51 protein-coding genes and 1 riboswitch (2 of these 52 running past the window's edge) are annotated in these 56,980 nt (G+C 70.4%); of the genes, 23 read left to right on the top strand and 28 right to left on the bottom strand.

The features are described from left to right. Positions 1-1,107: the 5' portion of a GMC oxidoreductase gene (locus SMIR_RS28285; RefSeq protein ID WP_527252127.1), read on the bottom strand. It extends 516 nt beyond the left edge of the window; the window shows 1,107 of its 1,623 coding nt (coding positions 1-1,107); the start codon lies at positions 1,105-1,107; the stop codon falls past the left edge of the window. 151 nt (positions 1,108-1,258) lie between these two features. Further along, positions 1,259-2,401, bottom strand: a complete 1,143-nt coding sequence (locus SMIR_RS28280) for a glycosyltransferase family 4 protein (RefSeq protein ID WP_168490632.1) — start codon at positions 2,399-2,401, stop codon at positions 1,259-1,261. A gap of 210 nt (positions 2,402-2,611) precedes the next feature. On the opposite strand from SMIR_RS28280, the gene SMIR_RS28275 reads away from it, so the two are divergent. After that, positions 2,612-3,844, top strand: coding sequence for a glycosyltransferase 87 family protein (locus tag SMIR_RS28275; RefSeq protein WP_168490633.1), 1,233 nt, complete (start codon positions 2,612-2,614; stop codon positions 3,842-3,844). Here SMIR_RS28275 and SMIR_RS28270 read toward each other — a convergent pair. Further along, positions 3,805-5,127 (bottom strand): MATE family efflux transporter, encoded by a 1,323-nt coding sequence (locus SMIR_RS28270; RefSeq protein WP_212727541.1) that lies wholly within the window; start codon positions 5,125-5,127, stop codon positions 3,805-3,807. The two genes, SMIR_RS28275 and SMIR_RS28270, sit on opposite strands and share 40 nt — an antisense overlap. Positions 5,128-5,238: 111 nt before the next feature. Here SMIR_RS28270 and SMIR_RS28265 point away from each other — a divergent pair, with 111 nt between their 5' ends. Next, the gene (locus SMIR_RS28265; RefSeq protein ID WP_101405603.1) at positions 5,239-5,772 is read left to right on the top strand and encodes a PadR family transcriptional regulator; all 534 of its coding nucleotides are present in this window, start codon (positions 5,239-5,241) and stop codon (positions 5,770-5,772) included. Between the two features lies 1 nt (position 5,773). On the opposite strand, the gene SMIR_RS28260 is transcribed toward SMIR_RS28265, so the two are convergent. The 5 genes from SMIR_RS28260 to SMIR_RS28240 all read right to left on the bottom strand — a co-directional run bounded on the left by SMIR_RS28260 (position 5,774) and on the right by SMIR_RS28240 (position 11,307). Continuing rightward, positions 5,774-6,970, bottom strand: coding sequence for a hypothetical protein (locus SMIR_RS28260; protein ID WP_212727540.1), 1,197 nt, complete (start codon positions 6,968-6,970; stop codon positions 5,774-5,776). A 32-nt stretch (positions 6,971-7,002) separates the two neighbouring features. Beyond that, on the bottom strand, positions 7,003-8,034 hold the full coding sequence (locus SMIR_RS28255; protein WP_168490636.1) for a C40 family peptidase: 1,032 nt from the start codon (positions 8,032-8,034) through the stop codon (positions 7,003-7,005). A 234-nt stretch (positions 8,035-8,268) separates the two neighbouring features. Continuing rightward, a complete protein-coding gene (locus SMIR_RS28250; protein ID WP_168490637.1) occupies positions 8,269-9,309 on the bottom strand; it encodes a C40 family peptidase in 1,041 nt (346 codons plus the stop codon). Positions 9,310-9,683: 374 nt separating this feature from the next. Next, positions 9,684-11,033 carry an NYN domain-containing protein gene (locus tag SMIR_RS28245; protein WP_168490638.1) on the bottom strand — a complete coding sequence of 450 codons (1,350 nt, stop codon included), beginning with the start codon at positions 11,031-11,033 and terminating at the stop codon, positions 9,684-9,686. A 34-nt stretch (positions 11,034-11,067) separates the two neighbouring features. Continuing rightward, positions 11,068-11,307, bottom strand: coding sequence for a hypothetical protein (locus SMIR_RS28240; RefSeq protein WP_168490639.1), 240 nt, complete (start codon positions 11,305-11,307; stop codon positions 11,068-11,070). A 152-nt stretch (positions 11,308-11,459) separates the two neighbouring features. On the opposite strand from SMIR_RS28240, the gene SMIR_RS28235 reads away from it, so the two are divergent. Continuing rightward, positions 11,460-12,194, top strand: a complete 735-nt coding sequence (locus SMIR_RS28235) for a rhomboid family intramembrane serine protease (RefSeq protein WP_168490641.1) — start codon at positions 11,460-11,462, stop codon at positions 12,192-12,194. Continuing rightward, positions 12,191-12,472, top strand: coding sequence for an Lrp/AsnC family transcriptional regulator (locus SMIR_RS28230; RefSeq protein ID WP_101405598.1), 282 nt, complete (start codon positions 12,191-12,193; stop codon positions 12,470-12,472). The genes SMIR_RS28235 and SMIR_RS28230 overlap by 4 nt, the downstream gene beginning before the upstream one ends. A gap of 61 nt (positions 12,473-12,533) precedes the next feature. Here SMIR_RS28230 and SMIR_RS28225 read toward each other — a convergent pair whose 3' ends face one another. The 6 genes from SMIR_RS28225 to ctaE form a co-directional block, all read right to left on the bottom strand. Next, positions 12,534-13,895, bottom strand: coding sequence for an aminotransferase class V-fold PLP-dependent enzyme (locus SMIR_RS28225; RefSeq protein WP_168490643.1), 1,362 nt, complete (start codon positions 13,893-13,895; stop codon positions 12,534-12,536). Positions 13,896-14,088: 193 nt separating this feature from the next. After that, positions 14,089-14,205, bottom strand: a riboswitch (SAM riboswitch). Between the two features lie 301 nt (positions 14,206-14,506). After that, complete coding sequence (gene trpD / locus SMIR_RS28220) at positions 14,507-15,571, bottom strand: anthranilate phosphoribosyltransferase (RefSeq protein WP_168490645.1); 1,065 nt, start codon at positions 15,569-15,571, stop codon at positions 14,507-14,509. A 155-nt stretch (positions 15,572-15,726) separates the two neighbouring features. After that, the gene (qcrB, locus tag SMIR_RS28215) at positions 15,727-17,367 is read right to left on the bottom strand and encodes a cytochrome bc1 complex cytochrome b subunit (RefSeq protein ID WP_168490646.1); all 1,641 of its coding nucleotides are present in this window, start codon (positions 17,365-17,367) and stop codon (positions 15,727-15,729) included. Next, positions 17,364-18,428 carry a cytochrome bc1 complex Rieske iron-sulfur subunit gene (gene qcrA / locus SMIR_RS28210; protein WP_168490647.1) on the bottom strand — a complete coding sequence of 355 codons (1,065 nt, stop codon included), beginning with the start codon at positions 18,426-18,428 and terminating at the stop codon, positions 17,364-17,366. The genes qcrB and qcrA overlap by 4 nt, the downstream gene beginning before the upstream one ends. Next, the gene (qcrC, locus tag SMIR_RS28205) at positions 18,425-19,234 is read right to left on the bottom strand and encodes a cytochrome bc1 complex diheme cytochrome c subunit (RefSeq protein WP_101405593.1); all 810 of its coding nucleotides are present in this window, start codon (positions 19,232-19,234) and stop codon (positions 18,425-18,427) included. The genes qcrA and qcrC overlap by 4 nt, the downstream gene beginning before the upstream one ends. A gap of 92 nt (positions 19,235-19,326) precedes the next feature. Further along, positions 19,327-19,947, bottom strand: a complete 621-nt coding sequence (gene ctaE / locus SMIR_RS28200; RefSeq protein ID WP_060902037.1) for an aa3-type cytochrome oxidase subunit III — start codon at positions 19,945-19,947, stop codon at positions 19,327-19,329. Between the two features lie 193 nt (positions 19,948-20,140). On the opposite strand from ctaE, the gene SMIR_RS28195 reads away from it, so the two are divergent. After that, on the top strand, positions 20,141-20,542 hold the full coding sequence (locus SMIR_RS28195) for a response regulator (protein ID WP_075026437.1): 402 nt from the start codon (positions 20,141-20,143) through the stop codon (positions 20,540-20,542). Positions 20,543-20,658: 116 nt separating this feature from the next. Here the strand turns inward: SMIR_RS28195 and SMIR_RS28190 are convergent, their stop codons facing one another. The 4 genes from SMIR_RS28190 to ctaC form a co-directional block, all read right to left on the bottom strand. Next, positions 20,659-21,921: a L,D-transpeptidase gene (locus SMIR_RS28190; protein WP_212727539.1), complete on the bottom strand. Its 1,263-nt coding sequence runs from the start codon at positions 21,919-21,921 to the stop codon at positions 20,659-20,661. Between the two features lie 150 nt (positions 21,922-22,071). Next, complete coding sequence (gene ctaF / locus SMIR_RS28185) at positions 22,072-22,470, bottom strand: cytochrome c oxidase subunit 4 (protein WP_168490649.1); 399 nt, start codon at positions 22,468-22,470, stop codon at positions 22,072-22,074. Next, positions 22,467-24,203: an aa3-type cytochrome oxidase subunit I gene (gene ctaD / locus SMIR_RS28180; RefSeq protein WP_054231556.1), complete on the bottom strand. Its 1,737-nt coding sequence runs from the start codon at positions 24,201-24,203 to the stop codon at positions 22,467-22,469. Before ctaD ends, ctaF begins: the two co-directional genes overlap by 4 nt. Then, entirely contained in the window at positions 24,200-25,159 is a 960-nt protein-coding gene (gene ctaC, locus SMIR_RS28175) for an aa3-type cytochrome oxidase subunit II (RefSeq protein WP_101405591.1), read from the bottom strand. The genes ctaD and ctaC overlap by 4 nt, the downstream gene beginning before the upstream one ends. Positions 25,160-25,491: 332 nt before the next feature. On the opposite strand from ctaC, the gene SMIR_RS28170 reads away from it, so the two are divergent. Further along, positions 25,492-26,883 (top strand): cysteine desulfurase/sulfurtransferase TusA family protein, encoded by a 1,392-nt coding sequence (locus tag SMIR_RS28170; protein WP_212727538.1) that lies wholly within the window; start codon positions 25,492-25,494, stop codon positions 26,881-26,883. Positions 26,884-26,937: 54 nt separating this feature from the next. Here the strand turns inward: SMIR_RS28170 and SMIR_RS28165 are convergent, their stop codons facing one another. Next, positions 26,938-27,912 (bottom strand): carbohydrate kinase family protein, encoded by a 975-nt coding sequence (locus SMIR_RS28165; protein WP_168490651.1) that lies wholly within the window; start codon positions 27,910-27,912, stop codon positions 26,938-26,940. A gap of 134 nt (positions 27,913-28,046) precedes the next feature. Between SMIR_RS28165 and SMIR_RS28160 the strand changes: the two genes are divergently transcribed. Both SMIR_RS28160 and SMIR_RS28155 read left to right on the top strand, forming a co-directional pair. After that, a complete protein-coding gene (locus SMIR_RS28160) occupies positions 28,047-28,262 on the top strand; it encodes a hypothetical protein (protein WP_168490652.1) in 216 nt (71 codons plus the stop codon). A 99-nt stretch (positions 28,263-28,361) separates the two neighbouring features. Then, positions 28,362-29,927 (top strand): hypothetical protein, encoded by a 1,566-nt coding sequence (locus tag SMIR_RS28155; RefSeq protein ID WP_212727537.1) that lies wholly within the window; start codon positions 28,362-28,364, stop codon positions 29,925-29,927. A gap of 108 nt (positions 29,928-30,035) precedes the next feature. Here SMIR_RS28155 and SMIR_RS28150 read toward each other — a convergent pair whose 3' ends face one another. Further along, a complete protein-coding gene (locus tag SMIR_RS28150; protein ID WP_101405588.1) occupies positions 30,036-30,392 on the bottom strand; it encodes a HesB/IscA family protein in 357 nt (118 codons plus the stop codon). Between the two features lie 318 nt (positions 30,393-30,710). Between SMIR_RS28150 and nadA the strand changes: the two genes are divergently transcribed. Then, positions 30,711-31,895, top strand: coding sequence for a quinolinate synthase NadA (gene nadA / locus SMIR_RS28145; RefSeq protein ID WP_067364751.1), 1,185 nt, complete (start codon positions 30,711-30,713; stop codon positions 31,893-31,895). Positions 31,896-31,929: 34 nt separating this feature from the next. Here the strand turns inward: nadA and SMIR_RS28140 are convergent, their stop codons facing one another. The 4 genes from SMIR_RS28140 to SMIR_RS28125 form a co-directional block, all read right to left on the bottom strand. Continuing rightward, entirely contained in the window at positions 31,930-32,613 is a 684-nt protein-coding gene (locus tag SMIR_RS28140) for a response regulator (protein ID WP_101405587.1), read from the bottom strand. Further along, a complete protein-coding gene (locus tag SMIR_RS28135; protein WP_212727536.1) occupies positions 32,610-33,833 on the bottom strand; it encodes a sensor histidine kinase in 1,224 nt (407 codons plus the stop codon). Before SMIR_RS28135 ends, SMIR_RS28140 begins: the two co-directional genes overlap by 4 nt. 154 nt (positions 33,834-33,987) lie before the next feature. Then, entirely contained in the window at positions 33,988-34,266 is a 279-nt protein-coding gene (gene pspAA, locus SMIR_RS28130) for a PspA-associated protein PspAA (RefSeq protein ID WP_168490655.1), read from the bottom strand. Between the two features lie 30 nt (positions 34,267-34,296). Continuing rightward, positions 34,297-35,088, bottom strand: a complete 792-nt coding sequence (locus SMIR_RS28125; protein WP_101408192.1) for a PspA/IM30 family protein — start codon at positions 35,086-35,088, stop codon at positions 34,297-34,299. A gap of 246 nt (positions 35,089-35,334) precedes the next feature. On the opposite strand from SMIR_RS28125, the gene SMIR_RS28120 reads away from it, so the two are divergent. The 3 genes from SMIR_RS28120 to SMIR_RS28110 all read left to right on the top strand — a co-directional run bounded on the left by SMIR_RS28120 (position 35,335) and on the right by SMIR_RS28110 (position 37,934). Continuing rightward, the gene (locus SMIR_RS28120) at positions 35,335-35,961 is read left to right on the top strand and encodes a DUF3043 domain-containing protein (protein WP_212727535.1); all 627 of its coding nucleotides are present in this window, start codon (positions 35,335-35,337) and stop codon (positions 35,959-35,961) included. An 83-nt stretch (positions 35,962-36,044) separates the two neighbouring features. Next, complete coding sequence (locus SMIR_RS28115; protein ID WP_168490657.1) at positions 36,045-36,746, top strand: class I SAM-dependent methyltransferase; 702 nt, start codon at positions 36,045-36,047, stop codon at positions 36,744-36,746. A gap of 99 nt (positions 36,747-36,845) precedes the next feature. Continuing rightward, on the top strand, positions 36,846-37,934 hold the full coding sequence (locus SMIR_RS28110) for a S1C family serine protease (RefSeq protein ID WP_212727534.1): 1,089 nt from the start codon (positions 36,846-36,848) through the stop codon (positions 37,932-37,934). Between the two features lie 80 nt (positions 37,935-38,014). Here the strand turns inward: SMIR_RS28110 and SMIR_RS28105 are convergent, their stop codons facing one another. After that, entirely contained in the window at positions 38,015-38,227 is a 213-nt protein-coding gene (locus SMIR_RS28105; RefSeq protein ID WP_054231569.1) for a hypothetical protein, read from the bottom strand. Positions 38,228-38,427: 200 nt separating this feature from the next. Here SMIR_RS28105 and SMIR_RS28100 point away from each other — a divergent pair, with 200 nt between their 5' ends. After that, positions 38,428-39,627: a bifunctional adenosylcobinamide kinase/adenosylcobinamide-phosphate guanylyltransferase gene (locus SMIR_RS28100; RefSeq protein ID WP_212727533.1), complete on the top strand. Its 1,200-nt coding sequence runs from the start codon at positions 38,428-38,430 to the stop codon at positions 39,625-39,627. A 27-nt stretch (positions 39,628-39,654) separates the two neighbouring features. On the opposite strand, the gene SMIR_RS28095 is transcribed toward SMIR_RS28100, so the two are convergent. Further along, the gene (locus SMIR_RS28095) at positions 39,655-40,719 is read right to left on the bottom strand and encodes a class I SAM-dependent methyltransferase (protein WP_212727532.1); all 1,065 of its coding nucleotides are present in this window, start codon (positions 40,717-40,719) and stop codon (positions 39,655-39,657) included. A 151-nt stretch (positions 40,720-40,870) separates the two neighbouring features. Between SMIR_RS28095 and cobT the strand changes: the two genes are divergently transcribed. From cobT to SMIR_RS28080, 3 genes are all read left to right on the top strand, one after another. After that, a complete protein-coding gene (cobT, locus tag SMIR_RS28090; protein ID WP_212727531.1) occupies positions 40,871-41,956 on the top strand; it encodes a nicotinate-nucleotide--dimethylbenzimidazole phosphoribosyltransferase in 1,086 nt (361 codons plus the stop codon). Between the two features lie 248 nt (positions 41,957-42,204). Continuing rightward, the gene (locus SMIR_RS28085) at positions 42,205-44,019 is read left to right on the top strand and encodes a phosphatidylglycerol lysyltransferase domain-containing protein (RefSeq protein WP_168490662.1); all 1,815 of its coding nucleotides are present in this window, start codon (positions 42,205-42,207) and stop codon (positions 44,017-44,019) included. Between the two features lie 70 nt (positions 44,020-44,089). Then, positions 44,090-44,815 carry a hypothetical protein gene (locus SMIR_RS28080; protein WP_211118686.1) on the top strand — a complete coding sequence of 242 codons (726 nt, stop codon included), beginning with the start codon at positions 44,090-44,092 and terminating at the stop codon, positions 44,813-44,815. On the opposite strand, the gene SMIR_RS28075 is transcribed toward SMIR_RS28080, so the two are convergent. Next, complete coding sequence (locus SMIR_RS28075; RefSeq protein WP_168490663.1) at positions 44,758-45,519, bottom strand: hypothetical protein; 762 nt, start codon at positions 45,517-45,519, stop codon at positions 44,758-44,760. The genes SMIR_RS28080 and SMIR_RS28075 overlap by 58 nt on opposite strands. An 85-nt stretch (positions 45,520-45,604) precedes the next feature. Here SMIR_RS28075 and SMIR_RS28070 point away from each other — a divergent pair, with 85 nt between their 5' ends. From SMIR_RS28070 to sucB, 4 genes are all read left to right on the top strand, one after another. Continuing rightward, complete coding sequence (locus SMIR_RS28070; protein ID WP_168490665.1) at positions 45,605-46,387, top strand: adenosylcobinamide-GDP ribazoletransferase; 783 nt, start codon at positions 45,605-45,607, stop codon at positions 46,385-46,387. Between the two features lie 175 nt (positions 46,388-46,562). Then, complete coding sequence (locus tag SMIR_RS28065; protein WP_168490668.1) at positions 46,563-48,092, top strand: leucyl aminopeptidase; 1,530 nt, start codon at positions 46,563-46,565, stop codon at positions 48,090-48,092. Positions 48,093-48,352: 260 nt separating this feature from the next. After that, positions 48,353-49,741: a dihydrolipoyl dehydrogenase gene (gene lpdA, locus SMIR_RS28060; protein WP_168490671.1), complete on the top strand. Its 1,389-nt coding sequence runs from the start codon at positions 48,353-48,355 to the stop codon at positions 49,739-49,741. A gap of 92 nt (positions 49,742-49,833) precedes the next feature. Beyond that, entirely contained in the window at positions 49,834-51,654 is a 1,821-nt protein-coding gene (gene sucB, locus SMIR_RS28055; RefSeq protein WP_212727530.1) for a 2-oxoglutarate dehydrogenase, E2 component, dihydrolipoamide succinyltransferase, read from the top strand. Positions 51,655-51,723: 69 nt separating this feature from the next. Here the strand turns inward: sucB and SMIR_RS28050 are convergent, their stop codons facing one another. After that, a complete protein-coding gene (locus SMIR_RS28050) occupies positions 51,724-52,410 on the bottom strand; it encodes a hypothetical protein (protein WP_248002881.1) in 687 nt (228 codons plus the stop codon). A 290-nt stretch (positions 52,411-52,700) separates the two neighbouring features. On the opposite strand from SMIR_RS28050, the gene SMIR_RS28045 reads away from it, so the two are divergent. The 3 genes from SMIR_RS28045 to SMIR_RS28035 all read left to right on the top strand — a co-directional run. Beyond that, positions 52,701-53,324 (top strand): GntR family transcriptional regulator, encoded by a 624-nt coding sequence (locus SMIR_RS28045; RefSeq protein ID WP_054230749.1) that lies wholly within the window; start codon positions 52,701-52,703, stop codon positions 53,322-53,324. 264 nt (positions 53,325-53,588) lie between these two features. Beyond that, positions 53,589-56,300 (top strand): pyruvate dehydrogenase (acetyl-transferring), homodimeric type, encoded by a 2,712-nt coding sequence (gene aceE, locus SMIR_RS28040; protein WP_168490676.1) that lies wholly within the window; start codon positions 53,589-53,591, stop codon positions 56,298-56,300. A gap of 122 nt (positions 56,301-56,422) precedes the next feature. Beyond that, a protein-coding gene (locus SMIR_RS28035) for a helix-turn-helix transcriptional regulator (RefSeq protein ID WP_212727529.1) crosses the window boundary here: on the top strand, positions 56,423-56,980 show its 5' portion. The gene runs 429 nt beyond the window's last position; 558 of the gene's 987 nt are visible here — the first part of the coding sequence; its start codon is at positions 56,423-56,425; the stop codon falls past the right edge of the window.

The raw sequence follows: 56,980 nt of genomic DNA, 5'->3' as shown, positions 1-56,980 counted from the left end.
GACCGTGTCCCAGATGTGGTTGGCGCGGCCCGTCATCACGTTGCCGTTGGTGCCCCAGCCGGTGCCGACGCTCGCGTCCAGGGCCGGCAGCGTGCCCGTCTCCCGGGCCCGGACGAGGAGTTCGGTGGTGCCGAGGCTGCCGCCGCCCAGGAAGAGGTACGTACAGCTGTACTGCTTGGTCTCCACGACCGCGCCGGTGGTGTCGATCCGGTCGGCGGTCAGGGTGTACGTGCCGTCCGTGGCCCGGCTGATCGCCCGGACCTTCTCCAGGGTGTGGATGGTGACGTTGCCGGTGCCGAGCGCTGCCGCGAGGTAGGTCTTGTCGAGGCTCTTCTTGCCGTAGTTGTTGCCGTAGATGACCTCGGCCGCGAGTGCGGACTTGGTGGCGGTGCCGGCCGCCTCGCGCTGCATGTAGGTGAAGTCGTAGACGTTCGGGACGAAGGTCGTCTTCAGGCCGGCGTTGGCGGCGGCCTTACGGGAGGTGCGGGTGAACTGGTACCACTCCGTGGATTCGAACCAGGTGGGGTCGACCGTGTTGACGCCGAGCATGGTCCGGGCGCGCGGGAAGTACGTGTTGTACATCTCGGTGGCGTCGACCGTGGGGAACTGCTCGGAGAAGTAGGACTGGAGGGGCGTGACGGCCATTCCGCCGTTGACCAGCGAGCCGCCGCCGACACCTCGGCCGACGTAGACCGACATGTTGTCGTAGTGGACCCGGTCCAGGACTCCCGGGTAGAGACCGATGTCCTTGTTGACCACGTCCAGCCACAGGAAGGTGGCGAGCGGGGCCTCGGTGCGGGTGCGGAACCACATCGAGCGCTCGTCGGGGGCGCTGGTGGAACAGAAGACCTTGCCGTCGGAGCCGGCGGTGTTCCAGAGCTTGCCCATCTCTATGACGAGGGTGCGGATGCCGGCCTGGCCGAGGCGGAGGGCGGCCACGGCGGCGCCGTAGCCCGATCCGATGACGATGGCGGGCGCGCTGTCGACCGCGGCGGGCTCCGCGGCGTGGGCGGACTGGAGGCCTACGCGGGTGAGACCGGCCGCGGCGGCCGTCTGGAGGGCGACCATGCCCAGGATGTGGCGTCTGGTCAGGTGACGGTTTGTCATCTGACGGTTACTCATCTGATGATGAGTCAGTTTTTCTGTCATGAGCGCAGCATCGGCGGATTATTTGCTTCCGCCTAGGCTTTTTGCCGGGTTTTCAGGGGGCGCTGCGATGAGTGGGGAGAGTGCGGGTGATTTGCGGCCGGGCGCGCACCTAGAGCAACTCTTTCAAGCCCTCCGCCAGCAGGTCCCAGCGCCACTTCTCCTCCACCCACTGCCTTCCCCGTTCGCCCATGTGGCGGCGGAGTTCGGGGTCGGCGAGGAGGGTGATGATGCGGTCGGCGGAGTCGTCAGGGAAGTCGCCTCGGACGACCCAGCCCGTTTCGCCGTCGAGGACCGCGTCGGGGGCGCCGCCCGAGTCGCCCGCGACGACCGGCAGGCCCGTCGCGGAGGCCTCCAGGTAGACGATGCCGAGGCCCTCGACGTCGAGGCCGCCCCTGCGGGTGCGGCACGGCATCGCGAAGACGTCGCCCGCGCCGTAGTGGGCCGGCAGCTCCGACCAGGGGACCGCGCCGGTGAAGCGGACCGCGGCGGCGACCCCGGTGTCGTACGCCAGCTTGCGCAGGTCCTGCTCGTACGGCCCACCGCCGACGATCAGCAGCACCGCCTCCGGCTCCTTGGCGAGGATGCGGGGCATGGCGAGGATCAGCGTGTCCTGGCCCTTGCGCGGGACCAGGCGGGAGACACAGACCACCACCGGGCGGTCGGTGAGGCCGAGGCGGGCACGGACCTCGTCGCCGCCCGAGCCGGGGTGGAAGGTCTTCTCGTCGACCCCCGGAGGGAGCTGGACCATGCGGGAGGCGGCCTCGGGCGTCAGCGCGGACGCGATGCGCGAGCGCGTGTACTCACCGAGGTAGGTGATCGTGTCCGTGGACTCGCCGATACGGCGCAGCAGCTGCCGTGCGGCGGGCAGCTGGGCCCAGCCCGCCTCGTGGCCGTGCGTGGTGGCCACCAGGCGCTCGGCGCCCGCCCTGCGCAGCGCGGGCGCCATCAGGCCGAGCGGGGCCGCCGCCCCGAACCACACCGACGTACAGCCGTGCTCGCGCAGCAGCCCGACGGCGCGCCGGGTGGCGCCCGGCGTGGGCAGCAGCATCGTCGTACGGTCCCGGACGACGGTGAAGGGCTGCTCGGCGTCGAAGGCGGCCGTCGCCTCGATGCCCTCCCGGCTCCGCTTCCACGTGGATGCGTAGACTACGAGCCGCTCGGGGTCCAGTCGTAGCGCCATGTTGTGCAGGAACGCCTGGATGCCGCCGGGGCGGGGCGGGAAGTCGTTGGTCACGATCAGGGTCTTGTGCATCGCGTTCGACACTACCGAAACCTTCGAATCCCCACGCGCGCGGTCCACAGCGGCGAAGCTGTATTCCACCAGTGGTCACAGCTCCGTACGGCCGCGCTTCATGGGCCTCCCACAGCCCGGCACGTCATCATGTTTCCGCACAACCGCACAACCGCACCATGTCAGCACCGCACCACCGCACAGACACCGACGAACGAGGGCCAGGTGAGCATGAAGGGCACACGGGGGGAAGGGTTTCCGTACGCGTTGCTGGGAACCTGGGGCCTGACGAGGCTTCTGCTTCTGCTCTTCGTCTCCAAGGTGTTCGTCTTCCCGGGCCCGGACGTCACGAGTGACGTCTCGGTGATCTACCAGGGCTGGTACGAGATCCTGCGCACCGGCACCTTCCCGCTCGACGACGTGACCTGGCAGTACCCGCCGGCCGCCGCGCTCGCGATCCTCTCCCCCGGGCTGCTGCCCTTCCTCGACTACGCGCACGCCTTCTTCCTGCTGGCCTTCGTCGCCGACCTGGTGGTGTACGCGCTGCTCCACTACGCCGGCCGGCGCCCCGGCAAGACGCTGCGCGGCGCCTGGGTGTGGGTGATCGGCGTCCCGCTGCTCGGACCGACCGTCTACGCCCGCTACGACGTGATGGTGACGGCCGTGGCGGTCGCGGCGCTCCTCGCGGGAGCCCGCCATCCGCGGGTGATGGGCGCTCTCGTGGGCTTCGGGGCGCTGGTGAAGGTGTGGCCGGCGCTCCTGCTCCTGGGGGCCGTGAAGCGGCGTGCGTGGGCCGCGGCGGCGGTGACCGCCGGCGGGATCGCGGTGCTGTTCGGGCTGTCGATGCCCGGCGCCTTCTCCTTCCTGACCTTCCAGCGCGACCGGGGCACCGAGGTGGAGTCACTGGGCTCCCTCGTCTTCCATGTGGGCCGGCACTTCGGCTGGGACGGTCAGGTGCTGCTCAACTACGGCTCGGTGGAGTTCCTGGGCCCGTACGTCGACGTGGTGAGCAGGCTGGCCCTGGCGCTCACCGCGATCGCCTTCGCGTGGCTGCTGCTGTGGCGGCTGCGCGCCCAGCGCTTCCGGCCGCACACGCTCGCCGACGCCGCGTTCGTGGCGGTGCTGATGTTCACGGCCACCAGCCGGGTCATCAGCCCGCAGTACATGGTGTGGCTGGTCGGGATCGGCGCGGTCTGCCTGTGCTTCCGGGGCAGCCGGATGACCCTGCCGGTCGGGCTGGTGCTGGCCACGTGCTTCGTGACCGTCCTGGAGTTCCCGATCTGGTTCTCGCATGTCGTGGGCAGCGACCGGCTGGGCATCACCCTGCTCTTCCTGCGCAACGGCCTGCTGGTGGTCGCGGCCCTGCTCGCAGCCCGCGAACTGTGGCGGGGCACGGTGTCCGACCCGGCCCCGACCCTGCCCGCTCAGGCCACCCGGACCAAGGAGCGCCTGAGCTCGTCCTGACGGCGGCGGGCGCGGGCGAGAAGCAGTCCGACGGCCGTGCACTGCACCGCCATGGACAGCGCCAGCGCGAGGCAGATCCCGGACAGCCCGAGCCCCGACAGGGCGTACGCCACGGGCAGCTGGACGGCGGTGCCGAGCAGTGTCACCCGCAGCAACAACGGCGCTCCCCCGCTCCCCTCGAAGACCCCGCCCAGCGCGATGAAGCAGGCCATCAGCAGCAGGTACGGGCCGACGCAGCGCAGGAACAGCACGCCGTCGTGGGCGACCGCGCCCCCGGCGCCGAAGGCCCGCATGATCCAGGGGGCGAACGCGCCGAGCAGGACGGCTGCCACCAGGCCCACCGCCCCGGAGACGATCACCGCCTGCCGCCCGATCGCGCCCCGCTCGTCCCGGCCGGCGCCCCGGGTGTGCGCGGTGTGGATCGAGGCGGCCTGCCGCACCGCGTAGAAGGCCATGGTCGCGACGTACATGACCTTGTACGCGATGGAGTACGCGGCCACGGCCGTCACCCCGAGCCTGGCCACGATCGCGACCAGGACCAGCGCTCCGCCCTGGCGCACGGTGAAGTCGGCGGACATGGGCAGTCCGGTCCGCAGGGTGCGGCGCAGCGCGGGGCCGGTGGGCTCGGCGGGAGGGACGGCCGCGGCCTCGCGCAGCGGCGCGTTGCGGCGCAGGGCGCGCAGGCCGGCGGCGAGGGCCACGCAGCGGCACAGGACCGTGGAGGCGGCGGCACCCCGGACGCCGTAGGCGTGGATGAGCAGCGGGTCGAGGCCGAGGATCAGCCCGTTGGCCAGCAGGGCGAGGCGCATCGGGGTGCGGGTGTCACCGGCGCCCTTCAGGATGCCGTCGACGAGGTTCTGGGCGAAGAAGACGGCGATGCCCGGCAGGGAGATCCCGAAGTAGGCGACGGCCAGGGCGAGAGCGCGCCCGTCGCCGCCCAGGACCAGCCGGGCCAGCGGTTCGCGCAGCAGGTACCCGCCCACGGCGACCACGGGCGTCACGACGGCGCACAGGGCCCGTCCGCCGCGTACGGCCGCCCGGAGCGCGCCCGGATCCCGGGCCCCTCTGGCGTGGGCGACGAGGACGGTCGTGCCGGAGGCGAAGACCAGGGCGACGCCGAGGAGCACGTTCTCGGTGTTGGTCGCGACGGCGACGGCGGCCACGGCGGGACCGCCGAGCCGGGAGACCCAGACGGTGTTGATGATCCCGGCGGCGACGGAGGCTAGCAGGGAGAGGTACACGGGGTGAGCGAGCGATATGAGCTGCTTCCGGTGGGCGTTCACCGATGGTTCCCTCGATTTCCTTGATTCCCTCGATTCGAGCTACCTCGTTTAGAGGTAGCTCGATAAGAGGTATCATGGCCGTCCGACACCCGCAAGCAAGGAGCACCCCGCATGCTGGAGCTCTCGATCCTCGGATTTCTGTTCGAAGAGCCCTTGCACGGCTATGAGTTGAAGGAACGCATCAAGGCACTCAGCGGCCATGTCCGCCCGGTCAGCGACGGCGCGCTCTACCCGGCGATCACCCGCCTGGTGGCCGCAGGACAGCTGGACCAGCACACGGAGCCCGGCAGCGGCGCCGCCCCGCGTCGCATCCTGTCGCTCACCGAGAAGGGCCGTGCCGAGCTCCTGGAGCGGCTGCGCCACCCCAAGCAGGCCGAGATCACCGACCACGTCCGCTTCAACACCCTGCTGGCGTTCCTGCGTCACCTCCCGGACCCGCGGGAGCAGGCCGCGGTCCTGCGCCGCCGCCAGGAGTTCCTGCTGACGCCCGCGAGCTTCTTCTACCGGGACGGCGAGCCCGTACGGGCGGAGGAGGCCGGCGACCTGTTCCGGCAGGGGATGCTGCGGGTGGCACGGGCGACGGGCGAGGCGGAGCGGGAGTGGCTGGCCGAGGCCATCGCCCGGCTGGACACGCCGACCGGCTGATTCAGCCGAGCTGCGCCTTCAGGTACGCCCGCCACTGCTGTGTGAACTGCTCCGGCGTCGTGTGCAGGACGTCCCGCAGCGCGCCCTCGACGGCCCCCGCCCGCTTCTCGTGGTCGCCGACGGCCCGGTAGAACTCGTTCAGCCGGACCTCGCCCCAGTGGTCGGCGATCAGCCGGCAGGCCATCCAGCCGCCCTCGTACGCCCGCGCCAGCCGCGCCGCGTCCCCGGCGAACCCGAAGTCCTTGTCGTCCGGCAGCGCGGCCGGTACGCGCCCGTCCAGCACCGCCCGCTCCAGCTCCGGCGCCGCCTGCGTCGCCGTACGGCCGCTGCCGCGGTAGCCGACCCAGTCCGCGAAGCCCTCGGAGAGCCACAGGGGCGTGGCGGCGGCGGTGTGGGCGCGGGTGGCCACGTGCGTCGTCTCGTGGGTGAGCACGACCTGCTGGCCGAAGTCGCCGAGAAGGCCGTACGCATCGGGGTTGACGATGATCCGGTCCGCGGGCGCCCTGGCCGTCCCGCCCGCCTCTCCGGTCGTGACCGCCGCGATCCCCCGGTACCCGGACGCGGGCGCTCCGAGCAGCCCCGCCATGCCCTCCAACGACTTGGGTACGACAACGACGACGTGCCCCGACCAGTCCGCGCCCCAGGCATCCGTCACGGCGGGCACGGCGCGGTCCGCGAGGCCGGCGTACGCCCGCAGCCGCTCACCGGACTGCCCGACCCCCAGGACGAGGCTGTGCGCGCCCCGTACGACCGTCACCGCCCCCTGCTCCCACAGCTGCTGACTGGCCCGCTCGGCGGGCACGTCGGAGGCGACCCGCCAGGTCCCGCCGTCGCGGACCAGGCGCAGGGTGCGGGCCGCCGTGACGGGGGCCCTGTCGTAGCCCTCGATGCGGTAGCGCAGCTCGGCGCCCGCGGTGGCGCGGTCGCCGGAACGGTGCAGGTCCGTCAGGCGGTACGACCAGTCGGCCAGCGGAACGGCGCGCAGCCTGGTGAACTCCGCGGTCGAGCCGGACGGTTCCTCCGTGGCCCGGTACGCCGACTCGTTCCGGTCCAGGACCGCGGCCGCCCGCCGGTCGAGGACCCGCTGCACATCGGCGGACGCGGAGTCCTGGGACGGCCTGCCGCCGCAGCCCACCAGCACGGCGAGCAGCAGCACCAGGGAGCACCCCGCCCGCGACGCACGCCTTCGACCAGCCACGTTCCCGATCGTACGGCGCCCGGGCGCGGGGGTCAGACCCGCGTCACGGACGAGATGGGCATCATGCCCACGCGGTCGTAGCGCACCGGCGCCCCCGGATAGGGCGCGTGGATCACCTGGCCGTTGCCCGCGTAGATCGCGACATGACTCGCGTCGGAGCGGTAGGTGACGAGGTCGCCGGGCTGCGCCTGGGAGAGCGGCACCTGCCGTCCGGCGTACCGCTGTTCCTGGGAGGTGCGCGGCAGACCGACGCCCGCCTGCCGGTACGACCACTGCATGAGGCCCGAACAGTCGAATCCGCCGGGCCCGTTGGCGCCCCACACGTAGGGGCGGCCGAGTGCGGAGCGGGCCGCGGCGAGGGCGGCGGCGGCGCGCCCCGAGGCGGGCGTGACACTGCCGAGTTCGGGCAGGTCGGAGTGTCCGGAGCGGGAGGCCCGGTCATGGGCGGCGCGCTCGGCGGACGGCAGCGAGTTGAGCAGGAGGCGCGCCTTGGCGAGTTTCTGTTCGACAGTCCGCTTGTGCCGGGCGACGGCCTTGGTGCTCTTCTCCAGCTCGGCGAGTTTGGCGGTCGCCTCCTCGCGTTCCTGGGCGAGGTCGCGCATGGCGATCTGGAGGTCCTTGAGTTCGCCCGCCTGGTGGGCGTTGATCCGGTCGAGCGCGGCGGCCTTGTCGAGGTACTCGGCGGGGTTGTCGGAGAAGAGCAGCGCCAGGGAGGGGTCGAGGCCGCCCGCGCGGTACTGGGCCCCGGCGAGCGAACCGAGCGCGTCCCGCACGGTGTTGATGCGCTCCTGCTGCCGGGCGATGTGATCCTGTGCCGTGCTCACCTCTTTGCGCAGGACTCCCGCGCGCTCGTCGGCCTTGTTGAACGCCTCGGTTGCCTTCTCCGCCTGCATGTACAGGCGGTCCACCTCGGCCCGGGTGTCGTCCTTCGGTGCTGCGGCGGCCGGTACGGCCCCGAGGACGGCGGCCGCGACGGACATCACGGTCACGGCGACGCCGGCGATGCCCGCGGCGCTGACGCCCCGGTCGAACCCGGACGGTGGACGGCGGCGATGGGACCCCACGAGTAGCCGCTCTCCCTTCCGCTGACGGTCCCCCGGAGTTGGGGGAAACGCGCCAGACAGTAGCCGTGCGACTACGCACCGGCCAAAGACCTCCGGGGGCGCACAACGCGGCGCCCCGCCGGAGACGCAGGTCACCGACGGGGCGTGGGGTCAGCGGGAGTTACCGCGATTCGCCCGTTCGGGCGGCATGCAGAGGGGGCCTCGAAAGGATCTCGGAGGGTTCGGGGGGCCGGATCAGACCCGGACGCCGAACTGGAACGCTCCGCCGATGGTGCTCATCGACTCGTAGCGCACGACCGTTCCGGTACGCGGGGCGTGCAGCACCTGGCCGTTGCCCGCGTAGAGGCCGACGTGGTGCAGGTCGCCGAAGAAGAAGACCAGGTCACCGACCTGCAGATCGCTCTGCGAGTAGATGCGGGTGCCGATGGTCGCCTGCGACTCCGAGGTACGCGGGATGGAGACACCGGCCTGGGCGTACGCCCAGGAGGTGAAGCCCGAGCAGTCGAAGGAGCTGGGGCCGGAGGCGCCGTAGACGTACGGCGATCCGATCTTGGTCTGTCCGGCGGAGAAGGCGGCACCGGCGCGCCCGGACGCGGGTGTACCGGGGTTGCCGAGAACGGTGCGCTCGCTGGCGCGGGTGGCGCGGGACTGCTCCGCGTCGAGAGCCGCCTTCTCCTTGGCCGTCAGGGAGTTGAGGAGCTTCTGCGCCGCGGCGAGCTTGGTCTGGACCGCCTTCTTCTGCTTGGCCAGTTCCGTACGGGTGTCGGCGAGGTCCTTGAGCTTCGCAGAGGCTTCCTGCCGCTGCTGGGCGAGCGAACGCTGCTTCTCCTGGACCTTCTTCAGCGCCTCGACCTGCTGACTGCTCAGCTGGTCCATCGCGGACGCCTTGTCCAGGTAGTCGTCCGGGTTCGAGGAGAGGAACAACGCCACGGAGGGGTCGATGCCGCCGGTGCGGTACTGGGCGCTGGCCATCGTTCCGAGCCCGTCCCGCAGGGCGTTGAGCTCGTCCTGGCCGCGGGCCACGTTGTCCTGCAGGGTGCTGATTTCCTTCTCCAGCTTGTCCTGCTTCTCCTTGGCCCCGTCGAGCTTCTCGGTGGCCTGCTCGGTCTCCTCGTAGAGCTTGTCGACCTTGCTCTTGACCTCGTCCTTGCTCGGCTTCTCGCTGGGCGCGGCATTGGCGGCGTTGGCACTGAGGGCCACGGCGGCAGCGGCGGCGGTGGTGAGCACGGTCACACGGGTGCGGCTCGGCTGCTTGGGTCGACGGTGGGACGCCACGAAGGCGAGCTCCTTCTTCCTCCAGCCGCCTGCCGAGACGCCGACGGGCGGTGTCCCTCCGCCGTCGCTCCCAATGAGCGATCACCCGAGCGGAGGTTCGAGGCCAGACCCTAGTGACCTTCCTGTGATCAGTTCAAATCCAAACCTGAAAATTCTTAGTCACCCAGCGCATTCTTTGCACTCAACTCACGTGCAGTGATGCCAGCCTGACGCTACGTTGCGTGAAGGTTTCGCCAATTCGGGCACAACGCCTGGATGTTACGGATGGGACGTACGTGCTCTTTGGGGCGTAACGCACAGATCGCCGACCGCTGTTCAATCGCTGTTTCGACCGCCGGATCAGTCGCTGTTTCAGCCGCTTTTCAGCCGCTGTTTCAGCCGCGCGAAAAGCGCTTGAGAAGCACCGCGGAGGCCACCGGGCGGGCGCCCGCCTTGGCGATCCCGTCGGCCACCTCACGGTCGGTGGAGACGACGATGACGGGCCGCCCGGGCGGCTCGGCGCGCACCAGCTGGCGGATCAACTCGTCCGCCGTGACACCCGCTTTGGAGAACAGCACCCGCACCCCGCGCGGCGGCGCGAGCAGCACGGGCGCCGCCAGCTCGGCCCCGTCGAAGACACACGTCACCTCGGCCCCGGTCTGCGCGGCGAGCTGCGAGAGCTGCCCCAGCAGCCTGAGCCGCTGCTTCTCCAGCGGCATCTGCGGATAACCGGTCTTGGTGACGTTGTAGCCGTCGACGACCAGATGCGCCTGCGGCAGCGCGAGGAGCTGGTCGACGATCGCGGGATCATTTTCGGACAGGGCGCGGGCCGCGATGTCCTTGGGCGTCATGCGCCCCGGTTCGACCGCGTCCACGGTCTCCGCCGGCCGTACGGACACGGGCGGCAGCGCGAGCTCCCGGCGCAGCCCCTGGGCCGCCTCCAGCACCGTGTCGAGCAACAGCCGTACGCGCATGTCCTCGACGCTGCGACCCTCGCGTGCCGCCTTGCGGGTGGCCTCCAGGGCCGCCTCGGCCTCCGAGAGCCGTGCCTTGAGCCGCCGGGTCTCGCTCTCGGCGGCGGACACCTGGGCCTGCCCGTCCGCCCGCGCGGTGTCCATCTCGCCCTGCAGCTTGCGCAGCGCGGCCTCGCCCCGCTTGACGTCGCTGAGGGCGCCGCGCAACTTGCGGTGAAGCGATTCGGCTTCCCTCTTCGCGGACTCCAACTCCGTGCGCAACCGCTCGGTTTCGGCCTTGGTCTGACCACGCGCCTGCGCAAGCTCCTCGCGCAGGCGCTCCAGCTCCGCCCGGCTCTCCTCGTCCGCGCGCTCGGCGTCCGCCCGCAGGGCCTCCTCGCCCGCGGCGGTCACCAGCTTCACCCAGCCCGTGGGGCGCAGCACATAGGCCGCGGCCGCCACGTCCAGCGGATCCGCGGCCGGCGGCGGCGCGCCCGAGTCGAGGGCACCGGCGAGCTCCGGATGCGCCTCTCTGAGCTTCTCGGCGATACGCTGCCGGAACAGCGGATCGGTCTCCAGCGCGGCGGCCATGGCGTTGCCGGCGAACTTCGCCCGCCGATTGGGGGCGAACCGCGCATACTGCCGCAATTGGGCGGGCAATTCGGTGACGGTCAACCCACCGAACCCGTCCGACACGATCTGTACGACCCGTCGGCGCACACCGTCGGGCAGCGGACGGTCGAGCACCTCAGCGGCGCCGTCGTCCGGCTCCCCGCCTGTGGTCTCCACCATCCGTCACCCCAATGTGTGTGCGGGGCCCGCTCCCTCAGGAGCCGGCGCCCGGCCTGTCCACCAGTTCCACCTGGTCCACCGCGTTGCACCACCGGCAGCGCACCGACTCGATGGTCTCACTGACCATCTTGCGCTCCTCGACGTTCGGCTCACCGGCCAGGTCGAGGTGCACATACTCGACGACCTTGGACGAGCGGGTCACGTCGAATCGCGTGAGGTTGCCGCAGAGCGTGCAGCGCCAGCGAGTCTCGGCGGTCGGGAGGGGAACCGTCATGTGGCAGTCGCTTTCCTTCTAGTGTCCGTCCAGCGCCGGTCTCCGGCGCGTGTGGCTCGTTACCCTACGGCCTGGCGGGTACTCGACGCTCGGCCGTCCACGGCGGCGAGGCATTCTGCGCGCATCGGTCCGGTTACGTCATGCTCTGTCCCATGATCAGCACCTGGGGTACGGCGGTCGGCAGGACGATGCGCGGTCAGTCCGCGCCGGTGACGTACGGACTGATCTTCCTGTGCTGCCTGATCTTCCTGATCGGCCCCGCCTCGGGGCTCAATCCGTCGTTCGGCACCGGGGATGCGCTCGTGGTCGCCCAGCGGGCCTATTTCCGGCGCTGGGGCGTGATCCCCGCCGAGCTCTTCGACGGGATCCCGAGCGCCTGGCTCACCCCGGCCACGGCCCTGTTCATCCACGGCAGCTGGCTCCATCTCCTGGGCAACATGCTCTTCTTCTACGTCTTCGGAGCGATGACCGAGGAACGCATGGGCCACGTCCAGTTCGCCGTCTTCTACGTGGTCTGCGGCTACCTCGCTCTACTGGGTTACGCGATCGCCAACTCCGGCTCCGAGCAGACTCTGGTCGGCGCCTCGGGGGCGATCTCCGCGGTCCTGGGAGCGTTCCTGTACCTGTTCCCCAGGGCCCGGGTGACCAGTCTCTTCCCGTTCCTCTTCTTCCTGCCGCTGCGCTTCCCCGCCTGGGTCGTGCTGCCCTTCTGGGTGACCCTGCAATGGCTGGCGGCGGGCCGCAGCCCCTCGGGCCCCGGGGTCGCCTATCTGGCCCACCTGGTGGGCTTCTCGCTGGGGTTCGTCTACGCGTGGGTGCGGTTCGGGCGGCCGACTAGAGTGAAAACCCCAGCAACAGCAGCCCCCGAGGGAGAAAACCAGCCGTGATCACCGCGATCGTGCTCATCAAGACCAGCGTGGACCGGATCCCCGAGATCGCCGAGTCGATCGCCGCGCTGGACAGTGTCAGCGAGGTCTTCTCCGTCACCGGTACGTACGACCTGATCGCCATGGTCCGGGTGAAGGCCCACGACGACCTGGCGGACGTCATCCCCGGCAAGATCAGCAAGATCCCCGGCGTCGAGGCGACGGACACCCACGTCGCGTTCCGCACGTACTCCCAGCACGACCTGGAGGCGGCGTTCGCCATCGGCCTGGACAGCTAGACACAGCAGCACAATCTCTTCGGGGGCGTGGGGGCGGAGCCCCCACCTACCGCCGACGGCCTCAGACCGCCGGGACGCAGCGGCCGTCCTCCGTGCGGTAGTTCCACTTCGCACCGTCCCGCACCAGTTCCTTCACCGCACGCACGAACCGCTCCACATGCTCGTCGGGCGTACCGGCCCCGAAGCTGACGCGGATCGCGTTGAGGGACTTCTCCCCGGGCGCCGCCTCGGGCGCCCCGCACTCCCCCTGCGTCTGCGGATCGCTGCCGAGCAGCGTCCGTACCAGCGGGTGGGCGCAGAAGAGACCGTCCCGCACCCCGATCCCGTACTCGGCGGACAGCGCGGCCGCGAAGTGCGAGCTGTTCCAGCCCTCGACGACGAACGAGATGACGCCGACGCGCGGGGCGTCGTCACCGAAGAGCGACAGGACGCGGACCTCGGGCACCTCGGCCAGACCGGCCCGGACGGCCCCGATCAGCTGCTCCTCGCGGGCGACGAGCGTGTCGAAACCGGCCTCGGTCAGCGCCTTGCAGGCGGCGGCGATGGAGTAGGCGCCGATGACGTTCGGGGAACCGGCCTCGTGCCGGGCCGCGCTCTCGTGCCACTCCACGTCCACGCCGCCGTCCACCCGCCGCGTGACCTTGCGGCTCGCGCCGCCGCCCGCGAGGTACGGCTCGGCCTCGCGCAGCCAGTCGGCACGGCCGGCGAGCACGCCCGAACCGAACGGCGCGTACAGCTTGTGCCCGGAGAAGGCGACCCAGTCGACGTCGAGGTCCCGCACCGAGACCGGGTGGTGCGGAGCGAGCTGGGCGGCGTCCAGGACGATCCGGGCACCGTGCGCGTGCGCGGCGGCGGCCAGCTCGCGCACCGGCCACAGCTCGCCGGTGACGTTCGAGGCGCCGGTGACGCAGACCAGGGCCGGGCCGTGGGGGTCACGGGCGGCGAGGGCCCGCTCCAGGGCCGTGACAGCCTCCTGCGGGGTGCGGGGCGCGTTGAGGTAGGTGACCCGGGCGTCCTTCCACGGCAGCAGCGAGGCGTGGTGTTCCGTCTCGAAGACGAACACCTGGCAGTCGGCCGGAAGGGTGGCGGCGAGCAGGTTGAGGGAGTCGGTGGTGGAGCGGGTGAAGACGACCTGGTCGTCGCCCCGGCAGTCGAGGAACTCCGCGACGGTCCTGCGGGCGTTCTCGAAGAGGTCGGTGGACAGCTGGGAGAGGTACCCGGCGCCGCGGTGCACGCTGCCGTAGTACGGGGCGTACGCGGCGACGTCGTCCCACACCCGCTGGAGGGCGGGGGCGCTGGCGGCGTAGTCGAGCGCGGCGTAGGTGACCTCGCCGCCGGTCACGAGCGGGACGGTGACGTCTCGGCCCAGAACGGGCAGGGGGGCGCAAACGGTCTGGTCGGCGGCAGCGGTGGAGACAGACATGGCGAGCTCCTGTGAGAGGCAGGCGGAATCGCTGCGCGGGCCGGGTGCACGGGGGTACGGGTGTGCGGCTGCACGGCTCGGCGCAGGGAGGAAAGGCAAAAGGGGTGTGCGGAGGCGGGGCTCTACGCCCTATCGCATTCGCTTGCTCACAGAAGGCTCCCTCGAACGACCAGGACCCCTGGGATTCTCGAGGGGTCCGCGCTTGCCGTAGACCTCGCTGCCTACGGCCTGGTCTTCACCCGGGGCACCCCGCCACGGACGGAGGGTTGCCGGACAGCCGGCCGGGGCCTGATGGCTGTCACTCATGACCTGATACGGCATCCTGCCACAAGATCTTCCGCCCGCAACCCGGCGTCCGTATACCGGGATGCCGAGTGGGGGACGGCCCCACGTTCCTCGCCCCCGCCGCCCCTACCCTTCCCATCCCCACCTGGGGGCTCCGCCCCCAGACCCCCAAAAGATCGCGCAGTTCCCCGCGCCCCCAAAAAGGGGCGCGGGGAACTGCGCGGACGAACAAAACCGGGGCGGGCGGGGAATCGGGGCGCAGCCCCGCCCCAGGGGCGCGGGGAACTTCGCGAGCAACCCCACCGGTCCGCGGGCGGAGAAGTGGACTACGACTGGCTCGCTGCCACCCAGCGTTCCAGCGTTCGCTTCGCCGCCCCCGAGTCGATCGCTTCCGCCGCCTTCGCCATCGCGGCGCGGAGCTGGTCCGCGAGCGGTGCGTCGGTCGGGGACAGGGCGACGAGGGCCGCCGCGGAGTTCAGGAGCACGGCGTCCCGTACGGGCCCCGTCTCGCCGTTGAGCAGGCGACGGGCGACGTCCGCGTTGTAGGACGCGTCGGCGCCGCGCAGGGCCTCCACGGGGACGAGTTCGAGGCCGACGTCACGCGGGTCGAAGCGCTCCTCGGTGACCTTGCCGTCGCGGACGATCCAGACCCGGGACGTCGCGGTGGTGGTCAGTTCGTCCAGGCCGTCGTCGCCGCGAAAGACGAGCGAGGAGTTGCCGCGCTCGGCGAACACGCCCGCCACGATCGGCGCCATCCGCAGGTCCGCGACCCCGACGGCCTGTGCCTTCACCCGCGCCGGGTTCGTCAGCGGACCCAGCACGTTGAACGTGGTCCGGATCCCCAACTGCCCCCGCGCCGCCGCGACATGACGCAGCGCCGGGTGGAACTTCACCGCGAAGCAGAAGGTGATCCCGGCCTCCTCCGCGACCTCGGCCACCCGCTTCGTCGTCAGGTCCAGATTGACGCCGAGCTTCTCCAGGACGTCCGAGGCACCGGACGCGGAGGACGCGGCCCGGTTGCCGTGCTTGACGACCTTGGCGCCGGTCCCGGCCACGACGATCGACGACATCGTGGAGATGTTCACCGTCTTCGCGCCGTCACCGCCCGTACCGACGATGTCGACCGTGTCCCCCGGCACCTCGATCACATTGGCGTGCTCGTACATCGTCCGGACGAGACCGGAGATCTCCTCGACCGTCTCGCCCTTGGCCCGCAGCGCCACCGCGAACCCGGCGATCTGCGCGTCCGTCGCCTCGCCGCTCATGATCCGGTCCATCGCCCAGGCCGTGTCGTCCGCGCTCTGGTCGCGGCCCTCGAGCAGGCCGTTCAGCACCACGGGCCAGGAACGGCCCGCCGCGGTGTTGCCTCCAGCGGGGTTCACAGCGCTCATAAGCCGCTCCTGGGTCCGTCGTCCCGGCAAAGGGACTCCTTGTGTAGATGGGAACACCCTATCCAGGCCCGGAGACGGCAAAGAGCCCCCGTCCAGGCAATGGACGGAGGCTCTCGCCGTGGCGATCAGTAAAGACCGGTCAACCGGTCGGAAGATCAGTGGTGGCCGTGGCCGCTCGTGATCTCCTTGTACTCCTCGACCGTGGGCTTGGGGATCTGGCTTTCCTCCCCGTAGAAGCCCTCGCTGAGCTTGGAGCGCAGCCGCTCCGAACCCTTCACCTTGCGCTCGACACCGTTCTCGTCGACCGTCGCGCCGATCTCGGCGGGCTGGTACTGCTCGTGCGCCGTGAGCGTGTGCAGGGCCTCCTGGCTGAGCGGCTCGTGCACCTCGATGAACTCACCGTGCGGCAGGCGCTTGATGATGCCCGACTCGCGGCCGTGCAGCACCTTGTCCTTGTCGCGGCGCTGGAGGCCGAGGCAGATCCGCTTGGTGATGACGAACACGATGACCGGCACGACGAAGAAGCTGATGCGCACGAACCAGGTGATCGAGTTGATCGACAGGTGGAAGTGCGTGGCCCAGATGTCGTTGCCACCACCGACGAGCAGGACGAAGTACCAGCTGATCCAGGCGGCACCGAACGCGGTCCGGGTCGGGACGTTGCGCGGGCGGTCCAGGATGTGGTGCTCACGTTTGTCGCCGGTGACCCAGGACTCGATGAACGGGTAGACCGCGATCGCGACCAGGACCAGCGGGAAGATCACCAGCGGGATGAACACGCCAAGGACGAGCGTGTGACCCCAGACGTTGATCTCCCAGCCCGGCATGACACGGATCAGACCCTCGGAGAAGCCCATGTACCAGTCGGGCTGGGCGCCCGTGGACACCATGTCCGGACGGTAGGGGCCCATGGTCCAGATCGGGTTGATCGAGGCGATCGCCGCGATGGCCGCGATGACACCGAAGACCAGGAAGAAGAAGCCTCCGGCCTTGGCCATGTAGACCGGCAGCAGCGGCATGCCGACGACGTTGTTGTTCGTCTTTCCGGGGCCCGCGAACTGCGTGTGCTTGTGGTAGAAGACCAGGATCAGGTGGCCGACCACCAGGCCGAGCATGATGCCCGGCAGCAGCAGGATGTGGACCGAGTAGAACCGCGCGACGAAGTCGCCGCCCGGGAACTGGCCGCCGAAGAGGAAGAACGCCAGGTACGTGCCGACGACCGGCACGGACAGGACCGCGCCTTCCATGAAGCGGACACCGGTGCCGGAGAGCAGGTCGTCCGGGAGCGAGTAACCGGTGAAGCCGGTGAACATGCCCAGGACGAACAGCAGGAAGCCGAACAGCCAGTTGACCTCACGCGGCTTGCGGAACGCACCCGTGAAGAACACGCGCATCATGTGCACGAACATGCCGGCGAGGAAGATCAGCGCCGCCCAGTGGTGGATCTGCCGGACCAGCAGACCACCGCGCACCTCGAAGGAGATGTGCATGGTCGAGTTGAACGCCTCGGACATCAGCTGTCCCTGCAGGGGGACATAGCTGCCGTGGTACGTGACCTCGTTCATCGACGGGTGGAAGAACAGCGTCAGGTACACACCCGTGAGGATGATGATGATGAAGCTGTAGAGGCAGATCTCACCCAGCATGAACGACCAGTGGTCGGGGAAGATCTTGCGCATGTTGGACTTGGCCAGGGAGTAGATCCCGAGCCGTCCGTCGGCCCAGTCGGCGACTTTCTCGCCGGCCGGGGCCTTCTCGCGCGAGGGGCGCGAGTCGGAAGTGGTGGTAGTGCTCATCCGCGCTCCCAGAAGGCAGGACCGACGGGCTCTTCGAAGTCGCCGAGCGCTTCGAGGTAGCCCTGTTCGTTCACGCCGATGCGCAGCTGCGGCAGGGCGTGACCGGCCGGGCCGAAGATCACTCGGGCACCGTCGGAGAGGTCGAAGGTGGACTGGTGGCAGGGGCAGAGCACGTGGTGCGTCTGCTGCTCGTACAGGGAGATCGGGCAACCGACGTGGGTGCAGATCTTCGAGTACGCCACGATGCCCTCGTGTGACCAGGCGAGCTCACGCTTGTCCTTGATGTTCTCCGGCTGGAGCCGGACGATCATCAGGGCCGCCTTGGCGATCTGGAGCTGGAAGTCCTCGTCGTGCTCCTCCAGGCCCTCGGGCTTGGCGAAGGTGAGCGAGCCGACGGCGACGTCGGAGGCGCGCAGCGGCTCGTTCGTGTTCATGTTGACGAGCAGCTTGCCCTTGGACCAGAGCGTGTGGCGCAGCTTGGTGCCGGGCAGCGGGCCCAGGTCGCGCAGCAGCATGACACCGGAGAGCGGGAACAGGGCCAGCGCGCCGAACATCGTGTTGCGGATCAGCTTGCGGCGGCCGAGCGCCGACTCCTTGGCGCCCTGCTTGAAGTCGGCCAGGACCTTGGCCTTGACCTCGGGCTCCGCCTCGATCGGGTGACGCTGGTCGGCGATCTCCACGTCGGACATCAGGGTGCGGGCCCAGTGGACCGCGCCCGCGCCGATCGCGAACAGCGCCACACCGAGGGTCATCCCCAGCGCGAAGTTCAGCGCGCTGATGTGCCCGAGCGGGAAGACGAAGATCGACTCGTCCCTCGGGATCGCCACGTACGAGGCGATGAAGCCGACGGTGGCCAGCATCGACAACGTGAACAGCATGGCGACGACGCGCTCGGACCGCTTGGCGGCCCGCTCGTCGATGTCCTGGATGCGGGGCTCGTGGGGCGGCAGCCCCGGGTCCGCGAACGGGTTGGTCTCGTCCGCGAGGGCTACCGCGCCGTGACCGTGCTCGTCGACCTGCTCAGCGGGCAGGTTCTCTTCTGGAATGTCTTGGCTACTCATGACTTCTTGGCCTTTGCGGTCCGAGCGGCGACCCAGACGGCGACGGCGACCAGGGCGCCAAGACCGAAGATCCAGCCGAAGAGGCCTTCACTGACCGGCCCGAGGCCGCCCAGCTCCAGACCGCCGGGGCTCTCGGTGTCGTCACCGTTGACCGCGTTGAGGTACGCGATGATGTCCTTCTTGTTCTTCTCCGACAGCGTGGTGTCGGGGAAGGACGGCATGTTCTGCGGGCCCGTCTGCATGGCCTCGTAGATGTGCTTGGGGTCGACACCCTCAAGGCTCGGCGCGAACTTGCCGTGCGTCAGCGCGCCGCCCTTGCCGGTGAAGTTGTGGCACTGCGCGCAGTTCGTACGGAAGAGCTCGCCGCCCTTGGCGATGTCCGCACCCTCGGGGCTGACCTGGCTCTTCGTCGGAATCGTGGGACCGGCGCCGAGCGAGGCGATGTACGCCGCGAGCTGGTCGATCTCGGCCTGCGAGTAGATGACCTTCTTGCGCGGGATCTGAGCGCCCGGCTGCTGGGCCGGCATACGGCCGGTGCCGACCTGGAAGTCGACCGCCGCGGCGCCCACGCCCACCAGGCTCGGCCCGTCGGAGGACCCCTGACCGCCGGTTCCGTGGCAGCTGGCGCAGCCCACGGAGTAGAGCTTCTTGCCCTCGTCGATGGCAAGGGACTGGGCGGTCGTATCGGCCTGAGCCTTGCTCGCGGGTGCGAACGCGGCGTACAGCCCCCCGGTGGCCGCCAGCGCGAGGAGTAGGACGACGACCGCCGCCAGCGGATGGCGTCGTCGTGCGGAGAGCTTTTTCACGGATTACCCCGGTGTCAGGATCTTCTGCGTCGATGCTTCTGGAAATGGATCGGTTCGTCGCGTGCGATCGGTTCGCCGCGGACGCCGCCCGGTTACTTGATCAAGTAGATCGTGGCGAAGAGGCCGATCCAGACGACATCGACGAAGTGCCAGTAGTAGGACACGACGATGGCGGCGGTCGCCTGCTCGTGAGTGAACCTCTTGGCCGCGTAGGTGCGGCCGAGGACGAACAGGAAGGCGATGAGGCCACCCGTCACGTGCAGGCCGTGGAAGCCGGTGGTCAGGTAGAACACCGAGCCGTACGGGTCGGAGGAGAGCGAGAGCCCGTCCTTCTTGACCAGCTCGGTGTACTCGAAGATCTGACCACCGATGAAGATCGCACCCATCACGAACGTGACGCTGAACCACATCCGGAGCTTCTTCACGTCCCCGCGCTCGGCGGCGAAGACGCCGAGCTGGCAGGTCAGGGAGGAGAGCACCAGGATCGTGGTGTTCGAGGCCGAGAACGGGATGTTGAGATGGCTCGCCATCTCTTTCCAGTGATCCGGCCCGGTCACCGATCGCAGGGTGAAGTACATCGCGAAGAGGGCCGCGAAGAACATCAGCTCGGAACTCAGCCAGATGATGGTTCCGACGCTGGTGAGGTTCGGTCGATTGACCGACGGGTGCGCGTGCCCGGTTTCTACTGTCGTTGCTGTCGCCACGACCGACATTATGTCGGTCGCTTATCCCGCCCTCACGCCCGGGGGTGCCGTTCGGGGTGTTGATGGGGTGTGTCCTGCCCGTATGGCCCATCGAAGCCCTGTCCGAACCGGTGTTGACGAGGTGTTCGAGGGGGTAGCATCCGCGCCATCGGTACCAGGAGTTCCCGACCAATGCTGTGCTTCTTAGATGCGTGGAGGAACAATGCAGCCGACCGCCACGGTGCTGGTCTACAGCGACGACTCCAACACCCGGGGGCAGGTGCGGCTGGCGACCGGTCGCAGACCGGCCCCCGACGTTCCCCAGGTCGAGTTCATCGAGTGCGCCACGCCCGCCGCCGTCCTGACGGAGCTGGACAAGGGCGGGATCGACGTCTGTGTGCTGGACGGCGAGGCGGTTCCGATGGGCGGCATGGGCGTCTGCCGGCAGATCAAGGACGAGATCTTCAACTGCCCGCCCGTGCTGGTGCTCATCGGGCGGCCTCAGGACGCCTGGCTGGCCACGTGGAGCCGTGCGGACGCGGCGGTGACCCTTCCGGTGGATCCGGTCGAGTTCGCCTCCGCATTGGCCTCGCTGCTCCGCCGCAAGGCCCTTTTGGGCGCCTGAGAGCTCGGTCCGCCACGCAGTCCGGCGTCTGCAGGTGATTCGTGGTTGCTCGCGCCCCGCGGCGGAGCCGCAACAGCACGCAGCCCCGCGCCCCTTTCGGGGCGCGGGACAGGATCTCAAACGCTCTCCGGGCGCAGCCTCGCCCGGTCCATCGGCTTCGGGCCCTCCGGGGTGCCCGCTGTCAGGGCGCTGCCGTTGCGCCAGTCCTTCCAGTCGACGTTCCAGTCGCCGAAGCCGTTGTTGAACGGGGTCATCGCGTCGCCGTTGGAGTTCTGGACCTTCACGATGTCGCCCGGGCGGACGTTCTTGTAGAACCACTCGGCGTTGCTGGTGCTCATCCCCGTGCAGCCGTGGCTGACGTTGGCGGACCCCTGCTCCCCCACCGACCAGGGCGCGGCGTGCACGTACTCGCCGCTCCAGGTGACCCGGGTCGCCCAGTAGACGGGCAGGTCGTAGGAGTCCGCGCTGCCCTCGGCGATGCCGACGGTGGTACCGCGCATGCGTACGTAGGGTTCCTTGCTCAGCACGACCTTGACGCCGTTGCGGGTCTCATAACCCGGCTTGCCGGTGGTGACGGGGATCTGGTTGATCACCTGGTCGTTCCGGTAGATCGTCATGGAGTGCGCGGCGGCGTCCGTGACGGCGACGAAGCGGTCCCCGGTGGTGAGCGTCAGGGGCTTCACGTCGCCGCCCCAGAGCCGGTCGGCGACCTTGATGCCCTTGAGGTTGCTGTGGACCTGGATGGTGGCGTGGATGGGCCAGTACTCCTTGGGGCGGTAGTGCAGCGTCTTGTCGTCCACCCAGTGCCAGGCGCCCTCCGTGGCGGGCAAGGAGTCGACCTTCAGGGCGCCCTCGACGATCGCGCGGGCGGCCTTGTCCTTGACCGGGGCGCTGAGTTCGGCGGTGATGGGCTGACCGACGCCGTACTCGCCCGAGACGGGCCCCAGGGTCACGCCCAGGGGCTTGTTCGTGGTGGGCGCGGTCGTCTCGAAGTCGACGATCTGACGTCCGGGTGCGCCGTCCTCGTCCTCCGTGCTCACGTGCACCGTGTAGTGGGCGCCCGCGGCCAGCGGTGAGGTGCTGTGCCATCGGGTGCCGTCGGCGGCGAGTTCGCCGGCCACATAGCGCCCCGACGCGTCGACGGCCGTCACATCGGTGATGCGCTCGTCGTCGCCCTTGGAGGTGATTTCCAGGGGCTTGTCCGGGTCGACCTTGCGGCTGTCGCCGGCCACGTCGGTGAAGGAGAGCTGACCCGCCGCGTCGTACGGCCTGGCGGAGAGCGGGTGGCCGCTTCCGCCGCAGGCAGCGGCGGCCGCGCCGAGGGCGACCACCAGCGTGGTGCGGCTGACGACCGTGCGGATTCGCGGTGCGTGATTCATGGACTCACGCTATGAACACCCGTCAACCATGGCGCGGCGAGTGAGCCGTGCGGGGGATGCGACGTGCGGCAAAAGAGGAAGCCCGGACTCTCCGTCAGGAGAATCCGGGCTTCCGGGGTGTCCAGCGATCGCTACGGGACCGCGAGCGTGCTACTGGGTGCGGTTCTCACCGTGGTAGTACTCGAAGACCCAGCCCCACAGGCCGATCAGGATGAGCGGGAACCCGAAGTACAGCAGCCACCAGCCGAAGACGACGGCCATGAAGGCGAGCGCGCCGCCGACACCGAGCGCGAGCGGCTGCCAGCTGTGCGGGCTGAAGAAGCCCACCTCGCCGGCCTCGTCCGCGACATCGGCCTCGTCGTTGTCCTGCGCCAGCTGGTCGACCCGCCGGGCCGTGAAGGCCAGGTAGTAGCCGATCATGACGCTCAGGCCGAAGGCCAGGAAGAGCGCCGTGGTACCGGCCGGCTCCTTCGACCACACGCCATAGACGATCGCCATGACGAGGATGAAGGCAGCCAGCCAGAGGAACATCTTGCCTTGGACCTTCACTTGCCGGCCTCCTTGCCACCAGCGAGGGCCTTCTCACCGTGACCGGCGTTCTCGAGCTGGTCGAGAGCGGCGATCTCCGGGTGGTGCAGGTCGAAGGCCGGGGATTCGGAACGGATCCGCGGCAGCGTGAGGAAGTTGTGGCGCGGCGGCGGGCAGGACGTGGCCCACTCCAGCGAGCGGCCGTAACCCCACGGGTCGTCGACCTCGACCTTCTTGCCGTACTTGGCGGTCTTCCACACGTTGTAGAAGAACGGCAGGATCGACAGGCCGAGCAGGAACGAGCTGATCGTCGAGATCGTGTTCAGCGCGGTGAAGCCGTCGGCGGCGAGGTAGTCCGCGTAGCGACGCGGCATGCCCTCGACACCCAGCCAGTGCTGCACCAGGAACGTGCCGTGGAAGCCCACGAACAACGTCCAGAAGGTGATCTTTCCGAGGCGCTCGTCCAGCATCTTGCCGGTGAACTTCGGCCACCAGAAGTGGAATCCGGAGAACATCGCGAACACGACCGTACCGAAGATCACGTAGTGGAAATGCGCCACCACGAAGTACGAGTCCGAGACGTGGAAGTCCATCGGCGGCGAGGCCAGGATGACACCGGTCAGACCACCGAAGGTGAAGGTGATCAGGAAGCCGACCGCCCAGAGCATCGGGGTCTCGAAACTCAAGGACCCCTTCCACATCGTTCCGATCCAGTTGAAGAACTTCACGCCCGTCGGCACGGCGATGAGGAACGTCATGAAGGAGAAGAACGGGAGCAGTACGCCACCGGTGACGTACATGTGGTGCGCCCACACGGTCACGGACAGACCGGCGATGGAGATCGTCGCGGCGATCAGGCCCATGTAGCCGAACATCGGCTTGCGGGAGAACACCGGGATGACTTCGGAGATGATTCCGAAGAATGGTAGAGCGATGATGTACACCTCTGGATGGCCGAAGAACCAGAAGAGGTGTTGCCATAGCAAGGCTCCGCCATTGGCGGCGTCGAACACATGCGCACCGAATTTTCGGTCCGCCTCCAGCGCGAACAGCGCCGCCGCCAGCACGGGGAAGGCCAGCAGCACCAGCACCGCGGTGAGCAGCACGTTCCACACGAAGATCGGCATGCGGAACATCGTCATGCCCGGGGCGCGCATGCAGATGATGGTCGTGATGAAGTTGACCGCACCGAGGATCGTGCCGAAGCCGGAGAAGGCCAGACCCATGATCCACATGTCGGCGCCGACGCCCGGCGAGCGGACCGCGTCCGACAGCGGGCTGTAGGCGAACCAGCCGAAGTCGGCCGCGCCCTGCGGGGTGAGGAAGCCACCGACCGCGATGAGCGAGCCGAACAGGTAGAGCCAGTAGGCGAACATGTTCAGCCGCGGGAACGCCACGTCGGGCGCGCCGATCTGCAGCGGCATGATCCAGTTGGTGAAACCGGCGAACAGCGGCGTCGCGAACATCAGCAGCATGATCGTGCCATGCATCGTGAACGCCTGGTTGAACTGCTCGTTCGACATGATCTGCGTACCGGGGCGCGCCAGTTCGGCGCGCATCAGCAGCGCCATGACGCCACCGATGCAGAAGAACGCGAACGACGTGACGAGGTAGAGCGTGCCGATCGTCTTGTGGTCAGTGGTGGTGAGCCACTTGATCACGACGTTGCCCGGCTGCTTGCGCCGCACCGGCAGCTCGTTCTCGTACGAGTCTTCGGCTGCCCCGGCACCCTGAGGTTCGTTGAGGATGCTCACAGGTTGTTCGTCTCCCGGTTCTTCTCGTGGCCCGTCTGCTCAATGCCGGCCGGGACGTAACCGGTCTGTCCCTGCGCCGCGAGCTGCTTGAGGTGGGCCTCGTAGCGCTCGGGGGAGACGACCTTCACGTTGAAGAGCATCCGGGAGTGGTCGACGCCGCACAGCTCGGCGCACTTGCCCAGGAAGGTGCCCTCCTTGTTGGGGGTCACCTGGAAGGAGTTGGTGTGGCCCGGGATGACGTCCATCTTCATCAGGAACGGCACCACCCAGAAGGAGTGGATGACGTCACGCGAAGTGAGGACGAAGCGGACCGTCTTGCCCTTGGGTAGCCAGAGGGTCGGACCGGGGTTGCCCGTCTGCGGGTTCCGCTCACCCGGCGTACCGACCTCGTAGACACCGCCGGCGTTCGCCGGGAAGTCCTTCTTGAACCGGTCCGGAATGGCCTTCAGGTTCGGGTCGATCTTGGCGTTGCCGGTGACACCGGGAACGTCCTCGATGTAGTTGAAGCCCCAGCTCCACTGATAGCCGACCACGTTGACCGTGACGTCCGGCTTCGGCTTGAGGCTGAGGAGCTTCGTCTCGTCGCGGGCGGTGAAGTAGAACAGCACCGAGACGATGATGAGCGGGACCACCGTGTACAGCGCCTCGATGGGCATGTTGTACCGGGTCTGCGGAGGAACTTCGACCTTGGTGCGACTGCGCCGGTGGAAGAACACACTCCACAGGATCAGGCCCCACACCAGCACGCCAACGGCGAGCGCGGCCGCCCAGGACCCCTGCCACAGGGAGAGGATCCGCGGACCCTCTTCCGTGGTCGGGGTGGGCATACCAAGGCGGGGGAAGTCCTTGTATGTGCAACCGGTGGCGGTCGCCAGGACCAGGCCCGCAGTCAGTGCCTGCAGCAGCTTCCGCCGCATCGGGCGCCGCGGCGAGCGGTCGGAGCCGTTGGGACTCACGTAGCGCCTTCCCGAGAGTCTCGCCCGCGCGGTTGGCTGCGGCCTTCTCGCTGGTCGGTCGCCGCCCTGCGTCGGGCAGGGGTTTGGATGTTTATGCGGACCAAACCCTACTGGACGCTATTTGGGGTCGCGCGGGGAGGGTGCCCAACGCGCCGCGGGTCACTCTGAAGGGGTGGGATGCCCCGCCCTGGGTCGCTTTCTGACGGGGGGTTCGGGCGCCTCATAGCCCGGTCGACCAGGTCCTTCGGCGGCTGCGGGCTCGTTGTGGCTTGTCACGCCGTTCCTCGCGCCCCTTTGGGGCGCTGGTGTGAGCGGGGCTTTAGCGTTGGGGTGTGGCCTACTTCGATGCTGCTTCCGCTGCTCCTCTTCATCCCGTCGCCCGGCAGGCCCTGCAGGCCTCGCTCGACGAGGGGTGGGCCGATCCCTCGCGGCTCTACCGGGAGGGACGACGGGCCCGGCTGTTGCTCGACGCGGCGCGCGAGGCGGCGGCCGAGGCGGTGGGGTGCCGCCCGGACGAGCTGACCTTCACCTCGTCCGGCACCCGGGCGGTGCACTCCGGGATCGAGGGTGCGTTGGCGGGCCGCCGGCGCGTCGGACGCCACCTGATCGTGTCAGCCGTCGAACACTCGTCGGTACTCCATTCGGCAGAGGTCCACGAGACGGCGGGCGGCTCGGTGACGACGGTGCCCGTCGACCGCGCGGGCACCGTCTCCCCTTCCTCCTACGCCGCCGCCATGCGCCCCGACACCGCGCTCGCGTGCCTCCAGTCCGCCAACCACGAGGTGGGCACGGAGCAGCCGGTGCGAGAGGTCGCGGAGGCGTGCCGGGCGGCGGGGGTGCCGCTGTTGGTGGACGCGGCGCAGTCACTGCCCTGGCGCCGGGTGGAGGGCGACTGGTCCCTCCTGACGGCAAGTGCCCACAAATGGGGCGGCCCTTCGGGGGTCGGACTGCTCGTCGTGCGCAAGGGGGTGCGGTTCGCTCCCCAAGGGCCCGTGGACGAGCGGGAGTCGGGGCGGGCGGCGGGCTTCGAGAACATCCCGGCCGTGGTGGCCGCGGCGGCGTCGCTGCGGGCGGTACGGGCGGAGGCGGCCGCGGAGGCCGCGCGCCTGCGGGAACTGACGGAACGGATTCGCGTACGGGTGCCCGAACTGGTCCCGGACGTGGAGGTGGTCGGGGACGCGGTTCACCGTCTCCCGGGGATCGTCACCTTCTCCTGCCTGTACGTCGACGGGGAGACGCTCCTGCACGAACTGGACCGGGCGGGTTTCTCCGTCTCCTCAGGCTCCTCCTGCACGAGCAGCACACTGACCCCGAGCCATGTCCTGAAGGCGATGGGCGTCCTGAGCGAGGGCAACGTCCGAATCTCGCTGCCGCCGGGTACGCCGTCCGAGGATGTCGACCGGTTCCTGTCGGTGCTGCCGGACGTGGTCGCGGACGTACGCGAGAAACTCGGCGCCCCGACGGCGCCGGCGCCGCCCTCCCCGTCCCCCTCCGACTCCGACGCGCTCGTGGTGGACTCCCTCGGCAAGCGCTGCCCCATCCCGGTCATCGAACTGGCCAAGGTCATCGGGGACGTGCCGGTGGGCGGCACGGTTCGCGTCCTCTCGGACGACGAGGCCGCCCGGCTGGACATCCCGGCGTGGTGCGAGATGCGGGGGCAGGAGTACGTCGGGGAGGAGCCGGCGGACCACGGCTTCGCCTATGTGGTCCGCCGGGTGTCCTAGGCGGTCGGCCGGAAGGGTGTCCTGATCAGACGGGGCGGGCCCGGACCTCGGTGATCAGGCCAGGTGGGCCCGGACCTCGATGGCCGCGTCGTCGCCGTACGCCTTGGTGAAGCGGTCCATGAAGTGGGCGCGGCGGAGCTGGTACTCCTGGGTGCCGACCGTCTCGATGACCAGCGTCGCGAGCATGCAGCCGACCTGGGCGGCGCGCTCCAGGGAGACTCCCCAGGCGAGGCCGGAGAGGAAACCGGCGCGGAACGCGTCGCCGACGCCCGTCGGGTCCGCCTTGCGCTCCTCGTCCGGGCAGCCGACCTCGATCGGGTCCTCGCCGGCCCGCTCGATGCGCACACCCTGTGCGCCGAGGGTCGTCACACGGTGACCGACCTTCGACAGGATCTCCTCGTCGCTCCAGCCGGTCTTGGACTCGATGAGCCCCTTCTCGTACTCGTTGGAGAAGAGGTAGGTCGCCCCGTCCAGCAGTATCCGGATCTCGTCGCCGTTCATACGGGCGATCTGCTGCGAGAAGTCCGCGGCGAAGGCGATCGTGCGGGAGCGGCACTCCTCCGTGTGGCGGAGCATCGCCTCCGGGTCGTCGGCGCCGATCAGGACGAGGTCGAGGCCGCCGACCCGGTCCGCGACCGACTTGAGCTCGATCAGCCGGGCCTCGCTCATCGCGCCCGTGTAGAAGGAGCCGATCTGGTTGTGGTCGGAGTCCGTGGTGCACACGAAGCGCGCGGTGTGCAGCACCTCGGAGATCCGGACCGAGTCGGTGTCGACGCCGTGGCGGTCGAGCCACGCCCGGTACTCGTCGAAGTCGGAGCCCGCGGCCCCGACCAGGATCGGCCGGGTGCCCAGCTGTCCCATGCCGAAGGCGATGTTCGCGCCGACGCCACCCCGGCGTACGTCGAGGTTGTCGACCAGGAAGGAGAGGGAGACCGTGTGCAGCTGGTCCGCGACGAACTGGTCGGCGAAACGGCCGGGGAAGGTCATGAGGTGGTCAGTGGCGATGGAGCCGGTGACTGCGATACGCACGGCGAGGACACGCTCCTGCGACGGAAGGGGATTGACAGTTCACGCTACCCGGTCGACACGTGCCCTCTGAAGCGGTCAAAACTACCCGATAGTAGGTCTTTCTTCGTAACGCTCGGCGTGCATACGGTTCCGTCATGACGAACCTCAAGGTCCACGGCTCCGCTCCGCACGACTTCGAAGGCGACCTGGCGTCGCTGCGCGGCGACGGCGCCATGGCTCGGCACTGGGCGGCACCGGACCCGATCATCTCCCGTCCCGACCTTCCCGTGTCCCCGTCGCGCATCCACGGGGTGACCGTGCCTCCCGCGTCCGCCCGCCTGCTGGACGCGATGTCCGACTACGGCGACTGACAGGACCCGAAAGGATCTCGAAAAGGGCGGCCCCGAACGGCGCCCGCAGGGAACCGTGCGCTCCCCCGCTGCGTCCCATCGCTGTCCCCCGTATAGGGGATGCGGTGTACGACCAGAAGGAGCGATGCGGTGAGCACCGAGCGACCCGAGACCGAAGCGCCCGAGCCCCCCGAGGACGGCGGCGAGCAGGCGAAACCGCGCCGCCGCCATTCCCCGGCGGCCGTCGCGTCGGTCGCGGCGGCGGTGCTGCTCGTCGGCGGTGGCGGGGCCTATTTCGCCGCTACCGCGTCCGGCGGCGGGAGCGATCGCGGCCACAGCTCGACCCCCGGCACCGACGGCGCTCCCCCGCCGCTGGCCCTCGACGGCTACACCGAGGGCGGTACGGGTGGCACGGGCGGTACGGGGGACATCGCGCCCGGTGAGCCCAACCCCTACGGCGCGACCTACCACGCGGACGGCACCCTGCCCGCCGGCCCGGACTCCGCGCCCGTCTACGCGGCGAAGGGCGAGGTCACGGCGACCGAGGTGGCCCGCCTCGCGAAGGCCCTCGACATCGCGGGCACCCCGAAGCTCAGCGGCGAGACCTGGAAGGTCGGCCAGGACAAGGACGGCTCGGGACCCAGCCTCCAGGTGAACCAGCGGGCCCCCGGGACCTGGACGTTCAGCCGGTATGCGCCCGGCACCGACAACTGCAAGGGCGCGGTGTGCAGGAGCGACCCCGGCTCCCCGAGCAGCCACGCGGTGACCGAGGCCGCCGCGAAGAAGGCCGCCGTGCCCGTGCTGAAGGCGCTGGGCCAGGACGACGCCAAGCTGGACGCGAGCGAGCTCATGGGCGCCGTACGGGTGGTCAACGCGGACCCGAAGGTCGGAGGCCTGCCCACGTACGGCTGGACGACCGGCGTCCAGGTCGGCCCGGACGGCCAGGTGGTGGGCGGCAACGGTCTGTTGAAGACGCCGGTCAAGGGCGACACGTATCCCGTGATCAGCGCGCGCAAGACCCTGGACCTGATGAACAGCCCAGCCTCCCTCGCGACGCCGGGCGGCGGGCACATGGGACCCGGCGGCTGCGCCAGTGCCGTACCGCTGAAGGACCGTGACGAGACGCCGTGCGGCGCGTCGACTGCGGTGCCGAAGCGGGAGTCGGTGGCCGTCGAGAAGGCCGTCTTCGGGCTGGCCTCGCACTTCGTGTCCGGGCACCAGACGCTGGTGCCTTCCTGGCTGTTCGAAGTACGGCCGACGGGCACGGACTCCGCCTTCACGGTGACGCATCCGGCGCTCGACCCGAAGTACCTGACCTCGCCGGAGCCGACCCGGGCGCCGACACCGACCGTCACCCCCAGCCCGCGGCCGACCGCGGCGCCCACGTCCCGCGACGTCAAGGTGCAGGGCTACACGGCCGACGGCAAGGACCTGACCGTGAGCTTCACGGGCGGGGTGTGCGCGGACTACTCCGCCTCGGCGAGCGAGAGCACGGACAAGGTGACCGTCAAGGTGACCGAGACACCGTGGCAGGGCAAGATCTGCATCCTCATCGCCAAGGTGTACGAGAAGACGGTGCACCTCGACCAGCCGCTCGGAGACCGGAAGGTCGTCGGGTCGGACGGCACGCCGATCCCGGAGGGCAAGGTGACCGGCGCCTCGGTGAAGACGCCTCGGGCGCGATAGGCGCGGGAGCGGTCCGGACCGTTCTGCACCTGGCCCCGGATACGCGAAGGCGGCGTCCCTGTCGGAGGGGGACGCCGCCTTCGTACGCGTTACGCGTTCGGCCGGGACTCAGCTGAAGGAGTCGCCGCAGGCGCAGGAGCCCGTCGCGTTCGGGTTGTCGATCGTGAAGCCCTGCTTCTCGATGGTGTCCACGAAGTCGATGGACGCGCCGCCCAGGTACGGAGCGCTCATGCGGTCGGTGACGACCTTGACGCCACCGAAGTCCTTGACGACATCGCCGTCGAGGGAGCGCTCGTCGAAGAAGAGCTGGTAGCGCAGACCGGAGCAGCCGCCGGGCTGAACGGCGACGCGCAGCGCCAGATCGTCGCGGCCTTCCTGGTCGAGCAGGGCCTTGACCTTGCCCGCGGCGGCGTCGGACAGGATGATGCCGTCGCTCACGGTGGTGGTCTCGTCCGATACGGACATCTGCTTCTCTCCCGGGTTGTTCGGAGACTGCTTGCCGACGTTTGCAACCGCCGGGGCCGCGGATTCATTCCGGGCCGAGAGTCTGTCTTTCCGTGGTCTTTCCGTTCTCTTCTCCCATGCTCGCACACGCGCCGGAGCGCGGACAGCGGCCTGTGGACAACCTCCGGGATTCACGTCACATCGACACTATGGACATCGTCAACATGACGTGAAGCGGTTATGATAGATAGCGTCATTTCGACGAAAAGGCTAGTCCGAATGTCCCGCTGGATCGCCCCCGTGATCCAAGCGAGCCGCAGAACAGAAAGGGTGCGTGTCGTGACCACCGCCCAGACCCAGGAGCTCGACGTACAGCCGACGCCCCTCGCCCTGCTGCTGCTCGGCCGTGAGGCCGACCCGAGGAGCGAGCGCGGCGTGGAGTGTCCCGGAGACCTGCCCTCGCCGTCCGACCCGGACCTCGTGGAGCGCGCCCGCGCGGCCAAGGAGAAACTCGGGGACAAGGTCTTCGTGCTCGGCCACCACTACCAGCGCGACGAGGTCATCCAGTTCGCCGACGTCACGGGCGACTCCTTCAAGCTGGCCCGCGACGCCGCCGCGCGCCCGGAGGCCGAGTACATCGTCTTCTGCGGTGTGCACTTCATGGCGGAGTCCGCGGACATCCTGACGTCCGACGACCAGAAGGTGGTCCTCCCCGACCTCGCCGCGGGCTGCTCCATGGCCGACATGGCGACGGCCGAGCAGGTCGCCGAGTGCTGGGACGTGCTGACCGAGGCCGGGATAGCCGAGCAGGTCGTGCCCGTCTCGTACATGAACTCGTCCGCCGACATCAAGGCGTTCACCGGCAAGCACGGCGGCACGATCTGCACCTCCTCCAATGCCCAGCGGGCCCTGGAGTGGGCGTTCGAGCAGGGCGAGAAGGTCCTCTTCCTCCCCGACCAGCACCTCGGCCGCAACACCGCCGTCCGCGACATGGGGATGAGCCTGGAGGACTGCGTCCTCTACAACCCCCACAAGCCGAACGGCGGCCTCACCGCGGAGCAGCTGCGCGATGCCAAGATGATCCTGTGGCGCGGCCACTGCTCGGTCCACGGCCGCTTCTCGCTGGACTCGGTGAACGACGTCCGCGAGCGCATCCCCGGGGTGAACGTCCTCGTCCACCCCGAGTGCAAGCACGAGGTCGTGTCGGCGGCGGACTACGTCGGCTCCACGGAGTACATCATCAAGGCGCTGGAGGCCGCTCCGGCCGGCTCCAAGTGGGCGATCGGCACGGAGCTGAACCTGGTCCGCCGCCTGGCGAACCGTTTCGCGGCCGAGGACAAGGAGATCGTCTTCCTCGACAAGACGGTCTGCTTCTGCTCCACCATGAACCGCATCGACCTCCCCCACCTGGTGTGGACCCTGGAGTCCCTCGCCGAGGGCAACCTGGTCAACCGCATCGAGGTGGACAAGGAGACGGAGGCGTTCGCGAAGCTGGCGCTGGAGCGGATGCTGGCGCTGCCGTAACTCGGAGATCGCTCCGCCCTCGGGCGTACCGGGATCACTCCACCCTCGGGCGTACCAGGCCCGACTCGTAGGCGATGACGACGAGTTGGGCCCGGTCGCGGGCGCCGAGTTTGGCCATGGCCCGGTTGACGTGCGTCTTCACGGTGAGCGGACTGACCTCCAGCCGCTCGGCGATCTCGTCGTTGGAGTGGCCTCCCGCGACCTGGACGAGCACCTCGCGCTCGCGCCCGGTGAGCGCCTGGAGCCGCTCGGCCCGGGCGGAGTCCCGGCCCTCGTCCGAACCGTCCCCCTGGGCGAGGAACTTGGCGATCAGCCCCTTGGTGGCCGCCGGGGACAGCAGTGCCTCGCCGCCCGCCGCGATCCGGATGGCGTTCAGCAACTCCTCCGGCTCCGCGCCCTTGCCGAGGAAGCCGGAGGCGCCGGCCCGCAGCGACTGCACCACGTACTCGTCGACCTCGAAGGTCGTCAGCATCACCACCCGTACGTGCGCGAGTCCCGGGTCGGCGCTGATCAGCCGGGTGGCGGCGAGGCCGTCGGTGCCCGGCATCCGGATGTCCATCAACACCACGTCGGCGCGGGCCTCCCGGGTGAGCCGCAGCGCCTCCGCGCCGTCGGACGCCTCGCCGACGACCTCCATGTCGGGCTCGGAGTCGACGAGGACACGGAACGCGCTGCGCAGCAGCGCCTGGTCGTCGGCGAGCAGGACACGGATGGTCATGCGGAGTCCCCCAGGGCGGGCGCGGTGCGGTTCTTGACCGGAAGGATCGCATGCACCCGGAAGCCGCCTCCGTAGCGGGGACCTGTCGTGCAGGTGCCGCCGAGCGCGGTGACCCGCTCGCGCATCCCGAGCAGCCCGTGCCCACCGCCCTCCTCCGGGCCGTCGTCCTGCCCGGGTCCGTTGTCGAGGACGGTCACTTCCACGTTCGGTCCCACGCGCACGACGCTGATCTCGGCCTTCGCCTCCGGGCCCGCGTGTTTCTGCACATTGGTGAGGGCTTCCTGGATGACGCGGTACGCGGCGAGGTCGACGGCGGCGGGGAGGGTGGTGCCGTGGTCGGCGCGGGCGACTTCGACGGGGAGTCCGGCGTTGCGGAAGGTGTCGGCGAGTTCGTCGAGGCGGGCGAGGCCCGGGGCGGGTTCGGTGGGGGCCTCGGGGTCGCCGGACTGGCGCAACAGGCCGACGGTGGCGCGCAATTCGTTGAGGGCCGAGCGGCTGGCTTCGCGGACGTGCGCGAGGGCTTCCTTGGCCTGGTCGGGGCGCTTGTCCATCACATGGGCCGCGACTCCGGCCTGCACGTTGACGAGGGCGATGTGGTGGGCGACGACGTCGTGCAGGTCGCGGGCGATACGCAGCCGCTCCTCGGCGACCCGGCGGCGGGCCTCTTCCTCGCGGGTGCGCTCGGCGCGGTCGGCGCGTTCGCGGATGGCGTGCACGAAGGCGCGGCGGCTGCGTACGGCGTCGCCCGCGGCGGCGGCCATGCCCGTCCAGGCGAAGATCGCGAGGTTCTCCTGCGCGTACCAGGGCAGGGGGCCTACCAGCATCGCGCAGGCCGTCAGCACCGTCATCGTGAGCAGGCCGACGCGCCAGGTGGTGGGGCGGTCCGTGGCCGACGCGACGGTGTAGAGGGCGACGACGGCGGACATCACCACCGGGGCTCTGGGGTCGCTGGCCACCAGTTCCAGGGCGGAGAAGGCGCCGGTCGTGGCGAGGATCGTTCTGGGGGCGCGCCGGCGGAACACGAGGGCGGCGGCGCTGAGCACCATGAGGGTGAGGCTGAGGACGTTCGGGGTGTGCGTGCCCCAGGTCGCTCCGTTCTCCCCGTGGGGGTCGACGAAGGAGCTGGCCATCATCGTCACGAGTACGCCGGTCGCCAGGGTGGCGTCCAGGGCCATGGGATGCGCGCGGAGTCTGTACTTCGTGCGCTCTAGGGTGCTCACTCGTTTTACGGTACGGGGCCCATGCAGGGGGCGGAACGGGGCTCTGGACATCGCCGGCGACCCAGCGCCCTTCAGGGGCGCGGGGAACTGCGTGGGCGAGCCGGGCGGCCCCGGAGCTGAGGAGGTCCCCCCGCTCGACCCCCGGAGGGAACCGTCAGCCTGGGATCAGGCCCTCGTCGGTCAGCATGGCGCGGACCTCGTCGAGGGTCGCGTCCGGGGACGGGAGGATGAGGTCCGAGGGTTCCAGGGCCTCGTCGGGCAGCGGAGCGCCCAGACGGCGGACCGAGTCGAGAAGAGTGGTCAGGGTGCGGCGGAAGCCGGCCTCGTCACCGCTCTCCATCTCGGCGAGCAGCTCGTCGTCCAGCTTGTTCAGTTCGGTGAGGTGGCTGTCGTCCAACCTCACCTGCCCCTCCCCCATGATCCGTACGATCATGTCGCCCTCCTCAGGCGCCCTAGGTGTGGGTCACTGCTTGTCGAAGCGCGGGGTGTCCCGCGGCTGGGACTGCGACTGGGACTGTCCCGTGCCGCCCTCGATCGCCTGCTGCGGCGAGCCACCGGCGAGCTCGGCCTTCATGCGCTGCAGTTCCAGCTCTACATCCGTACCACCAGAGAGCCGGTCCAGCTCGCTCTGGATGTCGTCCTTGGCCAGACCGGACTGGTCGTCGAGCGCACCGGAGGCGAGCAGCTCGTCGATCGCGCCGGCGCGGGCCTGCAGCTGCGCGGTCTTGTCCTCGGCACGCTGGATCGCCATGCCGACGTCGCCCATCTCCTCGGAGATGCCGGAGAAGGCCTCTCCGATACGGGTCTGCGCCTGGGCCGCCGTGTAGGTCGCCTTGATGGTCTCCTTCTTGGTGCGGAAGGCGTCCACCTTGGCCTGGAGTCGCTGCGCCGCGAGGGTGAGCTTCTCCTCCTCGCCCTGGAGGGTCTGGTGCTGCGTCTCCAGGTCCGTCACCTGCTGCTGGAGCGCCGCCCGGCGGGAGAGCGCCTCGCGGGCCAGGTCCTCGCGGCCGAGCGCGAGCGCCTTGCGGCCCTGGTCCTCCAGCTTGGTGGACTGGTTCTGGAGCTGGTTCAGCTGAAGTTCGAGGCGCTTGCGGCTGGTCGCCACATCCGCGACGCCGCGGCGCACCTTCTGCAGCAGCTCCAGCTGCTTCTGGTACGAGTAATCGAGGGTTTCGCGCGGGTCCTCGGCCCGGTCAAGGGCCTTGTTCGCCTTCGCGCGGAAGATCATCCCCATACGCTTCATGACACCGCTCATGGGCTTCGCGCGCCCCCTTCTGACGGACTCCAGCTCCAGGTACTGCAACAGAACCCACAGTACGGGCCCTGCATCCATTACCGCACTGTTCGGGGACGGATGCGCTCATCCCCAAGGACGACTGCGTACGGCACCGCTCCGGCGTAGGGAGTAGGTGGGACTCGGGGTCCACCCGTACACAACGTCCGCTCTGTCCCACTACAGACGTACGGTGTTGCCGGATCGTTCCCCACTCGATCGACGTCCATGCCGCCGCACCCCGTACCCTTGGGTTTTGTGTTCCGTAGCCGTGCCAAGGAAGAGAAGGCCCCCGCCGACAAGGCGCAGGTGACCGACTCCAAGCAGACCCGTGATCCGCAGGCCCCCAAGGGCCGCCCCACGCCCAAGCGCAGTGAGGCCCAGACCCAGCGTCGCAGCGTCGCCCAGACGCCGACGACGCGCAAGGAGGCGGCCAAGCGGCAGCGCGACGAACGTCGTGTCCAGATGGAGAAGCAGCGCCAGGCCCTGGCCAACGGCGACCAGCGCTATCTGCCCGCCCGTGACAAGGGGCCGGTGCGGAAGTTCGCACGCGACTTCGTGGACTCGCGCTTCTGTGTCGCGGAGTTCTTCCTGCCGATGGCCGTGGTCATCCTCGTGCTGAGCATGGTGCGGGTGGGACCGCTGCAGAACATCGCGCTGCTGCTGTGGCTCGTGGTGATCGTGATGATCGTGGTCGACTCGATCGGCATCGCGATCCGTCTGAAGAAGCAGCTGCCCGCCCGCTTCCCCGACGTGCCCACGAAGGGCGCGGTCAGGTACGCGCTGATGCGCACCCTCCAGATGCGTCGCCTCCGGCTGCCCAAGCCGCAGGTCAAGCGCGGAGAGCGGCCCTGAGCGCGACATCGTTCTCCGGAGGCGCGGCGGATGCCTGGCTGAGCAAGCTGGGCGGGCTGCGTGATGTCGTACGACAGGAGCTGGTGGCCCGGCAGCTCGACGAGCAGATAGCAGGGCGGTTCCCGGTCGGGCAGCGGTTGCGGGTTCTCGACGTCGGAATGGGCCAGGGCACGCAGGCGCTGCGGCTGGCCCGCGCCGGGCATCAGGTGACCGGCCTCGAGCAGGACGCGAAGATGCTCGCCGCGGCCCGCCAGGCGCTGGCCGCCGAGCCCGAGGGCATCCGGAGCCGGGTGCGGCTCATCGAGGGCGACGGACGCGAGACGGGCGTGCACTTCCTGCCCGGCAGCTTCGACGTGGTGCTGTGCCACGGCGTACTCATGTACGTCGAGGAGCCGGACCCGCTCCTCGCGGGGCTGGCGCGGATGCTGGCCCCGGGCGGGCTGCTCTCGCTGCTGGTGCGCAACGCCGACGCGCTGGCCATGCGGCCGGGTCTGTCCGGGGACTGGACGGCGACCCTGGCCGCGTTCGACACGGACGCCTACGTCAATCGGCTCGGCCTCGCCGTCCGCGCGGACCGGCTCGCCACGCTGACGTCGACGCTCGCGGGGATCGGGGCGGCGTTGCACGCCTGGTACGGCGTGCGGGTCTTCACGGACACGGCGCCCGACGGGACCCCCGCCCCCGATGACGTGGAGGCTCTCCTGGCCGCGGAGGAGCGGGCCGGGCGGACGGACCCCTATCGCCAGGTGGCGGCCCTGCTGCATCTCTGCGGCGTACGCGGCTGATCGATCCCTGCGGCGTACGCGGTTGACCGCTGTCTGGTCGCCCCCTGTTCGGCCCTGCACCGCAAGCCGGAGCAGCGTCACGAAAGGGACACTCGGGACATGGCTGCCACCCGTGCCCCCGTGTCGCGTCTGCTGCTCCCCATAACCGCCCTCGTCTGCGCCGCCGCCCTGCTCTCCGGCTGTTCCGACGCCGGGTCGCCTGCCCAGAGCGGCACGAAGGACGGGACGAAGGACGGGACGACCCAGGCCGTCGTCCCGCTCGCGGCCGACGACCTGCAGAACGCGTACCTGAAGGTGATCAAGAACGTCCTGCCCTCGGTGGTGCAGATCCAGGCGAGCCACGGCCTGGGTTCGGGGGTGGTGTACGACGACCAGGGACACATCGTCACCAACGCGCACGTGGTCGGGACCGAGAAGACGTTCAGGGTGACGACGGCCAACAGCCAGAACGCGCTGGCGGCCAAGCTCGTGTACACCTACCCGGGCCAGGACCTCGCCGTCATCAAGCTGGACAAGGTGCCGAGCGGGCTGAAGGCGGCCACCATCGGGAACTCGGAGAAGGTCGAGGTCGGCCAGATCGTGCTCGCGATGGGCTCGCCGCTCGGCCTGTCGTCCAGCGTGACCCAGGGCATCGTGTCGGCGACCGGGCGCACCGTCAGCGAGAGCAGCACCGGCGGCGGGACGGGGGCCACCATCGCCAACATGGTGCAGACGTCGGCCGCGATCAACCCGGGCAACAGCGGCGGCGCGCTCGTCGACCTGAACGGGCAGGTCATCGGCATTCCCACGCTGGCCGCGACGGACCCGAGCCTGGGAAACAGCACGGCGCCCGGTATCGGATTCGCGATCCCCGCCTCGATAGTGCGGACGATCGCCGACCAGATCATCAGAACCGGCAAGGTCACCGACTCGGGGCGGGCCGCGCTCGGCATCACCGGTCGTACGGTGCTCGACGAGACCTACGCTCCCGCGGGTGTCGCCGTGGTCGAGGTGAAGCCCGGCGGCGCGGCCGACACGGCGGGCATCCGGCCCGGCGACATCATCACCCGGATCGGCACGAACGACATCACCACCCTCACCTCGCTCGCCGAGGCGCTCGCGGCCGACAAGCCGGGCCGGCGGACCCGGGTGACGTTCGTCCGGGGCGGGACCGAGCGGACGGTCGACGTGCGGCTGGGCGAGCAGTAGGTACGGGGTGAAGGCGGCGGCGAGGGGTTGACGCACGGCGAACGAGGTTGCCGGGAGCGGTCCCGGCAACCCCGGCCGGCCTACTCCGGTTCGGCGTGCAGGCTCATCGGCCCGTAGATCTTCGTGCTGTCCTCGAAGAGGAACACCTGGTCCGCGCCGCCCTCCAGGAGGTCCTTCCAGACCTCGCCGATCCAGGACTCCGCATCCCCCTGTGTGGTGAACTCCTCGGGCTGCACCGCGGGTTGGACCTCTGTCCCGTCGGACTTCTCGAACCGCCACGTCCATGCCGCCATGTACGCCTCCCAGGTATGAGCACACTGCACAGTGGAAGCCGCACAAGATCCGGCTCCCGTCCGAAGCCTAGGCGCTGAGCCGGGTGCGGAACAGAAGATCGCGAGTCGCGGCACGCGTCGCGGGTCGTGAACGGCCCCGCGCGCCTCCGGGCGCTGTACCCGAACGCGCGCCGCCCACGGCGGCACGGGAAAATCAGGGCGTGGAACTGACTCTGCTCGGCACCGGTGCCCCCGAGGGCCTGCCCCGTCCCGACTGTCCCTGTGCGGCCTGTGCGAGTGCGCTCGGCGGGGACGCGCGGGCGGCCACCGCGCTGCTCGTGGACGGCACCCTGCTGCTCGACCTCACGCCCGGCGCCGCGTTCGCCGCGGCCCGCGCCGGGCACTCGCTGGGCGGCGTACGGCAGGTCCTGCTCTCGCATCCGCACGACGGGCCCGCCGTCGAGGTGCCGGCCGGGCTGCCGCAGCCCGTACGGGTTCCGGACGGCAGCGAGCTGGCGCTGCTGACCGGACACCGGGTGCGGGCGGTGCCGATGGACTCGCCCGGCACGGGGTACGCGGTGACCGGGCCGGACGGACAGCGGCTGCTGTATCTGCCGCCGGGCGCGGCGCCCGCGGGACTGGACGAGAACGGCGACTCGTACGCCATGGTGGTCGCCGATGTGGTGGGGCGGCCGGACGCCCTGGCGAAGCTGCGCGCGGTCGGGGCCGTCGGGCCGACGACGGACGTGATCGCGGTCCACCTCGACCACGACGTGCCGCCGGGCCCCGAACTGCGGCGGCGGCTCGCGGCGGCGGGCGCGCGGGCAGTGCCGGACGGGACGACGCTGGACGTGGGCGTCTACGAGGACGTACCCGACGTACCGCGCCGCACCCTCGTGCTCGGCGGGGCGCGCTCGGGCAAGTCGGTGGAGGCGGAACGACGTCTGGAGTCCTTCCCCGAGGTGCTGTACGTCGCGACGGGCGGATCTCGCAACGGGGACAACGAGTGGGCGTCGCGCGTGCACGCCCACCGTGAGCGGCGGCCCGGCTCCTGGCACACGGTGGAGACCTGCGACCTGGTGCCGCTCCTGGAGGGCTCCGGTCCTCCCCTTCTCGTCGACTGCCTCTCCCTCTGGCTCACGGACGCGATGGACTCCGTGAACGCGTGGGACGACGCGGAGTGGGCCGGCGGCGGCGAACGCGCGCTGCGCGCCCGCGTCGAGGAACTCACCTCCGCCGTCCGCAACACGCGCCGCACCCTCGTCGCCGTCTCCAACGAGGTCGGCTCCGGCATCGTCCCCGCCACCGCCTCCGGACGCCGCTACCGCGACGAACTCGGCCGCCTGAACGCGGGGTTCGCGGCGGAGTGCGAGCACGTGCTGCTGGTGGTGGCGGGGCAGGCGCTGGCACTGCGGGGCTGACCGGGGCTGACCGGGGCTGACCGGGGCTCAGGATTGCCTGCGGGCGATGATCCGGAAGGCGTTCGAGAAGCGGGTGCGGCGGAAGACCGGGGCCATCGCGTGGTCCAGGGCGGAGACCGAGGCGAGCAGCGGGACGCTCACCCGGGCCAGGACCGTGTGCAGGGTGCGCTGGAGCGAGGTCGGCGGGGCGGGGCGCCAGGGGGCGTCGAGGTCGGGCAGGACGCGGCCGAGGGCCAGCGCGAGGGCGCCGGCGAGGTCGTACGGGATGTGCGGTTCACGGCGGTCCGTCGCGACGATCTCGCAGCCGAGGGACTCCAGTTCGCCCAGCAGGTTGGACAGCGGCATCAGGTGCAGATGGCGCGGCTGGCCGTACGACACCCACCACCTGCCCAGCAGCGCGCCGAACGCGCAGTCGGGGTCGGGCACTTCGACGAGGAGGTGGCCGCCGGGCCGCAGGACCGTCAGGGCGGCGCGCAGTTCCTCGCGCGGGTCGCGGGTGTGCTCCAGATGGTGGAACATGCTCACGACGTCGTAGCGGGCGCTCAGCCGCCCGATGATCCGCGGGTCGGTGAGCCGGCCGCGGTGGGCCTCCTCGATGTGCCCGGCCGCCCGTGCCTTCTCGACCCGCCGGGTGGGGTCGAGGCCGTCGAAGGACGTGTACGGATGGACCTCCCGGGCGACGGCCGGGAAGTGCCCGTGCCCGGTGCCGACGTCGAGCCAGCTCTCCGGCTCGGCGTACCGGAGCAGCGCGCGGGCGGCGGCCCGGTGGCGCCCTCTGCTGCCGCGGGCGCCGAGGAGCCGGTCGGTGAGGCCGTCGAGTCCCTCGTGGAAGTCCCGGTGGTAGAAGGCCAGTCCCTCCGCGCTGAGCCGGGGGTTCTGGAAGGCGTGCGAGCAGTCCGCGCACTCGTCGACGACGAACGTGCCGGGCTTGCGCTGCACCTGGTCCGGCGTCCGCAGCCGGGTGCGCAGCCGCTTCGAGCCGCACCAGGGACAGTCCTCCCGGCGCGGCTCGTGGAACCGGTCGGTGCCTTGGGCGAGTTCGGCCGCGTAGGCGGCGCGGCGCTCGGCGCTCGGGGGTGGCGTGGGGGGCATGGACGCTCCTGGGGACGGCAGGGTGGGGGGACGGCGGGGCGCGCGATCGAGCCGTACGACAATCCGACACAAACGGTACGTAGCGGATCGCGATCCGGGGCGCAACGACGTGGCGCGGACGTGTTCGATCGCTGCCGGTACTGTTCGGCGAATGAGCTCGCTTAATCTCGACGACTTCACCGATCTGATCGAGCGCCCCGACGGAGGCGTGCGCCGGGACGCCGAGGCGCGCCGGGAGCGCCAGATCGTGCCGCCCGGGGCGCTGGGCCGCCTCGACGAACTGGGTGAGTGGCTGGCGGCGGCGCAGTCCGCGGTGCCGGTGCGGCCGATCGAGCACCCGCGTGTGGTGCTGTTCGCGGGCGACCACGGGGTCGCCGAACTCGGTGTGTCGGCGCGGCCCGCGGGCACCGCCGACCGGTTGGCGCGGGCGGTCCTGGAGGGCGCGAGCCCCGCGGCGGTGCTGGCGCGCCGGCTCGGCGTGCCGGTACGAGTCGTCGACATGGCGCTGGACTGCGATCCGCAGGAGCTGCCCGCCGAGGTCGCAGGGCATCGGGTGCGGCGCGGGTCGGGGCGGATCGACGTCGAGGACGCGCTGACCCTGGAGGAGGCGGAGGCCGCGTTCCGCGCGGGGGTCGCGGTCGCGGACGAGGAGGCGGACTCCGGTACGGATCTGGTGGTGCTCGGCGATGTGAGCGTCGGCGGGACCACCGCGGCGGCCGTGCTGGTCGCGGCGCTGTGCGGGACCGACGCGTCCGTGGTCACCGGGCGGGGCGGGCGGCCCATCGACGACCTCGCGTGGATGCGCAAGTGCGCGGCCGTGCGGGACGCCTTGCGGCGGGCCCGGCCGGTGCTCGGGGATCAGCTGCAGCTGCTCGCGGTGGTGGGCGGCGCCGATCTCGCGGCGATGACGGGGTTCTTGTTGCAGAGCGCGGTGCGGAAGATGCCGGTGATCCTCGACGGGGTCGTCTCGGCCGCGTGCGCCCTCGTGGGGCAGCGCGTCGCCTTCCGGGCGCCGGACTGGTGGCTGGCCGGCCAGAACAGTGGCGAGCCGGCCCAGGCGAAGGCCCTGGACCGCATGGCCCTCGAACCCCTGCTCGACCACGGGGTCACGGTCGGCGAGGGTGCGGGAGCCCTCCTCGCTCTCCCCCTGGTCCAGGCCGCCGCCGCCCTCTCCGCCGAACTCCCGGAGACGCCGGCCCCCGAGCCCGAGCCCGAGGCCTCCGACCAGAACGAGTGAACGGCCTCGCCCTCGAACGCCGGACGGGCTGAAAGACGCGGGCGGGGGCGAGGGCACGCCCCGCGCCCTCGCCCGTAAACGCCGCCCGCCCCAAAGCCCTTTGGGGCGCGGGGAACTGCGCGCCCAGCCCCCACCGACGGGCAGCCAAAAACCGCGCGCGAAACCCACCCCGCAACAGAACCCAGGCCCGCATCACCCGTACCGCCCCTCCCCCGGACGACGCACCCCGCCCCATATCATCGCCCTTTATGGGAGATGCCCGAATTGCCGCTGATCAGGAGCGGGTCCCGGCCCGTCAGGGTGAAGGGGACCACCTGTCCACAGGCGCGTCGCGCAGAGCCGCCGCCTTCGCGGTCTGGTACCTGCGGGCCGTCGCGTTCATCAACTTCCTGAGCGCCGCGTGGGTGTCGCTCGGACAGGACGTACGGCGCCACAACACCGAGAACTTCTTCACCCCGTACCTGCTGACGGCAGGATTCGCGTCGGGCGTGTTCACCATGTTCCTGGCCATCACGATGCGCCGCCGCAAACGGGCCGCTTGGATCCTCAACTTCGTGCTCAGCGGACTGTTTCTGATGCTGTTCGCCGTCGCGATGACGTTCCCGGAAATCCGCCAGTACGCCCAGAACTGGGTCTCGATCGTCCTGACCGCCGCCTTCGTCGTCTCGCTCGTCGTCGGCCGCCGGGAGTTCTACGCGAAGGGCGACCGGTCGAACCCCAAGCTCGCCGCGGCCGTCGCCGTCGGCGGACTGCTCGTCGCCTCCCTGCTCGCCGCACTGCTGGTGACGGTCACCAACAGCGCGCAGGACGCCTACCGTTCGACCTTCTGGGACCGCTGGCGCTACGGCGCCCTGCGACTGGTCTCCGTCGCCGCCGACGACTCCCGCTTCCCCGGCCTGGAGATCGCCAACTGGGTCAACGTCACCATCAACGTGCTCAGCACCCTGCTGGTCCTCGCCGTGTTCTACGCCGCCTTCCGCTCCCGCCGCGCCGTCGACCCGCTCACCGAGAACGACGAGAACCGGCTGCGCACCCTGCTCGACCGGCACGGCGACCGCGACTCGCTGGGCTACTTCGCGCTGCGCCGGGAGAAGAGCGTGATCTGGTCGCCGACCGGCAAGGCCGCGGTCGCGTACCGCGTCGTCGGCGGGGTCTCACTGGCCTCCGGCGACCCGATCGGCGACCCGGAGGCGTGGCCCGGCGCCATCGAGCCCTGGCTCGCCGAGGCCCGCGCGCACGGCTGGATCCCGGCCGTGATGGGAGCGAGCGAGGAGGCGGGGACCGTCTACTCACGGCACGGACTCGACGCCCTCGAACTCGGTGACGAGGCGATCGTCGAGACCGCCGAATTCACCCTCGATGGACGCGCCATGCGCACGGTCCGGCAGGCCTACAACCGGGTCAAGCGGGCCGGGTACGAGGTGCGCATCCGACGGCACGAGGACATCCCGGCCGACGAGATGACGTACCTCCTGCGGCGTGCCGACGACTGGCGGGACGGGGCGACCGAGCGCGGTTTCAGCATGGCGCTCGGACGGCTCGGCGACCCGGACGACGGACGGTGCGTGATGCTGGAATGCAGGGACAGCCGCGCCGGGGAAGGAGGGGAGGGAGAGTTGCGGGCGCTGCTGTCCTTCGTGCCGTGGGGGCCGCAGGGGCTCTCGCTCGATCTGATGCGGCGTGACCGGGACGCCGAGAACGGGCTGATGGAGTTCATGGTGATCGAACTCCTGCGCCGCGCCCAGGAGATCGGGATCACCCAGGTCTCGCTCAACTTCGCCATGTTCCGTTCCGTCTTCGAACGTGGTGGACGCCTCGGCGCAGGGCCGGTGCTGCGGCTGTGGCGTTCCCTGCTCAGTTTCTTCTCGCGCTGGTGGCAGATCGAGTCGCTGTACCGGGCCAACGCCAAGTACCGGCCGATCTGGGAACCCCGGTTCCTGCTCTTCGAGAAGAGCGCGGACCTGCTGCGTATCGGCCTCGCGGCCGCGCGCGCCGAGGGGTTTCTCGAAGCACCCGGACTACCGAAGTGGCTGCACCGCAGGCACTTGGAGTCGCACCGATGACGGCGACCGGACGGACGGGGCGAGCCTGGCGGACGGGGACCGTGACAGCAGGACGGATGGGGACCGCTGCATGAACACCCTCGCCCGCCTCGCCCGCGAGGAATGGGGACTGCTGTACGTCACCGTGCGCGAGGCACTCGCCAGACAGCGTTGGCGGGCGATGCCGGTGACGCTCGGGGCCGTCCTTCTGACGGCCCTCCTCCAGTTCGTGCAGAACCAGCCCTGGGGCTTCCAGTTCGTGCAGGACATCGGCTCCGTACGGGCCGAGGAGCCGCTCTGGCTCGCCCTGCTGCGCACCCCGCTGTCCCTGTTCGTGCCGGCCCTCGACCTGCCGGTGTGGGGTGCGCTGCTGCAACTCCTCATCGTGTTCGGGATCGCCGAGATCTGTCTGGGCTGGTGGCGGATGCTCGTCATCGCGTACGCCGCCACGCTGGCCGGCACGCTCTACGCGCGCGTGGCGATCTCGCTGAGCCCGGGCAATCCCCTGGGGCTGCCCGTGACGGACGCGCAGGTCGTGGACACCGGGCCCTCGGCGGCCGTGGTCGGCCTCGCCGTGTTCGTCGCCTGGCGCTATCGCGCGTACTGGACGGGGTGGGGGGTGGCCGCGGCGATGGTGATCGAGGTGGCGCTCAAGGGGAACCTCGCGGGCAAGGAGCACATCGCCGCGCTCGCCGCGGTCTTCGTGCTGTACGGGATCTCGATCCTGCGTCACCGCCACCGCCACCGTCGCCGTCGCCGTCACTGGCGGCCGGGCAGGGACCGGACGGGATCCGGTTTGCCGCCGATCCAGTCCTGAAGCTTGCGGCGCGGGCCGAACCAGCGGCGGTCGTGGTGGTAGGCGCGCAGGATCGACCTGGCCCGGGCGCGCGGCCTGCGGCGGTAGAAGCGCCTGGCCCACGGGGAGACCGGGCGGGCCAGCCGGACGGCGCCGATGAGGGCGACGAACGGGACGATCACGCCGAAGATCGCCATGCGGGCCTTGCCCTTGCTCAGGGCGAGCAGGGCGAAGAGGAAGTTCAGGGCGACGCTCAGGATGACCCCGCCGCGATCCTGGAGTTCCTCCTGGGTCATGTCGTTGACCCCGAACGGCAGGAAACCACCGAGCACCAGGCCGACGAGGGCCGCCGTGACCAGGACGACCTCGACGCTCTTGCGGCCCTCCTCGCTCCAGTACACGTCGTCGAGGTGCAGGATCAGCGCGAACTCGTCGAGCACCAGCCCGGCGCCCATCCCGAACACCACCGCGAACAACGAGGCGCCGAAGCCGTGCCGGGAGCTGGCCACCGCGCCGAAGCCGCCGATCACGGTCAGGACGACACCGGGCACGACGTGGTGGATGTGCAGGCCGCCCGCCTTGACGTTGCCGAACGGACCCTTGCCCGCGCGGATGAGGCGGACGATGACACGGGTGATCACAAAGGTCAGCACGAAGGAGGCGAGTGCCAGCAGAAGCGGCAGCTTTCCCGGTTCGATGATGTTCCTCTGCAACCAATGACCCATATTGCGCACTTTATCCGCGGCGCTCACGCCCGGCCGCCGCACCCGTCCTCGGCCGGCCCGCCACCGCCCCGGGTACCCTGCGCCGGTGTCCAGGACCCCTCTCCCCCACGGCCTCCGCTTCGCCTTCGGCACCCTGACCGTGCTCCCGGTCACGGTCACCCGCTGGGACCGTGAGGCGGCGCGCGGCGGAATGCTGTGCGCCCCCGTCGCCGGGCTGGTCGTCGGGGCCGGCGCGGCCCTGGTGGGCGTGGCGCTGCTCGCGATGGGCGCGGGCCCGCTGCTGGCCGCCGTCGCCACCGCCGCCGTACCGGCCGCGCTCACCCGTGGTCTGCATCTCGACGGACTCGCCGACACCGCGGACGGCCTCGGCAGCGGCAAGCCCGCCGAGGACGCGCTGCGGATCATGAAGCAGTCCGACATCGGCCCGTTCGGCGTGATCACCCTGCTCTTCGTGCTGCTGGCACAGGTCGCCGCGCTCTTCCAGGCCTACGAGGCCTCGTGGGCGCGGGGTGTGCTCGCGGCCGTCGTCTCGGCGACCGCGGCCCGTCTCGCCCTCACCCTGGCCGCGCGCACCGGGGTGCCCCCGGCCCGCCCCGAGGGCCTGGGGGCCGCGGTCGCGGGCACGGTGCCCGTGCGCGGCGCCCTGCTGGTGGCCCTCGCCGTCGCCGTCGCGGCGGCCGGCGCCGGCGCGCTCCTGGGCACGTACGACCTCGTACGCGCCCCACTGGCCGTCCTCGCCGCCTGCGCGACCGCCGAACTGCTCCTGCGCCACTGCACACGCCGCTTCGGCGGCGTCACGGGCGACGTCTTCGGCGGCCTCGCCGAGACGGCGGCGACCACCGCCCTCGTGGCGCTCTCCCTCGGCTGAACTTCCAGCGAGCGTAGAAATGAGCGAAACCCGGTGGCGCGCGTAGGCTCGTCCCGACTATGTGCCACCCAGGTAACGACACTCCCTGAGGCCGGATCTAGGGTCATTCGTCAGGGCCCGGTCGACCCATCCCTACTCGGCCGCAGCAAAACAATGGAAGCGAGATCTCACCACAGTGACTGCTCTGACTCTCAGCACCGCCGCGGTGTCCGGCCTGCGGGCCGACGCGATCGTCGTCGGTGTCGCGAAGGGCGCCAAGGGCCCGGTCGTCGCACCGGGTGCCGAGGCCGTGGACAAGGCGTACGACGGCGCACTCGCCGGAATCCTGGAGACCCTCGGCGCATCCGGCGGCGAGGGCGAGGTGACGAAGCTGCCCGCACCGACCGGCTTCAAGGCGCCCGTCGTCGTGGCCGTCGGACTGGGAGCCGTCCCGGAGAAGGACGACACGTTCAGTGCCGAGGCGCTGCGCCGCGCGGCCGGTGCCGCGGCCCGCGCGCTCGCCGGTGCCAAGAAGGCCGTCTTCGCCCTGCCGATCACCGACGCCGCCGACGCGGGCGTCCTGGCGGAGGGCGCGGCGCTCGGCGCGTACGCCTTCGACGCCTACAAGGAGACCGGCAAGAACGGCAAGGACGCGAAGAACGGCAAGGCTCCGCTCGCCGAGGTCACGCTGCTCGGCGGCAAGCCCCGGGACGCGGCGTACAAGGCGGCCCTCGCACGCGCCACCGCCGTGACCGAGGAGCTCAACCGCGCCCGCGACCTCATCAACACCCCGCCGAACGACCTCTACCCCGAGGCGTTCGCCGCCGTCGCCACCGCCGCCGGCAAGGAGCACGGCATCAAGGTGCAGGTGCTCGACGAGAAGGCCCTCCAGAAGGGCGGCTTCGGCGGCATCCTCGGCGTCGGCGCGGGCTCGGCCGCCGCTCCCCGCCTGGTGAAGCTGTCGTACACCTCGCCGAAGGCGACCAAGCACCTCGCGTTCGTCGGCAAGGGCATCACCTACGACTCGGGCGGCATCTCCCTCAAGCCCGCCGGGCACAACGAGACGATGAAGTGCGACATGAGCGGCGCGGCGGCGGTCTTCGCCGCCGTGGTCGCCGCGGCGCGCCTCGGACTCGAGGTCAACGTCACCGGCTGGCTGGCGCTCGCCGAGAACATGCCCTCCGGTTCCGCCACCCGCCCCGGTGACGTGCTGCGCATGTACAGCGGCAAGACCGTCGAGGTCCTCAACACCGACGCCGAGGGCCGTCTCGTGCTCGCCGACGCGCTGTGGAAGGCCTCCGAGGAGAAGCCGGACGCGATCATCGACGTGGCGACGCTGACCGGAGCGATGGTGCTCGCGCTCGGCAACCGCACCTTCGGCGTGATGGCCAACGACGACGCGTTCCGTACGGCGATCGTCGAGGCCGCGGACGAGGTCGGCGAGGAGTCCTGGCCGATGCCGCTGCCGGAGCACCTGCGCAAGGGGATGGACTCCCCGACCGCCGACATCGCCAACATGGGCGAGCGGATGGGCGGCGGCCTGGTCGCCGGTCTGTTCCTGAAGGAGTTCGTGGGCGAGGGCATCACGTGGGCGCACCTGGACATCGCCGGGCCCGCGTTCAACGAGTCCGGCCCCTTCGGCTACACGCCGAAGGGTGGTACGGGGTCGGCGGTGCGGACGCTGGTGCGGCTCGCCGAGCTGACCGCCGCGGGCGATCTCGGCTAGGAATGTGTCGCGGCCGCGGGTGATTCGCGGCCGATCGCGCAGTACCTCCGCGTCCCTGTCACGGCGCGGAGGTACCCCCCGTATTCGGGCAGTGCGACTTCTCACACACCGGCCCGGCGTCTCGAACGCTCCGGACAAGTGCGAAGATGGGTTCTCGGCAGGACAGGGCCCCCACCACAGGGCCGAAGAAGAGCGGCCGGACACCAGCCGCCGACCGGTCACTGGAGACCGGCGTGGCGCACATGCATGGAGGACGTGACGTGGCGAACGACGCCAGCACCGTTTTCGACCTAGTGATCCTCGGCGGTGGCAGTGGCGGTTACGCCGCGGCGCTCCGCGGGGCGCAGCTGGGCCTGGACGTCGCCCTGATCGAGAAGGACAAGGTCGGAGGCACCTGCCTGCACCGGGGATGCATCCCCACCAAGGCCCTGCTGCACGCGGGCGAGATCGCCGACCAGGCCCGCGAGAGCGAGCAGTTCGGCGTCAAGGCCACCTTCGAGGGCATCGACGTCCCGGCCGTCCACAAGTACAAGGACGGGGTCATCTCGGGCCTTTACAAGGGCCTGCAGGGTCTCATCGCGTCCCGCAAGGTGACGTACATCGAGGGTGAGGGCCGACTGTCCTCCCCCACCTCGGTCGACGTGAACGGCCAGCGCATCCAGGGCCGCCACGTGCTGCTCGCGACCGGCTCCGTGCCGAAGTCGCTGCCGGGCCTGGTGATCGACGGCAACCGGATCATCTCCTCCGACCACGCGCTGGTCCTGGACCGCGTCCCGCAGTCCGCGATCGTGCTCGGCGGCGGCGTCATCGGCGTCGAGTTCGCCTCCGCGTGGAAGTCCTTCGGCACCGACGTGACGGTGATCGAGGGCCTCAAGCACCTCGTCCCGGTCGAGGACGAGAACTCCTCCAAGCTTCTTGAGCGCGCGTTCCGCAAGCGCGGCATCAAGTTCAACCTGGGCACCTTCTTCTCGAAGGCCGAGTACACCCAGAACGGTGTCAAGGTCACCCTCGCCGACGGCAAGGAGTTCGAGGCCGAGGTGCTGCTCGTCGCCGTCGGCCGCGGCCCGGTCTCGGCCGGTCTCGGCTACGAGGAGCAGGGCGTCGCGATGGACCGCGGCTATGTCCTGGTCGACGAGTACATGCGGACGAACGTCCCGACCATCTCCGCCGTCGGTGACCTGGTCCCGACGCTCCAGCTCGCGCACGTCGGCTTCGCCGAGGGCATCCTGGTGGCAGAGCGTCTGGCCGGCCTCAAGACCGTTCCGATCGATTACGACGGCGTGCCCCGGGTGACGTACTGCCACCCCGAGGTCGCCTCCGTGGGCATCACCGAGGCCAAGGCCAAGGAGCTCTACGGCGCGGACAAGGTCGTCGCCCTGAAGTACAACCTCGCGGGCAACGGCAAGAGCAAGATCCTCAACACCGCGGGCGAGATCAAGCTCGTCCAGGTGAAGGACGGTGCCGTGGTCGGCGTCCACATGGTCGGCGACCGCATGGGCGAGCAGGTCGGCGAAGCCCAGCTGATCTACAACTGGGAGGCGCTGCCCGCCGAGGTCGCCCAGCTCATCCACGCCCACCCGACGCAGAACGAGGCGCTCGGCGAGGCCCACCTCGCCCTCGCGGGCAAGCCGCTGCACTCGCACGACTGATCCAGCCCCCGGCTGTTTTCAGTCACCGCGTCGCCCCTGGGCGCGACGACGACCACAGACTTCCGCACCATTCGTAAGGAGCAACAGAAACCATGGCGGTTTCCGTAACCCTTCCGGCGCTCGGTGAGAGCGTCACCGAGGGCACTGTCACTCGCTGGCTGAAGGCCGAGGGCGAGCGCGTCGAGGCCGACGAGCCGCTGCTCGAGGTGTCGACCGACAAGGTCGACACCGAGATCCCCTCTCCCGCCGCCGGTGTGCTCGCCTCCATCAAGGTCGCCGAGGACGAGACGGTCGAGGTCGGCGCCGAGCTGGCCGTCATCGACGACGGCACGGGCGCGCCCGCCGCCGCCCCCGCTCCGGCCGCCGAGCCCGTGGCCGCCCCGGCTCCGGCTCCGGCCGCTCCCGCCCCGGTCGCCGAGGCCCCCGCGGCTCCGGCCGCCCCGGCCCCCGCCGCCCCCGCCCCCGCCGCTCCGGCCGGTGGCGCCTCCGGTACCGACGTCGTGCTGCCCGCGCTGGGCGAGTCGGTCACCGAGGGCACCGTCACCCGCTGGCTGAAGGAGGTCGGCGAGGAGGTCGCGGAGGACGAGCCGCTGCTCGAGGTCTCCACGGACAAGGTCGACACCGAGATCCCGTCGCCGGTGGCCGGCGTCCTGCTGGAGATCCTGGTCGCCGAGGACGAGACCGCCGAGGTCGGCGCGAAGCTCGCCGTCGTCGGCGCGCCCGGCGCCGCTCCGGTCGCTGCCGCCCCCGCGGCTCCGGCTGCCCCCGCCGCCGCTCCGGCCGCCCCCGCCGCGCCCGCGGCTCCGGCTCCGGCCCCCGCTGCTCCGGCCGCCCCGGCCGCTGCCGCCCCGGCTCCGGTCCAGCCCGTGGCTCCGGCCCCGGTCGCGCCCGTCGCTCCGGCTCCCGCGCCGGTCACCGCGCCCGCCCCGGTCATCCCGGCTCCGGCTCCGGCCGCGCAGGCCACCGACGAGGGCGCGTACGTGACACCGCTGGTGCGCAAGCTCGCCGCGGAGAACTACGTCGACCTGGCCTCCGTCAAGGGCACCGGCGTCGGCGGCCGTATCCGCAAGCAGGACGTCCTCGCCGCCGCCGAGGCCGCGAAGGCCGCCGCCGCTGCCCCGGCTCCGGCCGCTGCCGCTGTGACTGCCGGTGGCCATGCGGCCAAGAAGGCGCCGGCCCTGGAGGTCTCCCCGCTGCGCGGTCAGACCGTCAAGATGCCCCGCATCCGCAAGGTCATCGGCGACAACATGGTGAAGGCCCTGCACGAGCAGGCCCAGCTGTCCTCGGTCGTCGAGGTCGACGTCACCCGCCTGATGCGGCTGCGCGCGCAGGCGAAGGACTCCTTCGCGGCACGTGAGGGCGTCAAGCTCTCCCCGATGCCGTTCTTCGTGAAGGCGGCGGCCCAGGCGCTGAAGGCCCACCCGGCCGTCAACGCCCGGATCAACTTGGACGAGGGCACGATCACCTACTTCGACACCGAGAACATCGGTATCGCGGTGGACTCGGAGAAGGGCCTGATGACCCCGGTCATCAAGCACGCGGGCGACCTGAACATCGCCGGCATCGCCAAGGCCACCGCCGAGCTGGCGGGCAAGGTCCGGGCGAACAAGATCACTCCGGACGAGCTGTCCGGCGGGACCTTCACCATCTCCAACACCGGCTCGCGCGGCGCGCTCTTCGACACGATCATCGTGCCGCCGAACCAGGTCGCGATCCTCGGCATCGGTGCCACGGTCAAGCGTCCGGCCGTCATCGAGACGGAGGAGGGTACGGTCATCGGCGTCCGCGACATGACCTACCTGACGCTCTCCTACGACCACCGTCTGGTGGACGGCGCCGACGCGGCCCGTTACCTGACCGCGGTCAAGGCGATCCTGGAGGCGGGCGAGTTCGAGGTCGAGCTCGGCCTGTAACCACCCCCGCTCGCGCGCTGCCCCCGTCCGGAACCTTCCGGGCGGGGGCTTCGCGTGTGCGCGGACGGGTCACCGCGGCTTCAGAGCGCCGTCCGACCACAGCACCAGCGTCTCCACCCACATGTTCGGAATCTCCGCCGGGTACGCGGGTGTCAGGTGCCGCGTCCGGTACGCCCTGAGGACGTCGTACGTGGCGTCCAGGCAGTCGCGCGAGTCGAGGTCCCCCGTCTGCGGGTCGACGCCGACGAGAAAGCCCCGCTCCTCGACCGTACCGATCATGGCGCGGGCGGCCTTCACGTCACTGGTCGACGAGTCGGTGCAGCGGTAGCGGCTGTACGGGTGGGTGGACTTCCCTGGAATGGGGGTCCCCTCTGCTCGAGCGAAGCCGAGAGCTTGGGGGAGCGCGTCACGTGACATGTCGCCGAGCATCCGCCCGTACGTGCCCTCCGCGTGCCAGGCGCCGATGTCGCGGCCGGGCGGGGTGTAGAGCGCGTTCGACGGGTTCTCCACCGCGCCGTACACCCAGCGGTCGGTGCCGGTGATCCGGAAGCCCCAGCCGACGTGCCCGAACTTCTGCGCGCCGTCCGGCTTGACGAAGACACACGCCCCGCCGGAGGCGACCGAGGTGCCGTGGGCCCGCGTCGCACTCGGCCGCGCGGCCGCCCCCGTGTCCACCGGCCCGCACGCCGCCACGGCCGCGACCGCCCCGGCCACCAGAGCCCAGCGGAACGCCCGCTTCCGTCCCCATCCGCCCATGCCAACCCCCTGGCGTTCGCGGGAGCCCCCGGGGGAACCCCCGCGCCGAAACCCCTGTGCCGACCCACACACCGTGCGGGGCCCGCGGGTTCTCCGGGTGACACGGACGTGACGCCTCCGGGCCCCACCCGGTACGGGTCTTTACGTCCACGGCCGCTCTGACAGCGTGTAAGTCTCGTCTCACCTGCATGAAAGCGCCCCCGTACGCCTCTCTCCGACGGGGATGCGGCCTTATTGTCTAAAGGTCAAACGCCCTTGGGGCCGGCCCACCCCCAACGAAGGAGCCCCTCATGACCGCGCCCGTCGTCCACTCGCTGCGCGAACAGATCCGCGAGCACATCGTGGAGGGGATCGTCAGCGGGCGCTGGAAGCCGGGTGAGCGGATCGTCGAGCGGCGGATCGCGACCGAGCTGGAGGTCAGCCAGACCCCGGTGCGGGAGGCACTGCGCGAACTGGAGTCGCTGCGGCTGATCGAGTCGGCACCCAACAAGGGTGTGCGCGTGCGCAACCTGACGGCCGCCGACCTGGAGGAGAGCTACCCCGTACGGGCCGGTCTGGAGGCCATCGCGGCGGAGCTGGCGGCCGAGCGGCTCGCCCAGGACTGCTCGGCCCTGGAGCCGCACGTCACGGCGCTGTACGAGGCCGACCGACTGTCGGACGGCACCGGCCAGGTCCGTCACACCGTCGCCTTCCACCGCGAACTCGTGCGCGCCGCGGGCAACTCCGTCCTCCTGCACACCTGGGAGGGTCTGGGGATCGAGGTCTTCACCGCCCTGTCCATCCGCTGGCTGGGAACCGTCCAGCAGTCGTACGCGGAGGAGCACGAGGCGCTCGTGGACGCCTTCCGGCGCCGGGATCCGCTGATCGCCGACCTGGTGAAGGCACACGTGCTGGGCTGCGCGCCGCGCCCGTGACACAACCGAGCACACCCATGCTCACCTGGGGAAACCCTGGGATTCCAAGGCACCCGGTGCCTGTCGTCAAGGCACCCCGTGCCGACTTTTGCGATACGAAGAGGTTTTCGCCTTCAACCCTTTGATCGATCATCGATCAGGGAGTTACAGTCAGCGCTGGGCTCCCACCAGAGCCCGCCGCCCTGTCCTGCCAAAGACATAAGGGCACCCCCGAAAACCCCTTGCCGATGAGGGAACCCCCCTCCGCATCCGGAAGGCGGCGCAATGACCGACCCCACCGCAATCCAGCCGAGCGAGCTCGACCAGCTCCCGGACCGCGACCCCGAGGAGACCGCCGAATGGCAGGCCTCCCTGGACGCCGTCACCCAGGCGGCCGGGCCGCACCGTGCCGCGTACCTGATGCGCCGCACGCTGGAGCGCGCCGAGGGCAACGGTCTCGCGCTGCCCAAGCTGCTTGAGACCGACTACGTCAACACCATCCCCACCGCCGCCGAGCCCGTCGTGGACGGCGACGAGGCGATGGAGGCCCGGATCACCGCCTGGAACCGCTGGAACGCGGCCGCGATGGTGACCCGGGGCGCGAAACACGGCGTCGGCGGCCACATCGCCACCTTCGCCTCCGCGGCCTGGCTCTACGAGACCGGCTTCAACCACTTCTTCAAGGGCAAGGAGTCCCAGGAGGCTCCCGGCTCCGGCGACCAGCTCTACATCCAGGGCCACGCCTCCCCCGGCATCTACGCCCGCGCCTTCCTCGACGGCCGGCTCACCGAGCAGCACCTCGACAACTTCCGCCAGGAGGCGGGCGGCAACGGCCTCCCGTCGTACCCGCACCCGCGGCGCCTGCCCTGGCTCTGGGAGTTCCCGACCGTCTCCATGGGCCTCGGCCCGCTGTCGGCGATCTACCAGGCGCGCTTCAACCGCTATCTGACCAGCCGCGGCATCAAGGACGTCTCGCAGTCCCACGTGTGGGCGTTCCTCGGCGACGGCGAGATGGACGAGCCCGAGTCGACCGCGGCACTCGCCCTCGCCTCCCGCGAGGGCCTGGACAACCTGACCTTCGTCATCAACTGCAACCTGCAGCGCCTCGACGGCCCGGTCCGCGCCAACTTCAAGATCGTGCAGGAGCTGGAGGCCCAGTTCCGCGGCGCCGGCTGGAACGTCGTGAAGTCGCTGTGGGGCTCGGCCTGGGACGAGCTGTTCCAGCTCGACACCACGGGCGCGCTCGTACGCCGCCTGCGCGAGGTACCCGACGCGCAGGTGCAGACGTACCAGACCCGCGACGCCGCCTACATCCGCCAGGACTTCTTCGGCGCCGACCCGGCGCTCGTCGAGATGGCGAAGCTGCTGAGCGACGACAAGATCACCGAGTGCTTCCACCTCTCCCGCGGCGGCCACGAGTCCCGCAAGGTGTACGCGGCCTACCGCGCCGCCCTCGCCCACAAGGGCGCGCCGACGGTGATCCTGGCCCAGACGGTCAAGGGCTTCACGCTCGGCGAGGGCTTCGCGTCCAAGAACGCCAACCACCAGATGAAGAAGCTGTCGACGGACGAGTTCAAGCAGATGCGTGACCTGCTCGAGCTGCCCATCTCCGACAGCCGGTTCGTCGACGGCCAGGTCCCCTACGGCCACCCGGGCGCCGACTCCCCCGAGGTCCGTTACCTCCAGGAGCGCCGCGCGGCCCTCGGCGGCCCGGCCCCGGCCCGCCGTACGCACGCGCTCGCCCCGCTGCCCGCCCCCGCCGACAAGGCGTTCGCGTCCTTCGACAAGGGCTCCGGCTCGCAGAACGTGGCGACCACGATGGCCTTCGTCCGCCTGGTCAAGGACCTCGTCCGCGACAAGGAGACGGGGAAGCGCTGGGTGCCGATCGTCCCCGACGAGGCGCGCACCTTCGGCATGGAGAGCCTCTTCCCCTCCCTCGGCATCTACTCGCCCAAGGGCCAGACGTACGAGCCGGTCGACCGCGACCAGCTGATGTACTACAAGGAGGCCAAGGACGGCCAGATCCTCAACGAGGGGATCACCGAGGCCGGCTCCATGGCGGACTTCATCGCCGCGTCCACCGCGTACGCCACGCACGGTGAGGCGATGATCCCCTTCTACATCTTCTACTCGATGTTCGGCTGGCAGCGCACGGCCGACCAGATGTGGCAGCTCGGCGATCAGCTCGGCCGTGGCTTCCTGGTCGGCGCCACGGCCGGCCGTACAACGCTGACGGGCGAGGGCCTCCAGCACGCCGACGGCCACTCCCCGGTCATCGCGGCGACCAACCCGGCCGCCCTGTCGTACGACCCGGCGTTCGCGTACGAGATCGCGACGATCGTCAAGGACGGCCTGCGCCGGATGTACGGCGAGGCGGCCCCGGGCGAGGACTCGAACGTCTTCTACTATCTGACGGTCTACAACGAGCCGATGCCGCAGCCCGCCAAGCCGGCCGGCCTCGGTATCGACGAGGGCATCGTCAAGGGCCTCTACCGCTTCAACACGGCCGAGTCGGCGGGCCTGTCCCCCGTCGCCAACGCCCCGCGCATCCAGCTGCTGGGCTCCGGCACGGCGATCCACTGGACCCTCCAGGCGCAGAAGCTGCTCGCCGAGGAGTGGGGCGTGGCCGCCGACGTGTGGTCCGCGACCTCCTGGACGGAGCTGCGGCGCGACGCGCTGGAGGCCGACGCGGCCCTGCTGCGCGGCGAGGAGCGGGTGCCGTTCGTCCGCCAGGCGCTGCACGGCGCCGAGGGCCCGGTGCTCGCGGTCTCCGACTACATGCGCCAGGTCCCGGACCAGATCGCGCAGTGGGTCGAGCAGGACTACTCCTCGCTCGGTGCCGACGGCTTCGGCCTCTCCGACACCCGTGAAGCGGCCCGCCGCCACTTCGGCGTCGACGCGCAGTCGATCGTCGTCGCGGCGCTGGCGCAGCTGGCACGACGGGGCGAGGCCAAGGCGTCCGCGGTGAAGGAAGCGCGGGAGCGCTACGGGCTCTGACGGTCCGCCTGTTTCATGAGGGGCGCGGTGGCTACGGTCGCCGCGCCCTTCGGCGTTCCCGCGCGCTCTTCGGCGTTGCGGCGCGCCCCTTCGCTGTCAGTGGGGCCCGGCATCATGGCCGTATGCGTGCTGCCCGCCTGATCAAGATGGTGCTGCTGCTCCAGTCGCGGCCGTCGATGACCGCCGCGGAGCTGGCGCGGGAGCTGGAGGTGTCCGAACGGACGATCACGCGGGACGCGCAGGCACTGTCGGAGGCGGGGGTTCCGGTGTACGCGGACCGGGGCAGGGCGGGGGGCTACCGCCTGATCGGCGGCTACCGCACCCGGCTGACGGGCCTGGCCCGGACGGAGGCGGAGGCGCTGTTCCTGAGCGGGGTGCCGGGGGCCCTGCGGGACATGGGTCTGCAGGACGCGGCCTCCGCCGCGCGCCTGAAGGTGTCCGCCGCCCTCCTCCCCTCCCTGCGGGACGCCTCGCGGGCGGCGGGACAGCGGTTCCATCTGGACGCGCCCGCGTGGTTCAACGAGCCCGAGACGCCCGAGCTGCTGCCCGCGGTCGCGGAGGCGGTCTGGGACGACCGCCGGATCACCGCGGGGTACCGGCGCGGGACGGCCGAGGTGGAGCGGGTGCTCGAACCGTACGGGCTCGTGCTGAAGGCGGGCGTCTGGTACCTGTGCGCGCGG

This window comes from Streptomyces mirabilis, assembly GCF_018310535.1.
Taxonomy (GTDB): Bacteria; Actinomycetota; Actinomycetes; order Streptomycetales; family Streptomycetaceae; genus Streptomyces.
Note: the sequence above shows the minus strand (reverse complement) of the source record. Positions and strands in the feature narration are given on the sequence as shown.

Coding starts and splice junctions, on each gene's coding strand:
- SMIR_RS28280 (WP_168490632.1), bottom strand. CDS start 2,401: ATGCACAAGACCCTGATCGTGACCAACGACTTCCCGCCCCGCCCCGGC.
- SMIR_RS28190 (WP_212727539.1), bottom strand. CDS start 21,921: ATGAATCACGCACCGCGAATCCGCACGGTCGTCAGCCGCACCACGCTG.
- SMIR_RS28155 (WP_212727537.1), top strand. CDS start 28,362: ATGCGGTGTACGACCAGAAGGAGCGATGCGGTGAGCACCGAGCGACCC.
- aceE (WP_168490676.1), top strand. CDS start 53,589: ATGACCGACCCCACCGCAATCCAGCCGAGCGAGCTCGACCAGCTCCCG.
- SMIR_RS28160 (WP_168490652.1), top strand. CDS start 28,047: ATGACGAACCTCAAGGTCCACGGCTCCGCTCCGCACGACTTCGAAGGC.
- SMIR_RS28080 (WP_211118686.1), top strand. CDS start 44,090: ATGAACACCCTCGCCCGCCTCGCCCGCGAGGAATGGGGACTGCTGTAC.
- qcrB (WP_168490646.1), bottom strand. CDS start 17,367: ATGAGCACTACCACCACTTCCGACTCGCGCCCCTCGCGCGAGAAGGCC.
- pspAA (WP_168490655.1), bottom strand. CDS start 34,266: ATGATCGTACGGATCATGGGGGAGGGGCAGGTGAGGTTGGACGACAGC.
- sucB (WP_212727530.1), top strand. CDS start 49,834: ATGGCGGTTTCCGTAACCCTTCCGGCGCTCGGTGAGAGCGTCACCGAG.
- SMIR_RS28095 (WP_212727532.1), bottom strand. CDS start 40,719: ATGCCCCCCACGCCACCCCCGAGCGCCGAGCGCCGCGCCGCCTACGCG.
- SMIR_RS28125 (WP_101408192.1), bottom strand. CDS start 35,088: ATGAGCGGTGTCATGAAGCGTATGGGGATGATCTTCCGCGCGAAGGCG.
- SMIR_RS28225 (WP_168490643.1), bottom strand. CDS start 13,895: ATGTCTGTCTCCACCGCTGCCGCCGACCAGACCGTTTGCGCCCCCCTG.
- qcrA (WP_168490647.1), bottom strand. CDS start 18,428: ATGAGTAGCCAAGACATTCCAGAAGAGAACCTGCCCGCTGAGCAGGTC.
- trpD (WP_168490645.1), bottom strand. CDS start 15,571: ATGAGCGCTGTGAACCCCGCTGGAGGCAACACCGCGGCGGGCCGTTCC.
- SMIR_RS28085 (WP_168490662.1), top strand. CDS start 42,205: ATGGGAGATGCCCGAATTGCCGCTGATCAGGAGCGGGTCCCGGCCCGT.
- SMIR_RS28120 (WP_212727535.1), top strand. CDS start 35,335: ATGCCGCCGCACCCCGTACCCTTGGGTTTTGTGTTCCGTAGCCGTGCC.
- SMIR_RS28235 (WP_168490641.1), top strand. CDS start 11,460: ATGATCAGCACCTGGGGTACGGCGGTCGGCAGGACGATGCGCGGTCAG.
- SMIR_RS28050 (WP_248002881.1), bottom strand. CDS start 52,410: ATGGGCGGATGGGGACGGAAGCGGGCGTTCCGCTGGGCTCTGGTGGCC.
- SMIR_RS28150 (WP_101405588.1), bottom strand. CDS start 30,392: ATGTCCGTATCGGACGAGACCACCACCGTGAGCGACGGCATCATCCTG.
- SMIR_RS28140 (WP_101405587.1), bottom strand. CDS start 32,613: ATGACCATCCGTGTCCTGCTCGCCGACGACCAGGCGCTGCTGCGCAGC.
- SMIR_RS28265 (WP_101405603.1), top strand. CDS start 5,239: ATGCTGGAGCTCTCGATCCTCGGATTTCTGTTCGAAGAGCCCTTGCAC.
- SMIR_RS28195 (WP_075026437.1), top strand. CDS start 20,141: ATGCAGCCGACCGCCACGGTGCTGGTCTACAGCGACGACTCCAACACC.
- cobT (WP_212727531.1), top strand. CDS start 40,871: ATGAGCTCGCTTAATCTCGACGACTTCACCGATCTGATCGAGCGCCCC.
- SMIR_RS28240 (WP_168490639.1), bottom strand. CDS start 11,307: ATGACGGTTCCCCTCCCGACCGCCGAGACTCGCTGGCGCTGCACGCTC.
- SMIR_RS28110 (WP_212727534.1), top strand. CDS start 36,846: ATGGCTGCCACCCGTGCCCCCGTGTCGCGTCTGCTGCTCCCCATAACC.
- SMIR_RS28245 (WP_168490638.1), bottom strand. CDS start 11,033: ATGGTGGAGACCACAGGCGGGGAGCCGGACGACGGCGCCGCTGAGGTG.
- SMIR_RS28075 (WP_168490663.1), bottom strand. CDS start 45,519: ATGGGTCATTGGTTGCAGAGGAACATCATCGAACCGGGAAAGCTGCCG.
- SMIR_RS28105 (WP_054231569.1), bottom strand. CDS start 38,227: ATGGCGGCATGGACGTGGCGGTTCGAGAAGTCCGACGGGACAGAGGTC.
- SMIR_RS28045 (WP_054230749.1), top strand. CDS start 52,701: ATGACCGCGCCCGTCGTCCACTCGCTGCGCGAACAGATCCGCGAGCAC.
- ctaE (WP_060902037.1), bottom strand. CDS start 19,947: ATGTCGGTCGTGGCGACAGCAACGACAGTAGAAACCGGGCACGCGCAC.
- SMIR_RS28275 (WP_168490633.1), top strand. CDS start 2,612: ATGAAGGGCACACGGGGGGAAGGGTTTCCGTACGCGTTGCTGGGAACC.